This window comes from Paenibacillus sp. J2R1T-4 (genome assembly GCF_059692235.1).
Genome location: NZ_JCAUBA010000002.1, coordinates 173015 through 230685 on the forward strand (window position 1 = coordinate 173015; position 57671 = coordinate 230685).

Consider the following 57671-nt stretch of genomic DNA (forward strand, 5'->3'; position numbering starts at 1 on the left):
ACGTCGATACAGACGCCATTATTCCCAAACAGTTCCTGAAGCGTATTGAACGCACAGGCTTCGGACAGTTCCTGTTCTTTGAATGGAGATTCGATGAGCAAGGAAATGTCAATCCTGAGTTTGCATTGAACCAACCGCGCTTTCAAGGCGCTTCTGTCCTGATTTCCCGAGTTAACTTCGGCTGCGGATCTTCCCGTGAGCACGCACCTTGGGCAATTATGGATTATGGCTTCAAAGTGATCATCGCCCCAACATTTGCAGATATTTTCTATAACAACTGTTTTAAAAACGGCATCTTGCCGATCAAGTTGTCAGAAGAGCAAGTGGAGGATTTATTCCAACGTACAGCGGCTCACGAGGGCTACAAGCTGAGTGTTGATTTGGAGAACAAAAAGCTGACTGATGAGTACGGTCTTGTTATCTCGTTCGACCTGGATGAGCATCGCCGGCAGTTTTTACTGCAGGGGTTGGACGATATCGGACTTACACTGAAGCATGAATCTGCTATTACTGCTTATGAAGCTAAACAAGCGGAGCGTTTAGCCCTTCGATAAGCTGTGATTATAAGAATGACGTCTGTGGTTATTTTGCCTAAGACGTCATTTTTTTTTATTATTCTTTCTGCAGAAGGAGTGAAGTAGGGATGGATAAGGTTCGTTGGGGTATTATTGGCTGCGGAAATGTGACGGAAGTAAAGAGCGGTCCAGCCTTCCAACAGGTGGAGGGTTCAGAGTTAGTTGCCGTGATGCGGCGTGATGCAGCTTTGGCAGAAGATTATGCAAGAAGACATAATGTGCCGAAGTGGTATAAGGATGCCAATCAATTGATAGCAGATCCTGATGTAGACGCTATATATATTGCAACACCTCCTGACAGTCATATGGTCTACACATTGGCTGCTGCAGAGGCAGGCAAGCCGGTATATGTGGAAAAACCAATGGCCTTAAATGAGGCTGAGTGTCAGAAAATGATTGAGGCATGCAGATCAGCAGGAGTGCCTTTATATGTCGCCTATTATAGACGCGCATTACCCCGGTTCTTGCATATTAAGAAGTTAATTGAGCAAGGCGAGATTGGAGAAGTACGATTCGTTAGCACTACCCATATTAAAAAATTAACGGAGCGGAGAGAAGGGCTGCCATGGAGACTTAACCCTTCGATTTCCGGTGGCGGGCATTTTTTCGATCTTGCAAGCCATACGCTTGATGTGTTGGATTTCATTCTGGGGCCCATTCGCGAAGCATCGGGAATAGCCGGTAATTTGGGCGGCGTCTATGAAGCAGAGGATATAGTGACTGGCACTTATTCATTCGATTCAGGAGTACAGGGTACGGGGACCTGGTGCTTTTGTGGATACGAGAACAAAGAAATCAATGAAATTGTTGGTACCGAGGGCAAGTTGACTTTCTCCACATTTGGTCATGAGCCTGTTCTATTAACAACAGAGCATTCCACCCGACAATATCCTTTTGAGGCGCCAAAACATATTCAACAACCCTTAATACAGACAATCGTGAACGATTTATTAGGACGCGGGCATTGTGAGAGTACAGGTTCAACAGCTATACGAACGAGTAAGGTTATGGATGAAATTACGCGTAATCGTTCATAAATCAGCTCTATTCGCTATTATATGACTCTAATGCTTAATTACTGCGAAAATAATAGAGTTTTTTGTTAAATCTCGCAACTTTTAACCATATTTTGGCGTCTAAACTATTGTCTGCTTTGCATACATAGTGTCTTTTGGCAGCATATTTTGATAGAATATAGCTAATGTTGCCAGAAAGAGCTAGCAGGGTACAGGCAAAATTAATAGACTGCCAGAGGTGAACAATGAAGTACGGGAAAACACTACTGCCGCTGCTGCTAATGTTGATTACGGTTGCCATGCTGTTGCCAGCTCGTGTCGAAGCATCCAACTTCGTTCAGGTGTACCTGAACGGACAGAAATTGAATCCTGAGGTCTCTGCCCGCATTGTAGATGACAACACGATCGTACCCTTACGGATTATTTCTGAGAATGTGGGGGCAAAAGTTACCTGGTTCCAGGAAGGTCAACGTATAAAAGTCGAGCAAGATAAGACGGTTATCGATCTTCAGATCGGGAATGTTACGGTAAGCTTGAATGGAGCTCAGCATAAGCTGGAGACGCCGCCAGTTATTGTAGAGGACAATACTTTAGTTCCGCTTCGTTTTGTAACCGAACAGCTTGGATTTAAGGTAGGCTGGGACGATCTGACGAGGACGGTATCTCTCTATAAGCAATTGGACGATTCTTCATCTAACGGTAGCGGAAGTGGTGGGAATTCAAATGTTGGCGGTGGAGGAAACAACACAGGCTCAGGGAATACGCCAGGATCGACAGGTTCAACTGGATCAACAGGCACACCGGGTTCAACAGGTACACCAGGGTCGACAGGCTCAACTGGATCAACAGGCTCCAATGGCTCGACTGGATCGACAGGCTCCAATGGATCAACAGGCTCAACTGGATCAACAGGCTCCAATGGCTCGACTGGATCGACAGGCTCTAATGGCTCGACAACACCAGGAGGCACAACAGGAACGGGCAGCATTCCAGGCACTTCCAAACCCAATCCACTAGATCCCTCGATTCTGACCATGACTAAGCTGGATTTTGTAGGAGAAGAAGTAGTGATTCAGGCTTCTACGCCGATCTCTCCCAAAATTACCTTATTATCAGGTCCTGAGAGGATAATTATTGATTTACCTGGTCTTTCCCTAACGGGATCACCTCTTGAGGCTTTGCTGCCTAAAAAAGAGATTATTGTCAAACATCCTATTCTCCAAAAAATACGTTTTGCTCAAAACACTCCAACGGCAGTTAGAGTTGTCCTCGATCTCAGTCAGAAGTCAGGGTATTCGTTAACGGAAGATAAGGCGACGAACACAATCAAAATCAAAATGGTTAACAAAAAGTTCAAAGTTGTAATTGATGCAGGACATGGCGGATCTGATCCCGGAGCATTGGCGCCAAGTGCGCGACAAGAGAAGGAATTCACATTAGCCATGGAAAAGAAAGTTGTTGCACTTCTGAAGCAAATGCAGGATATAGAAGTGTATGAGACACGATCGGATGATACATATCCATCCTTGCAAGATCGTGTTGACTTGGCGAATAAGGTGGAGGCTAATTTATTCATCTCCATTCATGCCAACAAGTTCACGAACCCTACTGTGGGTGGAACAGAAACGTATTACACCCGACAAGACAGCATTGCCTTCGCGAATCTCGTTCATCAGAAGATGATGGAGGTAAGCGGATTAGCTGACCGAGGCGTGCGCAAAGGGGACTTCAAAGTTATTCGTGAAACGAATATGCCAGCTGTATTGCTCGAAATTGGCTATTTGTCCAATCAGGGTGACGAAGCTCAGCTGTATTCCGACGAGTTTCAAAGTCGAGTAGCGACTGCAATTGCATCAGCAATCAAGCAATATTTGACAGGTAATTAAGACAAGTGTCAGAGAAACTTAATAGTCATGATTAATAATTTTTTCATAGAAAGTTTTAAGGAGTGAAGCTGATGTTAAAGCGTACAATACGACGGACCGCATTGCCAGTTATTTTGTTGCTTGCAGTAAGTGTAACGGGGTGTGGATCCAAACCAACAACGAATGACCCTACGAATGCGTCTACTCCCGCTCCTGTAACGACTCCGACGGTGAAACCGACTGCAACACCAGCTCCAACACCTGTTGAAGCGAACATAAAACTTTATTATGCAGACACAGAAATGACCAAATTAGTAGAGAAACAGGGCAGCTTGACGAATGTACCAGAAGCGGACAAGTACAAGTCAGCTTTGCAAAAGTTACAGACTGCGCCTGATTCTTCGGTGGTTTCCTTATTCAAAGGGGTTAATATTCAATCCGCGCAGATCAAGGATGGTCAATTGACGGTGAATGTCACGATTAACGACCAAGGAAGGCTTGGTGCCCCTGGCGAAGCTCTCTTGCTGGATGCATTCAAGAAAACATTGTTTCAGTTCAGTGAAGTAAAAACAATTGAATTGTTAGTGGATGGCAAAAAGACGGAGTCCTTAATGGGACATATGGATATCCCGCACCCAATCAAACGATAATTTATGAGGAGCGCACGGAATGAATAATCCTATCAATCGTAAAGTCAAGTTAGTAGTGACCAGCTCCATTGTCACTACAATGATGCTGGCTTCAACCGCATATGCGGAATTAGCTCCAACTACTGGAACAGGCAGCTCCTCAGCATCAACAAGTCAGTCGAATACATCTTCCAGTGTGAAGTTATCCTTCCCGGATGTTCAGACGTCGCACTGGGCATCCAAGCATATCCATAAGCTAGCCACTTTGGGTGTGGTTCAAGGGGATGAAACGGGATTCAGACCCGAGAATCAGGTGAGTCAGCAGGATGTGCTGATTATGGCTATCAGAATGATGGGACTAGAAGAGGAGGCGCTAGGATCTAAAGCATCCTTTGCGCTTCCGTTTCCGGATATTCGTGACGATGCGCGTCCTTACGTTGCATTAGCCCTCGAGAAGGGATTAATTGCTGTTAACGAAGAATTGGAAAGCGACACTGCCAAATGGGGCAGCAGAGCAGCTAGCCGTGAATGGGTTGCCAAAATGATTGTGCGTGTCATTGGCAAACAAGATCTGGCTTCGACTAGCACCGCTCCATTGAGTTTTGCAGATAAAGATCAAATTTCTGCCAGTTCGGTTGGATATATATCTGCAGCTGTTACCTTAAAGCTTGTATATGGCTTTGAAGATAACACATTCGCACCAAAGGGAAGCGTTACCCGCGCTCAGATGGCAACCTTTCTTAGCCGTGCTGAGCCTTACTTGGTGAATCGTTCTTCCCGTGTGTATGCAGGATTCTTAACGCAGACTAATGGCAACAGCTGGACAGTTCAGGATAAGAACGGCGCTTCCAAGCAAATACAGCTTTACCCGACAGCTTCTGTCTATGGTGTTGGGGAAGAAGGCCGTAAGATGACGGCAAGTGAAGTCAAGCTTTACTCGGAAGTTTATATCGTCTCTGTCAATCAAGTGGGTTATTATGTTGAAGTCGTAAATGATGAAGTACAGATGCAATCGATAACGGGAACCTTAATAAGTGTCGACATGAATGATTTATCGGTTAAGATGTTAGTCGATGAGATGGAGACTACATATTCACTCGCTTCAAATGCCGTGATTCTTGATAAGAATGGCGGCGGCGTTAGTCTCGGAAGCCTGCTTCCAGATTCCATCCTGGAGCTTAAGAAAAATGCACTCGTTCAGAATTCCAAGATTGCTGAGATCAACGTCAAGCAAGTGCCGATCAACAAAACAGTAGATGGTACTTTTGTCACTTTGGATTTGCAAGCAAAAGAAATCAAGGTTAAAGAAGCAGTTAGCGGACAGGTGGAGTCTTATCCGATTACGGCCTTAACCACTATCAATATTGGGGACAAGCCGTTCGATCCTGCTGCCTTATATGCTGGAGACACTATACGCATCGAAGTTAAGAATGGCAAGGCTAATACCGTCTCCGTGGTTAAGCAATTAGTAGAAATACGTGATCAAGGCAAGCTGAAGAATGATATCAACATAGACAAAACATTTATCACGATTCAAAGAGAAGGATCAGGGGGATTGGCTTCTTACGCCGTGTCCAGTAAGACACAAGTAGTTATTGAAGGCAATGCCTACGCTTCTCTGCGAGATCTCAACATTGGCGATGACATTAAGCTGGAAGTGAATAATAATGTTATCGATCGGATTATTGTAACGGGTACTATAGTGCAGGGATTTACCATGGCAACTATTGTGAGTTATATTCCTGAAGAAAAGCTATTGAACGTTAAGGATGAACTCGGCAAACCAGCCGTGTACCAGCTTACTGCCAAGACGAAGATTCGTTATGATGAAACTGAGCTGCCTTTGGAGAGCTTTGCGAACATATTCATTAAAGGTAAAAAGGTGAACTTATCCGTTTCTGATTCTAATTTGATCTCCATTCAGATTGCTACGAAGCTAGAAGGAACTGTTGCGCAGATCAATACAGCAGCGGGGGAGCTCACGGTTACCACTGCGAACAACCAGGTCTACACGTATAAATATGCATCGAATCCGATCGTTGAAATGGCTAGCAAGCCTGCAGGAGCGACCATTGCGGACTTGAAGGTTGGGGATTCTGTTCGTGCCGTCTTCAATGCATCGCAAGATCAGATCGCCCATATTCAAGTTCGAAATTCATTGATCGTTCATACCGTATCCAAAGATGCTGCTGCCGGAACTATTACAGTAAGAGATTCCGATACTACTTCGGTTACGCATTCCTTAACTGGAATTCCAATCATTCGGTCAGGCCAGACGGCTCTTACAGCAGCTGACATCCCGCTGGATGAGTGGGTACAGTTCGATTACATTGGCAAAACATTAGAGGGAATTCAATTGCTAACCTCGGTTCGCGGTGCGATTGCTGCGGTTGATGTAGCGAATTCCAAAGTAACAGTAGTTGACTTCAATAATGTCTCCCATGTAATTGAAGTAGGTCCATCTTTCACAATTAAGGGTAATGGGAATGTGTATACAACTCTCCAAACCTTGAAGCCCAGTGATCGAGTGCAGGTTGCTACGGATTCTAAAGGAAAAACGACTTTTGCAATATTAGCTGGACAAACAAAAGTGGTTAGTTTCTATAATTCAACCACCAAGGAAATTACTTTCAAAAAAGAAGCACTAAATGAAATAAATGTGTTTACTCTTCCAGACAACGCTTATGTGCATCAAGGGACATCCGTATTAAGCCCGAACTTCTTAATGAATAACGATACGGTTCAGGTTTATTTCATGGGTAACAAAATTGTTGAAATCTCCAAATAAGCACGTCTAAGGCAGGTACCGATGGCATGCTTTGTGCATACCATCGGTTTTTTTTCGCAAAAATGTCGAATTTGATCATATTTTGCCCTTGTGCAGTTTGTCCACATCCGATAAACTGAATCACAATGAGAAGCGAAGGGAGTCATTCGATGACCGCCAAAAAGGTTCGTTATATTCTGGATACGGTAGCCGAAATGTTTCCTCATGCTCACTGTGAGCTGCATCATTCCAATCCGTTCGAATTGACGATCGCCGTCCTGCTCTCAGCTCAATGCACCGACGAAACAGTTAACAAAGTGACCGCTGCCTTATTCCAAAAGTATAAATCACCTGCAGATTATTTGGCGGTTCCGTTAGAAGAATTGGAGCAAGATATACGCCGTATTGGTCTGTTCCGGAACAAGGCCAAAAATATTCAAGGCTTATGCGAGATTCTGATGACACGTTATGATGGACAACTTCCCGAAAAGCATGAGCAGCTTGTAGAGCTTCCAGGAGTGGGAAGGAAAACAGCAAACGTTGTCGTATCCAATGCATTCGGTGTACCGGCCATCGCCGTCGATACCCATGTGGAGCGTGTATCCAAACGGCTAGGACTAGTGTCGCCAGAAGACTCCGTATTGCAGGTGGAACAAAAGCTTATGAAGAAAGTTCCCCGGAATGAATGGACCCAAACCCATCACCGGTTAATCTTTTTTGGAAGGTATCATTGTAAAGCGCAAAATCCGCAATGTGAAGCATGTCCGCTGTTAGAAGTTTGTTTGGATGGAAGACAACGTATGAAAACCCCGAAAAAAAGGAAATCTAAGGAATGAAGATTAGAGAGAGAGGAATGATCAGCATGAAGTGCATAGCTGTTTATACGAATGATTTTGAAGTGTTCTCCGATATTTTCGAGAAGGTTATTAACACCCCCCTCGGAACCGATGAGGAGACAGAGGTAGAAGGCGTTACGATCTTTGAGTCCGGAGATGTACCTGAGAATTACTTGGATCGCATGAAGATCAAGCCTGATGTCGTTGTAATGAAACACCGTGATCGTAATATTACGATTCTTCAACACGGTGATGTGTTTGAAATTTTTATACCTGAAAATGAAAGTGTGGTACACTAGAAACCGGAGAAATTCGGTTTTTTTTTATGGAAATAACTGATAAATGGGGAGAATGAAACATGAACGCACTGCACCACTTCCGGGATACAGCGACTGCCGAGGCGCTTATTGCCGTTCGAGAACGAATGGTACAGGAAGGAGATCTCATTAACGCAGAGAAGCTAGGGGAATTGGCTCACAAGGCGGCAGATCCGCTATTAAGGATTGCATTCTGCGGGCATTTCTCGGCTGGAAAATCGAGTTTAATCAATAAGCTGTGCGGGTATCACCTGCTGCCATCCAGCCCAATTCCAACAAGTGCTAATGTAGTGACGATCAGAAGCGGAGCGCCAGGAGCTACTGTGATTCCTGTAGCGGGCAAGGCCGCAGATTCATCACTGTCTGATGAGATTGCTTTAGATGAATTGGACGCTTATTGCAAAAACGGCAATGATATTGCCTCTATAGAAATTCGGTACCCGATTCCCCTTTTGGAAGGGAAAGCTGCACTGCTGGATACCCCTGGAATCGACTCAACCGATTCAGCCCATATGCTTGCTACGGAATCAGCCCTTCATCTGGCCGACGTTGTGTTCTATGTGATGGATTACAATCATGTGCAATCTGAAGTGAATTTTGCTTTTTCCAAGCGCTTGAAGGAATGGGGCAAACCGCTTTACCTGATTGTCAATCAGATCGACAAGCATCGGGAGCAGGAGCTCACATTCGAACAGTATCGGAATAGTGTAAGAGAAGCTTTTGAGAACTGGCATATTGAACCCGATGGCATTCTGTATACCTCGGTAAAAGTAAGCGAGCATCCTCTCAATGAGTGGAGCAAGCTGGAACGTATCGTTACAGACTTAACAGAGCTGTCAGAGAGTCTGAGAACGAGAAGCGTCATACAGTCTACACGTTTCCTGACGAGTGAACATATCGCATGGCTCGAGGAGCGCAGTGAAGAGGAGAAGCAACAAGCGCGGGCTTCCTTGGACGAAGATGAGCTGCCGATCGTGTTAGGGGAAGTGAAGGCTATAGAAGTTCAACAGGAGGAGATGAATAAGCATGCTTATTCGTACTTGCCTGAGCTGAAGAAGGAAATAGCTCATTTACTGGATAATGCAACAATTACTCCAGCGGGAACCAGAGAACTGGCCCATACGTACCTTCAGAGTCGCAAGCCGGGCTTCAAGGTCGGCATATTCGCTCGTGCCGCAGCGACGGCCAAAGAGACGGAGCAGCGGCTGCAGGTGTTCGCGAGCCACTTCCAGGAGCAGGTACAGGCGAGCATTGTGTGGCATTTGCGACAGCTTCTGCTTCGGGAAGCAGAGCGGTATGCGGCAGGCACGATCAGCGCCGCCGATGTGGACGCGCGGTTAGAACGAGCGGCCGCTTCAACGGGGCCCGAGTGGTTAGCCGCGCAGGTGCAGAGCGGAGCCGGCTTCACCGGCGAATATACGCTCAACTACACGCGTCAGCTGGCAGCAGACGCGAAGACGCTCTTCCGCCGCGAAGCGTTCGCGATCGCGGAGGAGATCGGTGCGCACGCGGCTGCAGCTGGCAGCGAGACCGCAGCCGCGCTTACGGCGCAGCTAGCGGCGCTCGAAGCGCGACTAGGCGCCTATCGCCGGCTGCAGGCGCTCGAGGCGCGCGAGGCCGCCTACGCGGCTGCGCTGGCGGCGCTCTTGCCGGCCGCCGCGAGCGCGGCAGCGCCGGCACTGCCAGATCCTGCAGCCTACGCTGCAGGATCTGGCTCGGCGCAGCCGGCCGCGCAAGGCGCCGCAGCGGCGGCCACGCCGCTAGGCCGCGGGCCCGGCGCTGCCGGCTCGGCGCTTGCGAGCGCTGCGGCGCAGCCGGAGCCAGGCGCGGACGCTAGCGCCCGCGCGGCCGGCAGCGATCCGCGCCGCGGCATGCTGCTGACGGCGGAGCGCCTGCAGACCGGAGCGGAGCTGCTGCAAGGCATCCCGGCCATGAAGTCCATCGTGAATGCGATGTACGAGAAAGCCGAGCGACTACAGAGCAGCACGTTCACGATTGCACTGTTCGGAGCGTTCAGCGCTGGGAAGTCTTCCTTCGCCAATGCCTTAATGGGAGAGGGCATCTTGCCAGTATCACCGAACCCGACGACCGCTGCCATCAACAAGATCGTTCCGCCAACATCTGAATGGCCGCATGGCTCCGTTAAGGTCCAGATGAAGTCAGCGGAGGCCATGCTCGAAGACGTACGATATTCCCTTCAGGTATTAGGTCAAGAAGTATCCGGGATCGACGAGGCGCTTGTACAGATTGATCGCCTGAAACCGGAACAGGTTGCGCCAAGCGGCAAGCCGCATTACACGTTCCTTAAAGCGGTCCGAAGAGGCTGGGATTTCGCCGCCAGCCGCTTGGGCGAAGAGATTCGCGCGGACCTGGAGGAGTTCCGAGATTATGTAGCAGAAGAGAGCAAATCCTGTTATGTATCGGTGATTGAGCTCTACTATTCCTGTACGTTAACGAATCAGGGTATGGTCCTGGTGGATACCCCGGGAGCCGACTCCATTAATGCCCGCCATACTGGAGTAGCTTTTGACTATATCAAGAATGCTGATGCCATCCTTTTCGTTACTTATTATAATCATGCTTTCTCACAAGCTGACCGAGAGTTCCTGTTACAGCTTGGCCGTGTCAAAGACACCTTTGAGCTTGATAAAATGTTCTTCGTTGTAAATGCCGCTGACCTGGCTGCAACTCCTGACGAGCTTGAAGGAGTTGTAGGGCATGTAACCTCCAACCTGCTTCAATACGGCATCCGTCATCCTCGTATATATCCAGTGTCCAGTTTAGCGGCTCTGGACGGCAAGGTAGAAGGAGACAGCGTGATGTTAGCGGAATCTGGTATTATCCCGTTCGAGAAGGATTTTATTCGATTCGCCTTTGAGGAGCTGGCCGATATTGCAATGCATGCTGCGGATCAGGAATTCGTCCGGGCGGCCGGGGTATTGCGTGAATGGATCGATAGCGCCAAGGAAGGCGAAGAGGAGCGCAAGCAACGGATCGAACGACTGCGTGAAGCCAAACAGCAGATCGAAACGATGCTTACATCCTATAGTCCATCTGAGGAGTTAATAGAGGCTAGCAAAGAAGGCCGTGAGCTGTTATTCCATGTTAAACAGCGGTTAATGTATCGCTTTGGAGAACTGTTCACTTACGCGTTCAATCCGGCTTCATTGCGTGAAGACGCAGGTCCGATTCGCTCCCTGCTGCGGGCTGCATCGAGCGATCTGTTAAGACTGATCGCTTACGACCTGTCGCAGGAAATGTTAGCTACAACCTTACGCATGGAGCAAGTGCTTAATCGCCTTGCACGCAAAAGAGCAGAGAGAAACGTTGCCGGGATTCGTGAGCGAATCCCCACATACGAAGGCTCCACATATACCGCGGCTAAATTCATTACGCCATCCGTTGAGGAGAATCTCTCAGGAATTGCCTTCGAAGAGAAGGAGCTATTCAGCCTTTACAAGAATGGCAAACACTTCTTCGAAGGCAATGGACGTACGATGATGAAGGATACCCTCGAGAAACGTTTGCAGGATCCAATCGCCAATTATATCGAGCGGCATACAATCCTGATCGAGCATACTTACGCGTCCCAGTTCGAGCGGTTGATCTCAAAGCTTCACGATTTGCAGCTGCAATCCGTGAGTGAGCATGTAGAGGGTCTTATGGACGCCCTTGAGATGAAGCATGACATCTCCGAGCTGCGGCGCTTGCAAGACCGCTTCACCGCTCTCTCTTCATCACGCTCTTAGACCGTGCTCTTGCTCTTGACCGCACTGATGCTCTAGCTCATAACTAAAAATCTCGACAGGGGAGAGATAAAGCACTTCATCTCCCCGCCCTTTTGAAAAAAAGCGGGCCTTTGTCGAGCCTAGAAATCTATAGATATCCATAAGTGAAAGACGAGAAAAGGTGCCGGAAAGTCCACGTGCCGCATTTGAAGTATTGTTCCAACCATCATTCTAATCAAGGAACACTACTTCAAGAGCGGCTGGAGGCCCTTATCTTGTTTGGAACGTTTAAGGATATCCCTCAATGGTTTCGAAGTGCAACAACAGCCCGCTTTTTTCAATTTTCATGAAAACGTATACATCAACGGGTATCCAGACGAAACGGGAGAAATGCATGGAATAGTTCATGTTTTTCTCTTTTTTCGTACAATTAAGCGTGTTTATGGGGGTTTATCCCGTTTCGGATGATTGATGGATGTTAGGTATGGTGTTAAGATTCATAAAGATTGTAAATGCTTACGTTTTTACGTCAAGCTTATGTTTTTAGGGGGGTCCTGATGAACGTTCTTAAGCAATTGAAAGAGTACTACTGGCAAGAAAAGCGGCTGTTGTTCGCATCAATATTTTTCCTGATGTGCTCCACGGCGCTAGGTTTGGTGTATCCAAACTTGCTTCGCTACCTGATTGATGATGTCATCAAGGCTGAAAATTACAACATGGTTCCGTACGTCGCACTTTCAGTAATAGGAGTCATAGCGGTTAAGGCCAGCTTTCAGTTTCTGCATGGGTTCACAGGTGGCAGACTAGGGAATACTTTGGCTTACAACTTACGAAATGCGCTTTACAAAAAACTGCAGTATTTATCGTTCCAGTATTATGATCGTGCGAAAACAGGGGATTTGATGTCGAGATTAACAGCCGATTTAGAAGCAATTCGGCAGTTTATCGGATTCGGCTTCGCACAAGTTTTGAACGTGTTTTTAATGTTTGGCTTCGGTTCCGCTATGATGTTCTCGCTCAATTGGCAGCTAACTCTAGTCACTTTCGTATCGGTGCCGTTCATTGCCATTACAGCATTGCGTTTCGAGCGTACGGTTCACCCGGCCTTTCGTTCTGTTCGTAAATCAATGAGTGATTTAACAACAGCTGTTCAGGAGAATATTACAGGAGTACGTACCGTGAAATCGTTTGCGCGGGAGCCTTACGAAGTAGATAAATTCTCGGTGCGCAGCGAAGATTACAAGTCCAATCACATCATTCTTGCCTTTGCTTGGGCTAAGTTCTTCCCGTTAATGGAGCTATTCTCCAACTTCTGTGTAGTCGTACTGCTAACAGTCGGCGGTTGGTTTGTCATTCAAGACAAGATGACGATTGGGGAGCTCGTCGCTTTCTTCAGTCTAGTGTGGTACATTATCGCACCAATGCGAGATATCGGGTTGCATATCAATAACTTCACACAATCCAAGGCATCGGGTGAACGGGTGCTTGAAATTTTGAACCAATATATGCATGTAAAAGACAAGACTAATGCAATAGAGCTAAGCTCTGAGCAGGTAAAAGGTCATGTGAAATTTGATAAAGTGACATTCGCTTATACGGATAAAGAGCCTGCCTTAACGGATTTCAATCTGGATGCCCCAGCGGGATCGGTAATTGGATTGCTTGGACCTACCGGTGCAGGTAAATCCACCGTGATCCAGCTTCTGCTAAGAGCCTATAACATCCGAGAAGGTAAAATTACGGTGGATGGGATAGACACTCGAGATGTGACAATCAACAGTCTCCGTGAGAACATAGCACTAGTCTTTCAAGAAACGTTCTTGTTCTCTGCCTCCATCCGCAACAATATTGCGTATGCCAAACGGGATGTTAGTATGGAAGAGATCGTACAAGCCGCTAAGCTGGCCAAAGCCCATGATTTCATAATGGAGATGCCGGAAGGCTATGACACCGTCGTTGGTGAACGAGGCATGGGGCTGTCCGGAGGACAGAAACAACGGATCGCGATTGCGCGCGCCTTGCTCAAAAATCCGAAAATCCTTATTCTCGATGATGCCACAAGCGCGGTTGATATGGAAACGGAGCATGAAATCCAATCAGGATTCCGTGAGCTAATGAAGGGAAGAACCACTTTTATTATTGCTCACCGAATCTCTTCCCTTAAGCAAGCAGATGAGATTGTTGTGTTAGACGGCGGCCGAGTAGTCCAACGAGGAACACATGATCAACTGCTGCGGGAACCAGGTCGTTATTATGAAACGTACAAAATTCAATATTCCGACCACCCTGCCCTTGTCAAAAAGCAAATGGAACGGAGGTTGGCCAAGTGAGCAGTGCGCATACAAATTCCGCTGAAGAAGCTAAGAAAGCTAAGCAGTCAGCAGAGACAAACGAGAAACAAAGATTCGTGTATCAAGATGATGAAGAGTTGGCCAAATCGTTTGATTGGTCACAGCTTCGCCGACTAGCCACCTATTTGAAGCCTTATCGCAAACAGCTTTTACCAGTCATTATAGTCGCTATGCTTCTTGGTACAGCAGCCAAGCTCACGATTCCTTTTTTGATCAGCCTTGCAATTGATGATGCCCTCTTGGATGGTAACGGCAAACTACTGATCATACTAGCTTCAAGCATGCTTGGGTTGTACATTGTGCAGTGGTTCGTCAACAATTACAGAATTCGTTACTTGAATACTATAGGCCAGAACGTTATTTATGATTTAAGACATGATTTATTCAAACATATCCAGCAGCTTTCCTTCCGTTTTTTTGACAAGCGGCCTGCTGGATCGGTACTAGTAAGAATTACGAATGATGTGAACTCGCTGCAGGATTTATTTACGAATGGTGTAGTCAACCTGTTGATTGATACCATCCAACTTATTGGAATTATCGCGATTCTGCTTACCTTGAATTTCAAGCTAGGGTTGGCCATCATTGTTACGGTACCCCTCATGTTCTTTGTTTCGGGAAAACTGCGGACCACGATCCGGATCGCTTGGCAAGATGTGAGAATGAATACATCAAGAATTAATGCACATCTGGCAGAGAGCATTCAAGGGATCAAGGTAACACAAGCGTTTACTCAGGAAAAAGAAAATATTAAATATTTCCAGAACATGAATGAGAAGAACCGTGTGACTTGGAACAAAGCTTCTCAACTCAACCAAATGTTCGGGCCCATTATTGAATTAACGGCTGCAGTGGGAACTTGTATTTTGTTCTGGCTCGGTGCTCATCTCATTCAAACGGATGCTTTGACAATCGGTCTGTTGGTTGCTTTTGCCAACTATATCGGTAACTTCTGGGAGCCTATCAATCGGCTTGGCGCCATGTATCAGCAGATGCTGATCGCTATGTCGTCCTCGGAGCGTATATTCGAATTTATGGATGAAGAACCGACTGTTGGGGAGAAAAAAGATGCAAAGGTGCTGCCTCCGATTACCGGTGGAATAAAGCTTGAGAATATTGTATTCGAGTATGAAAAAGGACGCCCAGCACTGCGAAATGTAAGTCTCGAAGCACGGGAGGGACAGTCGATTGCTCTTGTAGGTCATACTGGCTCCGGGAAAAGTACAATTATTAATCTGTTATGCCGATTCTATGATCCGGTTGGCGGAAGAGTGTTGATTGACGGTCAGGATATCCGTGATTTTACATTGCAAAGTCTTCGTTCCCAGATTGGCATCGTGCTGCAGGATACGTTCATTTTCTCAGGATCTATCCGGGACAATATTCGATTCGGTCGACTGGATGCTACGGACTCGGAAGTGGAAGCCGCAGCAAAAGCAGTGTATGCTCATGACTTTATTACATCCCTTCCAGATGGCTATGACACGCAAGTAGAAGAACGCGGTAACGTGTTATCCATGGGTCAGCGTCAGCTGTTATCGTTTGCTAGAGCTTTGTTAGCCGATCCTCGTGTACTGATTCTTGATGAGGCTACTGCCAGCATCGATACAGAGACAGAGCTCAGAATTCAAGAAGCGCTCAAAGCCTTGCTAGTGGGCCGGACGTCATTTATTATTGCGCATAGATTGTCAACGATCCGTAATTGTGACAAAATCATAGTAATGGATCACGGAACGCTCATGGAAGAAGGCAGTCATGATGAACTCATGACCTTTAGAGGCATTTATTATGGCTTGGTACAAGCACAGTATAAATTTTTAGGAGATGCCGTTTAACTTAGAAAGGAAGAGTTAACTCATGACGGAAGTCCCGCAATTATCTCAAAAATCGTTTTCGCCTTATAACACTTTTGCACGCCATGAATGGGCGAAATTGCGGGATGTTACTCCTTTGACATTGAAGGAACAGGATTTGGCGCAGCTTCAAGGTTTGCACGATAAGATCTCCATTGCTGAAGTGCAGGACATTTATTTGCCGCTATCGAGGCTGCTGAATTTGTATGTAGAAGCTACTCAGCGATTATACAAGGCAACACAGACCTTCTTGAACGACCATACAGCCAAGGTTCCTTATATAATCGGGATTGCTGGCAGTGTGGCGGTAGGGAAAAGCACAACAGCGCGTGTGCTCCAGGCTTTGCTGTCCCATTGGCCGAATCATCCTAAGGTAGACTTGGTCACGACTGATGGGTTCTTGTATCCGAACCATGTGCTTGAAGAACGAGGGTTGATGAAGCGTAAAGGGTTCCCAGAGAGCTATAATGCGCGGAAGTTGATTCGATTCTTGGCCGATATCAAATCAGGCTTACCCGAAGTTACTTGCCCGATCTATTCGCATCTCGCCTATGATATATTGCCGGATCGCAAGCAGACAATCCGTCAGCCGGACATCCTGATCGTCGAGGGCATCAACGTACTGCAGGCGCCATCCCCTAATATGCATAAGGGCAAGATGGTGCGTGAGGTTAATGTATCGGATTTCTTCGATTTCTCGATCTATGTGGATGCGAAGGAAGCGGATATCGCCGAATGGTATGTGGAACGGTTCAAGATGCTGAGAAGCACGGCGTTCGCCAATCCGAATTCTTACTTTCATCGTTACTCCAGCTTATCGGATTCTGAAGCGGTGGAGACGGCAACGTCGATCTGGCGTGAGATTAACCTCCTTAATCTCGAGGAGAACATTTTGCCGACCAGAGCTCGAGCCGATCTGATCCTGACCAAAGGCGCGAATCATGCAGCCGAGAAGGTGAAGCTTCGGAAGCTGTAAGGAATGAATAAATATTAGGCTCTGAAGGACTGTATGGATTGTATGGATTGTTATCTCCATACGGTCCTTTTTTTTGCCCGAACTTACACGGACATGCATTTTTCCCTGCGGCTGGAATAGGCATAGAATCGAAGTCTTGCGCTCGATCTAAGCAGTCAAGGAAAGTATGTCATGTTAAAGGAGGGGACCATGTGCAGATTGTAACCGTGAATCCAGGGGATTCCTTATGGGCGATAGCGAAAAGGTTTGGAGTGAGTTTGGAAGAGCTGATTAGATTGAACGGGATGGAGAATAACACCAGGCTTGTGCCTGGTCAAGCCTTAGTCGTTCCTGTGAAAGAACGGGTTCACGTTGTTCAGCAAGGGGACAATCTATGGAGTCTGGCGAATACGTACGGAGTGCCTGTCGGAGCCCTTGCCAGTATGAACGGGATCCTGAACCCTGCTGAGTTGTACCCAGGAACGCTACTACGCATACCAGGGACCGTAGATAACCAACCCAAGATGACCATTGAAGTAAACGGGTATTTGCAGCCCCGCAGTCCAGAGAATGATCGTAAGATCGTCAAGGAAACGGCGCGTGCGTTGACTTACTTTAGTATTTTTCAATATATCGTACAGCCGGATGGTTCGCTTGTCCCACCCAAGGCTGCAGCGGCGTTAGACGAAATTGCAAAGACGGATGCCGTCCCTATGATGGTCATTACAAACTTTAAAGAGGGTACATTCTCAGCCGAGGTGGCGCATGCGATTTTTAGTGATGCAGTGGCCAGGGAGAAGTTACTCGTTAATATAGAGAATACGATGCAAGCTCAGTCCTATTTTGCCCTCAATGTTGATTTTGAGCATATTTTACCTAGTGAACGGGATATGTACACCGAATTCCTGAAGGAATTGACGGGACGCATCCATGCCATGGGTAAGCTGATCTCAACAGCGCTGGCTCCCAAGACAAGCGGGGAACAAGTCGGTCCATGGTATGAAGCCCATGATTATGGTGCTCATGGCGCTATTGTCGATTTTGTGATCCTGATGACCTATGAATGGGGATGGTCAGGAGGGCCGCCGATGGCTGTCGCTCCACTTCCGCAAGTACGCCGAGTCCTGGAGTATGCGATGAGTGTTATTCCGCGTGAGAAAATTATGTTAAGCGCTCCGTTATACGGCTATAATTGGACGCTTCCCTATAAACCAGGGGGCAAATTCGCTCCAACCCTAAGCCCTCACGCGGCGGTCGATCTGGCGAGAGAAGTAGGAGCCTACATCCAATACGATCCCGTAGCGCAGTCCCCTCACTATCGATATTACGATCAGGAAGCGCGGGAGCATATTGTTTGGTTCGAAGATGCTCGCAGTATGCAGATGAAGTTCAATCTTATCAAACAGTATCAATTGAGAGGGATGAGCTATTGGGTGTTAGGCCAATCTTTTCCCCAGAATTGGGCTCTGCTTGAAGCTAACTTTAATATTAAGAAGTATAAGTGAATTTCCGCACCTAGCCTTTTCACGAGCCCTTTCATGTGAGTATGAAGGGCTTTTTTGCGTTTTTTGTCCCCATAATCCTGTAGAAATTTGCAAATTAAAAACGGAACCTTTAATCTACAAGAGTAGAACTTCTTACTATTCCCATGTTAGATTTGCCCAGGAGGGGTACATATGAATGGAACTCGCTTCATTTGGAGAAGTGTAGGCTTAGCCGCAGTCATTACTACACTGCTGCTTCTCTTCGGATTGGTGTATGCGATTATGGATGTGCTGAATCCAAAGGCCGTCTCGTATATGGCAGAACCGGACAAACCGGAGGTTCAATCGCCGCTCGACCAAGACAGTATTCGTATAGTAGCTTTGGGTGATTCACTGACAAAAGGCACAGGTGACGTTAGTGGCAAAGGGTATGTGCTTAACGTGAAATCCAAGCTTGAGCAGTCGACGGGCAAGCAGGTGAACCTTATAGGCAATTATGCGGTAAACGGCTATCGCACCGAGCAGCTGCTTAAGGATTTGCAAGGTCAGCCAGGTGTTGCGTATGGGATTGAACAAGCCAATCTTATCCTGCTTACTATGGGCGGTAACGATTTATTCGAAATCTCTCAAAATGTACTGAACTCGCAGACCGACGAATTGGACCCGGATAAAGTGCGTCAGCGTATGCCGGAACCTCTTAAACGTTTGGAACAAATACTGACTAAGCTAGCCGAACTCAATCCGAATGCAGCCATTGTGTACACCGGAATGTACAATCCTTTCTTCGATTTGCCGGAAATGCGTTCCGCCTCGGTTCATGTAGCGGAGTGGAATGATGCAGCGTTCCGCCTGTCTCTGAAGTACACGAATATGGTGTACGTACCGACGTTTGACTTGTTCCAACTTAATTTCTCGGATTACATGTACACCGATCACTTCCATCCTAACCAACAAGGATATGAACGTATTGCTGAACGGATCGTTCAAGCTATTGAATAGGGTTTATGCTTGGTAATGCTTCGTTATGGATTAAGGAGGAGAACGGATGACGGATAGAAGCACTGCTGTATTGACGGTCAAAAATCTCAAGAAGAAGATCGGCAACCGCCTCATTATCAAGGGAATATCGTTTGATGTTGGCAGGGGGGAAATATTCGGCTTTCTTGGCCCCAACGGATCAGGAAAAACGACTACGATTCGGATGCTGGTCGGTTTAATCAAACCTACTGAAGGCTTGATCCAAATATGCGGCTACGATATTCATAAGGAGCACAATGATGCGTTAAGTCAAGTTGGCTGTATCGTGGAGAATCCGGAGCTTTACACTTACTTGACCGGGTGGGAGAATCTGGAGCATTTTGCCCGCATGCTGCATGGGGTAGATGAAGCAAGGATACATGAAGTTGTTGCCACAGTCGGGATGGATAAACGTATTCATGATAAGGTCAGGACGTATTCGCTTGGGATGCGCCAGCGACTTGGGATTGCTCAAGCATTGTTGGGGAGGCCTAGCTTGCTGATATTGGACGAGCCCACGAATGGTCTGGATCCGCAAGGGATCAAGGAAATGAGGGAGTTCATTCGACAATTGGCTGAGCAAGGGCTAAGTTTGTTCGTCTCCAGCCATCTGTTAAGCGAGATTCAGCAAATGTGCGATCGGGTTGCCATCATTAGTCATGGCGAGGTTTTGGCAGTGGGCGGCGTGAATGAATTGCTTCTGCAAGCTGGAAGCCGCGTGATATGGGATCTGGAACCGATTGAACTGGCGATTCAAGTGTTTCAAGCCGAGACGGGCATTCAGCTTCTCAGCTCAGAAGGACCGATTACCACACAGCTTGATGATGCCAACCGAATACCGGACATTAATGCCAAATTAGTCGCTGCACAGGTTCAAGTATCTGGTATTCAAGTGAAAAACCCGACATTAGAAGAGTTATTCCTGAGGATGACGGAGGGCGAGAAAATTGACTAGTCCCCAAATCGGTCTATATCCATTAGTACAGAATGAAACGATAAAGATCATGAAGAAACGACGATTTCTGGTCGTGTTGTTAATATTGGCTGCCCTTATTCCTATTTTCACATATGCCCAAATGAAAGTAGCTCAGAACAACCAGAAGCAATTCGGTAATCAGGATTGGCGCCTGGTGAATCAGCAGAAGATTAATGATTACACCAATCGTATTGGAAGCAACAGAGTTCCGGAAGAATGGAAGAAGTTCATGCAAGTTCAGGTTCGGGTGCTGCAATACTACTTGGACAAAAATGTGAATCCGGAAACTCCCAATGGAGTCACGTTCACGGTCGGGTTTTTGCGGAATGCCGTAGGGTTGTTCATCCCGCTTATGATTATGGTGATCGCTTCCGATCTAGTCTCTTCCGAGCATTCGACCGGAACCATTAAACTGCTGTTAACAAGGCCTGTGCGGCGATGGAAAGTTTTGCTCAGCAAATATATCGCCATGCTGTTCTATGTATCGCTTACCGTATTTGCAACCGCGGCGATGTGTTACCTCATTTCTGGGCTAGTGTTCGGATACGGAGGGTGGAATATACCGATTTTTAGCGGGTTCAAGGTTATTGGCACTGAAGTGGATTTCAGCAAAGTTCATCCTGTACCGCAGTGGTTATTCCTCATTATGGAGCTGGGACTGGTATGGGTATCGGCGCTTGTCGTTGGCTGTATGTCGCTAATGATCTCGGTGCTCGTGCGAAGCACAGCAGCAGGCATGGGCATTATGCTAGCGGTGCTCATTGCAGGTACAATTCTGAGTAATATGGCTTCCTCATGGGAGACAGCCAAGTACTTATTTATGGTCAATTTGCAGCTAACGGATTACCTGGCGGGGACGCTTCCACCGATTGAGGGGATGAATTTGGCCTTCTCTTTGAACGTCTTATTGGTGTGGACTGTGGCAGCAATAGCGGTCTCTTTCTGGAGCTTCACGAAAAAAGACGTATTAAATTAATTGAAAACGATGATATAATGCATAATATGTTACAACTTTGCTGAATGGGGGCATAAGGATGGCCGAACAAATGGATTTGTTTTCCGGGCCGGTCGCGCAGGTTAACGCTCCTTCAGGCTACGATGCTGATGATATTCAAGTGCTTGAAGGCTTAACCGCAGTCCGCAAAAGACCGGGAATGTATATAGGCAGCACCAGTGCTTCCGGTTTGCATCATCTGGTATGGGAAATCGTAGATAACGCGGTTGATGAGCATCTGGCCAAGTTTTGCTCCAAGATCGACGTAATCATACATAGAGATCAATCGATTACCGTTAAGGATAATGGACGGGGGATCCCGACCGGCATGCACAAGACAGGTATACCAACACCGCAAGTCGTATTCACGATGCTGCATGCTGGAGGAAAGTTCGGCGGCAGCGGGTACAAGAAATCCGGCGGGCTGCATGGTGTCGGTGCTTCCGTAACGAATGCGCTCTCTGAATGGTTAGAGGTTGAGATTAATCGTGACGGTAAGGTACATCGTCAGCGGTTCGAATTTTGGATCGACGCATCGGGTAAAGAGCATGTGGGTGAGCCTACTACAAGCTTGGAAGTGATCGGGAATACGAACCGGACTGGCACTAAAGTTACGTTCAAGCCGGACAAGCGGGTATTCCAGACAGGAACTGCAGTTAGCTACGATACGTTAGCTGAACGGCTGCAAGAGATTGCTTTCTTGAACTCGGGCCTGCAGGTGACGATCAAAGATGAGCGTGCCGATAAACAGGAGTCCTATCAGTATGATGGCGGCGCGAAGCAATTCGTGCAATTCCTCAATGAAGATAAGACCGTCATGCATGAGGTCATTCATTTTGCAGCCGAGAAGGATGACATCGAGGTGGAAGTTGCTTTCCAATACAACGATGGTTATACCGAGACTATTGCATCCTTCGTGAACTCGATACCGACACGCGGCGGCGGCACACATGAAACTGGTTTCAAGACGGCCTACACCAGGGTTATGAACGAATATGCCCGTAAAGCAGCGCTCCTGAAGGAAAAGGACAAGAATCTGGAGGGTGTTGATCTGCGTGAAGGTATGATGGTCGTGATCAACATCAAGATGGGCGAAGTAGAATTCGTCGGTCAAACGAAGGATCAATTGGGAAGTGCATCAGCAAGAAGTGCTGTCGATGCAGTTGTATCGGAGCAGATGGATGTGTTTCTTGAAGAGAATCCACAGGTAGCCCAACAATTGTTGAAGAAGGCGGTTCAATCTGCAAAGGCTCGCGAGGCCGCTCGTAAAGCACGCGAAGAGGTGCGTAACGGGAAAAAGGGGAAAAGTGAGAGCTCGAATCTGAACGGTAAGCTCACACCAGCTCAATCCAAGGATCACGCTCGCAATGAACTATTCATCGTAGAAGGTGACTCTGCAGGCGGTTCAGCCAAGCAAGGACGCGATTCCCGTCATCAGGCTATTTTGCCGCTCAAGGGCAAGCCGATGAATCCTGAGAAAGCCAAGCTGATCGACATTCTCAAGAACGACGAATACAAAGCGATTATTGCTGCGATTGGTGCAGGGGTCGGCTCAGAATTCGAAGCAGAGGAGAGCAATTACGGGAAAATCATCATCATGACAGATGCCGATACGGACGGCGCACATATTCAAGTGCTGCTGCTCACCTTCTTCTATCGCTACATGAAGCCATTAATCGATAACGGCCTTGTCTACATCGCCCAACCACCGTTGTATAAGGTTACCAAGAAGGCTGGAAAGAACAGTACCATGCGGTATGTATACTCGGATGAACAGCTGAATGAAGTGACCAAAGAGCTAGGTAAATCCATAGAGCTTCAGCGTTACAAAGGACTTGGAGAGATGAACCCGGAGCAACTATGGGAGACGACGATGGATCCAGAGCTTCGCACTTTGTTGCAGGTGCAAATTGAGGATGCAGCCAAAGCCGAGCGTCGAGTTTCTACCCTGATGGGTGATAAGGTTGACCCGCGTAAGCGTTGGATTATCGAGAATGTAGATTTCACGGAGTATGTAGAGTAGGCCGCGGTAAAATTTTATGAGGTGATGAGAAAGAATGAGTTTATCGGAGAAGTTTTTACCTGCGTTTCTGGAAGAAATCGTTGGAGACCGATTCGGTCGCTATTCCAAATATATTATTCAAGACCGTGCTATACCAGATGTTCGAGACGGCCTTAAGCCTGTGCAACGGCGTATTTTGTACGCGATGTATGAATCCGGCAATACACCGGACAAGCCTTATCGCAAGTCCGCCAAAACCGTAGGCGACGTCATGGGGAACTACCATCCGCATGGAGATCAATCCATCTATGACGGCATGGTCCGTATGGCGCAACCATGGAAAATGTCCCATACCCTGATTGATGGTCATGGGAACTGGGGCTCGCTTGATGATGACCCGGCAGCGGCTATGCGTTATACAGAAGCGCGGTTATCCCCTATAGCTATGGAAATATTACGGGACATCGAGAAACGGACTGTCTTGTTCAAAGATAATTTCGACAATACGGCCAAAGAGCCTGTTGTACTACCTTCGCGTTATCCGAATTTGCTGGTAAATGGGGTTAGCGGGATCAGCTCCGGTTTTGCAACAGAAATTCCTAGCCACAGCTTACGTGAAGTGATTGACACATGCATAGCATTGATCGATAAGCCGGACATGCCGCTTGAGGAACTAATGACCACTCTGAAAGGTCCGGATTTCCCGACAGGCGGCATTATAATGGGCGAAGAGGGGATACGGGAAGCTTACAGTACTGGCAAGGGACGGATCTATGTCCGCTCCAAGACAGCGATAGAAGATATGAAAGGTTCTCGCCAACAAATCGTCATTACTGAAATTCCATACCAAGTAGTGAAGTCTAAGCTTGTGACAGCTATGGAGAATATCAGGCTGGAGAAGAAAGTGGAAGGAATCGCTGAAGTACGCGACGAGAGCGGGCGTAACGGACTCCGCATCGTTGTGGAGCTGAAGAAAGATGCAGATGCCAACGGGATATTAGCTTATTTGTTGAAGAAGACCGATCTTCAGGTCACTTATAATTTCAACATGGTAGCCATCGTTAATAAGACCCCGATGCAGCTCGGCGTAAAGGCAATGCTTCAAGCTTATATCGAGCACCAGAAAGAAATCGTAACGCTGCGTTCCCAGTACGATCTGGACAAAGCGGAAGACCGAGCCCATATTCTGGAGGGACTTGCCAAAGCGCTTGATATTCTGGATGAGATCATTGTGACGATCAAAGCGTCGAAGAATCGTCAGGATGCTCAGAATAATCTCGTCGAACGTTTCGGCTTCACCGAAAGGCAGGCCGATGCGATTCTGGTCCTCCAATTGTATAGGTTGACGAACCTTGAGATTCATTCAATCGAGAAGGAATTGAAAGAAGTTCAGAAGACTATTGCTTATTTGCGCTCCATTCTGGAAAGCAATAAGAAGCTGATGGGTGTCATTAAACAAGAGATGAACGAGATCCGTGAGAAATTCGGGATCGATCGTCGTTCTGAGATCCATGGCGAAGTAGAAGAACTGAAGGTTAATCTGGAAGTCATGGTTACAGCTGAGGATGTTCTTGTCACGCTTACTCAAGAGGGGTATTTGAAACGCACAAGTCTCTTGTCCTTTAATCGCTCTGGCGGAGAGCTGGAGACCATCGGTCTGAAGGACAAGGATTACGTCAAATATTGGCTTGAAGTAAATACGATAGAGAATTTAGTTATTTTCACGCAAAAGGGCTTGTCCTTCGTGCTCCCGGTTCATCAAGTACCGGAGTATAAGTGGAAGGAGAACGGCACCGCTATTGTGAATGTGTTGCCTATTGCCAAGGACGATCGGATTGTACAAGTCATCCCGCTTAAGGATTTCGACGATCCTGCCAAGTCATTCGTGTTCGTGACGAAGCGTGGACAGGTGAAACGTACGGAGATTAAGGAATATTATACGAACCGTTCCGGCGGTATCGTAGCCATTAAGCTTGGTGACCAGGATGAGGTATTGCAAGTCCGATTAAGCGATAACAGCAAGGATCTGTTACTTGTCACGAAGAACGGAATGAGTATACGCTTCCGTGAGATGGAAGTGAATCCGATGGGACGCTCAGCAGGCGGGGTTCGAGGGATTCAACTTAAGGATGATGATGAGATCGTTGCGGCTGAATGGGTGGAAGGTGAGGAGGGTGAGATTCTAGTTATATCCGAGATGGGATATGCCAAGAGCTCATTGCTGTTAGATTATCCAGTTCAGGGCAGGGGCGGCAAAGGAATGATCACCTTTGAATTCAAGGAAGGCAAGCGGGTTCGTCCGAATGGGTCTCAGCTGGTGAAAGCCTTCTTCGTCAAACACGCACTTCAGCTAAGTGCGATACTGAAGAGCGGGGAGCAAGTTACATTCTCTTCCGAGCAAGCTCCAATCGAGGAACGCAAATCACCAGGTAAAGCAATCGTTACCGTTGGCAAAACAGATCAGGTCGCAGTCGTATTGAAGAGAGGCATCCTTACCAAGATCGAGTAGATGGAAATATATAAGTTGACCTATCAATCGTATGATTCGTAAGGCGGGTCCAGCTTTTCAATCAAATTCAGGAACAATTCCATAACAGCCCACACTGGCATAGGCTCATCCAGCTTATTCAACCATTGTGGGTCTTTTATTATGCCCTCGGTCAGCGCCTTCTTTACGATCTCGAGTTTTTGTGCTTGATCCATACGAATCCACTCCTCGCCTAATTGTTTTGTTGCCGATAAGACATGCTCATTCGTCAAATTATTTGTATATCTTCTGCAATATATGTAAAAGCCTAGCGAAAGGTTATTCATCGGCTCGATTTATGCAATAAAATATTAACGGGATTAACCTTTTATCCGACAAGCAGTGTTGGTATAATGGATATATAAGAACGAATTTGAACGGGAGGGAATTAGGATGCATTCATCTGAATTTGCAAGATTATGGAGTAAGATCAGTAAGGATTTGAAGCTGCATATGGAGACGGAGCTTGCTCCAGGGCTTACTGAAGGTCAGCTGCATGTGCTGGAGGTGCTGCAGGAGGCTGAGAGGCAGGGCACAGGCCGTATGAAGCCATCTGATCTGCTGGAGCATCTGCACACGACTCCTGCGGCGATAACAACACTCCTCGATCGGATGGAGAAGAATGAGTTGATCGTTCGTCAGAGGGATGAGAAAGACAGACGTATTGTATGGATTATTCCTACAGAGCGCGGATTGTCTGAGCATGAGCGAGGTCTGTTGGTCCGTAATTCCTTTATTGACGCACAGTTGGATCGAATCTCCTCACACAACCAGCAGATGCTTGTTTTTTTGTTGGGTAAGGTGGCTAATTAAGGATTCCATTTACCCTTCCCGATTAACGGTCAATAGTGATGCATACAAAAATACCTAGCGAGATATTCCAATCTCGGCTAGGTATTTGTCATAATGATCTTATTTAGTTGGCTTCCCAACGTCCTAATATCCCAGCTGGCATAATCATCTTGGAGGCGGTGATCGGAAGCCCGATCTCTCCGCAAGTAATTTGCCCGCCGAATTTGTTGCCTAACGACATACTTAACAGATTATGAAGAACAGTAGGGGATAGGCCCGTTGTATAAGAGTTAATTAAGAGGAACAACGGATTATCAGACAAGATCTTCGTACAGAACTGTACGAAAGGGAACAAATCATCCTCCAGCTTCCATGTTTCTCCGTTAGGGCCTCTTCCGTACGAAGGCGGGTCCATAATAATAGCATCATATTTGTTGCCTCTGCGTTCTTCCCGCTGCACAAACTTGAATACATCATCTGTTATAAACCGAACAGGCTTGTCCCCGAGACCAGACAGCTGCAAATTCTCTTTGGCCCATTGCACAACACCCTTTGATGCGTCAACATGGCATACTTCAGCTCCAGCGGAAGCACAGGCTACCGAAGCTCCGCCTGTATAAGCGAACAAATTCAACACCTTAATGGGTCTGTTCGCTTTGCGGATTTTGTCCATCATCCAGCTCCAGTTCGCGGCCTGCTCCGGAAATAATCCGGTATGCTTGAAACTGGTTGGCTTAATGTAAAAGGACAATTTATCGTAGGATACGACCCATCGGTCCGGCAATTGACGTTTCATATCCCATTGTCCGCCGCCTGAGCTGCTTCTGTGATAATGCGCATCTGCTTGCTGCCATATGGAAGTTTCCTTGGCCAACGGCCAAATGATGAGAGGATCCGGTCGGCGTAATACGACATCTCCCCAGCGCTCAAGCTTCTCCCCGCTCCCTGTATCAAGAAGCTCATATTGTTTCCAATCGTTTGCTACAAACATGGACGAACCTTCCTTCAATTATTATCTTTTCTATTCTACAACATCCCGGTAACCAATATCCAGTAATCACAAGTATAGACCTGCATAGACATCGAAAATGACTGCTCGCTTGAGTGAAAATATGGTACGATAATCTGTGATTCAAGTGGGCGACGGGCTAATGCATCGCAAATAATAGGGGGATCGTAATGGATCAGAGAAGAAGACTGAGAGTATGGTTTATTTTTGCTATTTTGTTATTTATTTTTATTGGGTTAGTGGTTCAGCTTGGAAGCTCCGGTCCAGGTCCAATAGGGATCGATCAGAACGTGCAAGACTGGATGCAATCGATTCGTACCGATATGAGGACGGAATGGATGCTTGGAGTAACACAGTTAGGCTCTACAACTGTTTTCGCTGCTATACTTCTGATTGTTGGCGGGGGGCTGGCCTTTGCACGCAGATGGATAGACGTAATCATGTTGGTTGCTCAATTGTCTGTTGCTTTTGTCTTGTACAAAGGATCTAAATTATTATTTGATCGCCCGCGTCCTGAGATTGAGCATTTGGTGGAAGCGACCGGCAGCAGCTTTCCTAGCGGTAATGCATTGATGGCTGCCGCATTCTATGGGTTTGCCGGGTTGCTGCTTGCTCGATTGGCTAATCAAAAGAAAGGCATGTCTACCTTAATCCTCGTTGTTACGTTTGCAGTTATTATTATGGCTGGCTTCAGCCGTGTTTATATGGGTGTGCATTATATGACAGACATAATAGCTGGTTATGCTGCAGGCGGTGTATTATTGTGCATAGCCGTTATGCTGTGGCATCGGATCTTGAGAAGCAATAAGTAAAATCGCATAATCCGCGCATACTAGAGGTATCTCTAAATTTTTGGAGGCCTCATGCGCGGACGTGTCTTATTGATTGAAGATGAAGATAGAATTGCCAGGGTGTTGGAGCTGGAGCTCCAGCACGAACAATATGAAACTGTTCGAGCAGCGGACGGTCAAGCAGGTCTAGAGCTTGCTCTCGCGGAAACATGGGACATTATTCTTCTGGACATAATGCTTCCTAAGCAGGATGGTCTAGAAGTATTGCGTAACATAAGAGAACAGAATTGCACAGTGCCTGTTATTCTTTTGACTGCAAGAGATGATATTAAGGATAAAGTGATTGGACTTGATCTTGGGGCTAATGATTATGTTACCAAACCTTTTGCCATCGAAGAATTGTTAGCTCGAATGCGGCGTCTACTGCGTGTGAGTCAAGTAAAGTCTCAGTGCGAGGAAAGCTACGAGCTCGACGGGCTTAGCCTGGACTGCAAATCGAGACGTGTAACAAGAGACCAACAGCTTATTGAGTTAACCCCGACGGAGTACGATTTGTTGTTATACCTGCTTAGAAATGTGGGAATCGTCATGACTCGTGAGCAAATTTTGTCCGAGGTATGGGGATACGAATTTGCAGGCGATACGAACCTGGTCGATGTTTATATTCGATACTTGCGGCAAAAGGTGGATAAGGGGTTCAAAACCAAGTTGATACATACTAGCCGGGGCGTAGGTTATTTCGTCCGTGAGCCAGACTGAGCGGCAGACTATGAGCTTAAAGGTTCGTCTTATGGTGCTCTCGTCGGTTTGGCTTGTGCTGATCCTGGTTTTGTTCAATGTGTTCATTTATTTCTTCGTTGTTAACATTACTACCAAAAGTGAAAAGGAGCTCATGCTGAATAAAGCTAATGCCATCCTCGAAAGGAAGGATTTGCTGGATCCCGTTTTTTGGAGTGATCCTTCTCTGCTTGAGGAATTCCTCGTAACGAATGAGATGATCCGAATTATTGGTCGATTGGGAGCTATTCAGATACAAGTGTATACCGATCGCAAATTAACGGAGAAACCAGTAGAATGGCGCACTTCCTACCATACGAAGATTGTTCATATAGACAAGAAGCGATATCTATATGTCCAGGTGCCCATGCTGGCGGGAAATGAACAAGTAGGGATGCTGGAAATTGGTCGCACGATGCGGTTGTGGAATGAGTATATGGACGTCCTTCTATCGGCTTTGACTATTACCTCACTTGGAGCCGTAGCCTTGTCAATTATCGGAGCCTTATTCTACTCCAGGTTTATATTCAAACCGATCTCCCATTTACTCGCAACGATGCAAATCATTCAAGAGAGCGGCACTTTCCGTAAGCTGAACCTGGATTACACGTCACGTGAGGATGAATTGGGGAAGCTAAGTATTACGTTTAACGGGATGATCGACAAGCTGGAAGATCATTTTCAGCGGCAACAACAGTTTATTGCAGATGCTTCCCATGAACTGCGAACCCCTTTAACAATCATTGAAAGTTATGCGAATATGTTGAACCGCTGGGCTAGCAACGATCCAGGACTGCGACAGGAAGCATTGGATGCCATTATTGCCGAGTCTAAGCGTCTAAAGGGACTTGTCCAGTCACTTATGCAGTTGGTTAATCCCGATCTCCAAGAAACGGTCCATATGCATGCGTTAAATATCGTAGTCTTGATCCAGAATGTGGCTTCGTCAATGGAGCGTTCTTTTGATCGCGAGGTCTCGGTGCAAAGTGATGCCCGGAGTTATTATGTGTCTGGCGATTCTGAGAAGTTGCGGCAGCTTCTTATTATCCTGTTAGACAATGCGATTAAGTATAGCTCTAAGCCAATATCGGTATCGATCCGAAACAAGGAAGGATTCGTAAGTATCCAGATCGCAGACCGAGGCATCGGGATTGAGTCCCAAGAAATTCCTCATATTTTCGATCGGTTCTATCGTGTAGATAAAGCAAGAACACGCCAGTCGGGCGGCGTCGGTCTTGGCTTGGCCATCGCCAAACGAATCGTACAGCTTCATAATGGGCGAATCGAAATTGAGAGCGAATGGGGAGTAGGTACGACGATTACGGTTCTGTTTATGGAGATGCGAGCTTGACCAGAAAAGTGAACAAGAGGCCTGTTCAAATTGAATAGGCCTCAAGGTTTCATGTGGAAGATCCATATTATTATAGTACGCGTCTAGCTGTAATGTAATGCGATTTCCAATAAGAGGAGTTTAGCTTTGAAGTTGTAACGCCAATTCCTTTTTTGTAAGTGTGAAGGAATTTACCATTCCCCATATACACGCCGACATGAGCTATTTTACCTCCTGAACCACCTGTAGAGAAGAAGACAAGGTCACCTTTTTTCAAATTGCTCTTGGATACGAAGTGACCGACTTGTGCTTGGTTCTTCGAGGTTCTTGGTAAAGAGATACCTTGCTTTTTAAATAAATATTGCATGAAAGAAGAGCAATCGAAGGCGCTAGTTATTCCGCTTTTTGCGCCGAATCTATAAGGAGTCCCCCAAAATTTCAATCCCATTGAGACAATGCGGTCTGCTCTGCTAGAAGCATCTACTTCTACAGTTGCAGCTTGTGCTGATTGCGAAGCGAACGCCAGGTTACCTGATAAGGCAATTGTAAGGACAAGTGCTGTGCTCACTACAGGTTTCATCCAACGCTTAAACGATGTATGCATAAATACCTCCAGATAGATTCTAGTTGTAAGGAATAATTCCATAGGCGGCCACCTGAAAGTAGTATAACAGAACTATTTTCACCACCATTTACCACCCATGCAACTAGGTCTAGAGACTCAAGGAATGAAAGCGTATTATTAAAATACAATGAGAATTTGTAACCTGAATTTGATTGACAACCCTTACAAAAAGTGATATAAAGCTCAGAATGAGAGAATGTGAAGTGTTCAAACGAAAGGAAATACAGGTGAGGAGTATAGCCGATGAAAACCTATACATTCGAAGCAAAACTTCTTAAAGATGAGCAGATGGATGCAGCCTACATAACGTTTCCTTACAATGTAGAGAAGGAATTCGGAACCAAGGGACAAGTAAAAGTGAAGGTTGTATTCGATGAAAAAGCAGAGTATCGAGGATCTTTAGTAAATATGGGGTTAGCCCAACATTGTCTGGGTGTCACACAACAAATAAGAAAACTAATAGGCAAAGCTCCAGGGGATATTGTTTGCGTGTCGTTATTTGTCGACAACGAAGCAAGAGTTGTGGATATTCCAGCAGATCTGCAAGAGGGGATTCATACTAGGGGTCTGAATGAAGCTTTTCAGAAATTATCTTATAGTAAACAACGCAAGATCGTAGATTCTATTCTCAATGCCAAGAAAGCAGAAACAAGAGCTAGAAGAATACAAGAAACGCTCGATACGCTCAAAACCGATTAAAGACTTGCTTTTGCATGAACAACGATGCAAGAGCAAGTCTCAATACTAGCAGCATTTTAACCGATCTCAATCAACTCATAACCTAAGTCATATCCTTCAGGTGCTTGAGTTTCTATTTCTACGCCTCTAGGAGCTTCTACACGAAGAATCATACTTCGGTTTGCCTCATCTACACGCCAAGAGACGTCGATGCGGCCCTCTCCAGGGAGCGGAACAGAACCGCGCGCCCAGGTAAGTCCAACAGGCTGAGGAGCGATAGTTACTTTCGTCCATCCTGGTGTCAAGCCGCGCACGCCCAATACATAAGCCCCGAGAAAGTAAGCTGGTCCAGCGGACCAAGCATGACAATGGCTGCGAGTGAGCATCTTTGGATTCTTGTTGTAACCGCTGCTCGGATACATTTCCCAGCAAGTGGTTGCATCATTCTCGATCATAACTCCATATTGCTTACGCATGTCCTCTATAAGCACATCATATCTGCCCAGCTTGACTAGTGTCTCGTAGTAGAAGAAGGACATAAAAGGACTGCCAATTTGTACGAACGATTCGGGCGGATCCATCGTGTAACGCTCAAGCAAATGTGCCTTGGCGCCCTGAGGAATACCGCACAAGATTGCTGTTACTTGAGTCTGCATGCTAGTAGTTGTGGACAATCGCCCGTCTGGATATACACAGTCCACGTAGGCTTGCCGGCTTTCGTCCCACAAATACTGATCAATTGCTTCTCGGAGTTTATCGGCACTGACCATGTATTCTGTGCATTCCGTATGATTTCCAGTAATGGCGGCAAGCGCGGCGGCATCTCTTAGCGCTTGGACCATAATCATATTTTGCGGAGTAACGATTCCATCTCGCGGTTGCTCGAAAGGTGCCCAATCCAGCAGATTCCAACCCTTCATGTAGAATAATCCCCGGTCGTTCACCTTTAATAAGAAATGATCAAGGGTATGCTTCACATGCGGCCATACGGATGAAGCAAAATCTGCATCACCGGTGAATAAATAATACTCATAACAAGCTTTCACCCAGAAAAAGGTCCAGTTGGGGATCACGCTATTCCAACCGCTGGGAACTTGATCCGCGAACAGCGGCGTTTGGAAGGAGGAGCCCGGCACAAGCTTCAAGCAGCGTTCCACAATTTCTTTGGACCCGAATAAGTAGTAATTGACTAACGCTTCATTACGAGCATCTCCGACCCAATAAGCCTGTTCGAAGGTTGGACAATCTACGAAAGTATCCTCCATGCACATCACAGTCGTATTGCGGCTAATCTCCCATATGTCATTCAATAACGGATCGGAGCAATGGAATCTTCCGACTTCAGCTACTGGATAGTTACTCTGTGCCATAGACACTTCATAAATCTTGACAGGTCTTGATGCCCCGCGAATGGTGACCGTTAAATATCGAAGCCCTCTCCGTACAAAAGATGTATAAATTTGCCTGCCTTCCTTGCATATATATCGCAACGTATTGTCAACCTGATACGTATTCTGCCTCCATCCGTCCCTCATGTACTCGAATCCGTACCAATCGATAATTGCACCAGTGGGGGCATCAATCTCAAAGCTGATGTAACCGGACAATTCCCGACCGAAATCAATGACTAGCTCCGTGTCCAAATTCCCATATACAGGAATCGTTGCTGCATTAGGACCAGCTATAACTGCGTTCTGGATAGAATGGGGAACAGGTTTCATATGGCTTTCTGTTTTCCATACACAGACTCCAAACACATCCTGAAGATTAATGAACGGTTGGTTGAGAGGTCTAACCCAATGCTCTACCTGTAATAAGTCGTCGGCTCTAGACAATTGCTTAGTCCGTTCGAAGTCAGGATGGTCGGTTCGAGGTGATCTCTCTTCCTGATGATCGATTAATTCGACTGTATCAAATGGTCCAATCGTGACGAATGGGGAAGAGGCAGAATTCGTGACTGTATCAAGAGCCTTATTACCAAGGTGCTCAAGCGGATTAAGCACTTCGAATGGCTCTGTACAATCCAATCCGATATGGAAGCCATGACCATGACTGTATCCGCTGACATTCATTAGGATGAAATTATCCCCTTGCTGCAGCTCGCATGTAAGGAATCGTTCCGGGATTTCACCCGTGTATGCACTATAGTCGTACCAAATGCCATTAACACTAATTGTATTGGGAATACGCCCATCATCTACCATTCCGATTGTACATGTGGCATGCTTCTTAACATGTATGACTGTTGCCAAATAACCGGAAAAAAATACATTGTTAGCATGATTCTCGCTCTCTGGAACGAAATGATTGCGCAAGTCGATAACGGCAGCCCAAGGAACTGGCTTTACTGCGCTTAAGCTTTCTACACGTACAGGATATAAAGTTTCCTCTGTCAAATAAGGAATATCTCTCTCAACCAGCTTCACCCAGGGCTCCATACCCGCAGGACCTATTACAGCAGCTTGGTCCCAATCGCTATCTTTGAATTGAGATTGGGTCCAACCAGCATCCCATGCTCTTGCATCATTGATTTCGGTGAATGGAAGCTGGCAGGATATACGCGAGGAATGAACGTCGTGTCCTTTATGAATAGAAGTTAGCCAAGATTCGTCCGTTATTAACGGGGTATCTTCTTCGTTCAGACTGATTTGTGCAAGTAACCCGCCGCGACCGCGCAGGTATTGGAATGTCGGGACTCCATAATGCATAACTAACACCGCTATCACATTACATGCCCCGGGAATAAGAAGATGAGCAATCTCGTATTCGTCATAGGCCAATTCGAATGGCCATGAGCGTACAGGACCGCGTCCAACTTGATTGCCATTCACGTACAAAACATAACGAGAATCAGCCGTCAGACGAATGGTTGCCGATTCCGAGCCATGTTCGGGCGCAACAAATGATTTACGGAAGCAGCGCCATTCATTCCTTGGGCTCTCAGGACCATCTCCCCAGATCCATTTTGCTTGCCATTCGGTATCCTCTGATATTACTGTCTTGCTTGAATTAGCCATCGAACTTTTCAACCTCCCAATGTCACCCTCGTTTGTACCAACTTTACAAAATACTAGCTTTATTATAAGGTGAGGAGAATACGAACATGCCTGTCGTTTCGGACAATTATTGGGGTCAAATCGGTCGCGTCAGTAATACGAAGGAGCAATAGAGGATGAAGAATAATCGGATCACCACAACGAGCAGCAGCATGTATTTGACTCAAGAGTCACCTGTGTTTGTGAATCGGGTATCAGAATCTTTTATTCTGGGTCAACACAAGCATGAGTTCATTGAGATGAACTATGTAGTCGAAGGGAGCGGGTACCAATATATCGAGGGGAAGACGATTCCTGTTCATCGTGGAGATGTATTTTTTTTGCCATTAGGAGTATCCCATGTATTCCGCCCTACGACACCTATGTCAGGACGTGATCCATTAATTGTGTACAATTGTTTGTTCAGTCCCTCGTGGGCTGCTGGACTTAGCAAGGAGTATCTGATAGGTGATGGTATTCGTCAACTGCTCATGTCTTCGGTTCCTGAACAGAATTGGCTGCATGTACGAGATCGGGAAGGTGTTCTATATCGAGCGTTCAATTCCATGTACGAAGAGTTCTTGAGGAAAGAGGAGCATTACATCGCGCTCATTCAAGCAGAGATCGTACGTGTTCTTGTAATTATGAGTCGGATGCAGAACGCTCACTGCTCTCAACATATTGATTCTGAGCATGGCATCGAACAGGTGCGAGTTCGGAAACGACATACGGATGAAGCTATTGATGCTTGTGCAGAACAGATTCGCAAGCAGATGGACTGCAAGTTGTATTTGCCAGTCTTATCTGAGAGTGCGGGACTTAGTGAACGGCAATTTCGAAGACGATTTACGGAGCGGATCGGCATGTCCTATATTAGTTATGTACATAAGTGTAGAATCGAAGCGAGCTGTGATCTGCTGCTGACGACAGAACATAAGATAGCTACAATTGCGCAACAGGTCGGATACCAGGACATCAAATTTTTTAACCGGCTATTCAAGAAAAAAACCGGCGTGACTCCAAATCAATTCAGGAGAAATAACGATTAGATGATGATCATAGCAGGTACCAGAATTTGGAGTATACACAGATGAAGAGGGTTTTGTCGAATTTCGTCGAATACATTTTTATTGCAGTTTTTGCTCGGGTAAAAGGGGGTTTCACATGACGGTACTGCGAGAGATGAAATCCAATCAAAGGAATAAGTTTAGTCTTGCTACTCTTCTTACTGGACTGGTTTCCCTTACTGTTATTCTCACATTAACGATTCTTATAATTGCATCCTATCAGTCTAATAAGCAAGCCCTTCACGACACTACGCTTACTTTGAACTATTCCTCTGCTACGAAGATGAGTCAGACTATGGATTCTTTATTCAAATCCATGCGGAGCAGCCTGAAATACACAGTGGCAACTTTATCGAACAGCAGACATTTTTCGAGTGAAGATATGCTGCAGCATTTGGAATTAGCCCGGAACAATAGCAACTATTTCAACTCCCTTGTTGCTGTTGATGAGAATGGGATCGTCCGCAGTGTATCGCCTCAATCTGCCGGCAGTATAGAAAGAACAATAACAACAGAGGCTGCCAAGGAAGCTCTTGCTCTCAGGAAATCCTATTTATCTAGAGCATACTATTCAGCAAACGGAAGACTAATCGTGTTTATGAGCGAACCTCTATTCGATGGGAGCGGGACCTATCGCGGGTTTCTTGGAGGAACCATTTATTTGCAGCAGGATAATATTCTGAATATGATTTTTGGGAGCAATAACTCAGAAGAGACCGGTTCCTATATGTATGTAGTGGGATCAGATGGTTATTTATTGTTCCATCCCGACAAAAGTCGGTTAGGTGAAGATGTGAACGCCAATACAGTGGTCCAGAAGCTCGTACAAGGTAAAAGCGGATATGGACCGGTAATCAATTTACAAGGGGTGCCTCTTCTGGCAGGATACTCTAGCGTTCCAGAGAATGGCTGGGGGATTGCCGTGGTTTCTCCTTTAAGTGCGGTGCAGGAACAGTTAAATCTTCAAATCAGAACTATATTACTTTACACATTGCCTGCGTTTATATTGCTATTACTGGCGGTTATATGGTTTGCGCGCAGATTGGCCAGTCCATTCGTATCTCTTGCTAACCTTGTGAGTATGATGGGGCGGGGGCGAGTCAATCCTCCTGAAGTCAAGCATCACTGGAACAGGGAAGCTGATTTGTTGGCAAAGACCATTAGCCTTGCTCTGACGTATATTAATAAACAAACCGATCAATTAACTCGAGATGCCATGACAGACCCTTTAACCGGTCTTCATAATCGTCGAACGCTTGAGAAATTAATGAACAATTGGACAGTAAACCAAATCCCCTACTCTCTGGTGATGATTGATATAGACAAATTCAAAACGATAAATGATACCTACGGTCATCTAGTTGGAGATGAGGTATTAAAGCATCTGGCTGAGGTTATCTCTTTAACGATCCGTTCTAGTGATGAATGCTGCCGATACGGCGGGGAAGAATTCGTAGTATTGCTGGCCCGCCATTCCGCGGAAGAAGCCTATGTCGTGGCTGAACGAATAAGGATCGCAGTCGAGAATAGTGACGCAGGAATCGGCAAGCCTGTTACCATTTCATTAGGTATTGCTCATTATCCGTCCCAGACGGATACTATCGAGACCTTATTCACTCTTGCTGATCAAGCTTTGTACAAAGCCAAGGGTAGCGGGAGGAACAGAACGATTATTGCAGAATAGTTGGAGTGCAACTTGACTATTCCAGATCTATCTCATAAAATGCAGTTGGATATTTCCCGAGGATCACTCTTTCTTTGACTTGCCGAAAGCCCTGATTCGCATGTTTCTTATTTTTATTTCCATTGTGCACGAACACTTCCTTTCTTGGTTTACGTCTAAAATTTATTGTACAAGAAGACTTTCTGTTGTGTCTTGAACATTTTCTAATGAAGACTAACTTACTGGGAGGAATTGACATGCCCCAAGGTTTAGAAGATCGCACTTACTGGATCGAGACCATGAGCACAATTGCAGAGCCTGTGCTTCACCATCTATCCAATCGTACGCTTAAGCAATCCATGCCCATTGAACGTAAGCTCGAGGACCGACATATGTACACTCACCTAGAGGCACTTGGAAGATTGCTTACCGGCATGGCACCATGGTTGGAATCCGGTGAACGGGACGGGGAGGAAGGCATGAAGCGAGAACGATATGCTGAATTGGCGCGTCAAGCGATCGATGCAGGAACCGACCCTTCGTCACCGGACTTTATGAATTTCTCGGAAGGGATGCAGCCAATCGTAGATGCGGCATTCCTCGCTCATGCTATCATTCGGGCACCTCAGCAATTGTGGGACAAGCTTGAACATAATGTTCAGAATCAAGTGATTCATGCCTTGAAGGCCACTCGAACACGCAAGCCCCACTTCAGCAACTGGCTGTTATTCGCGGCAATGATTGAAACGATGTTGTACCGTGCTGGTACGGATTGGGATCGGATGCGCGTGGACTTTGCACTTAAGCAGCATGAACAGTGGTATAAAGGCGATGGCATCTATGGAGACGGACCTGATTATCATGCAGATTACTACAATAGCTTCGTCATTCAGCCCATGTTGGTAGATATTCTGGAAACATTGGGCCATGAAGACCCCGAGTGGGCTAAGATGAAAGAAAAGATTGTAAAGCGCGCCCAGCGACATGCTGCGCAACAAGAGCGTCTGATTTCCCCGGAAGGAACATTCCCGGCTGTCGGTCGTTCATTAGCTTATCGCTTCGGGGCATTCCAGCTGTTGAGCCAGATGGCATTGCAGCATCAACTGGATGCGGCTATAGATCCGGCACAAGTTCGTAATGCTTTGACGGCGGTGATTCGACGCGTTATGGCTGCACCAGGAACCTTCGATGAGAACGGTTGGTTAACTATCGGTTTCTGCGGTCATCAACCGGAGATCGGGGAAACCTATATATCGACGGGGAGCTTGTATTTATGTACTGCTGTATTCTTGCCGCTCGGCTTACCTGCCGAAGATCGCTTCTGGGAGGGCGATGCGGATTGGACGGCCAAGAAAGCATGGAGCGGGCAACCGTTCCCGATCGACAAAGCATTGTACTAATCGAATTGCTAATAACAGAATTCAACATTAAGAACCTCTGGCGTAATATCTCCAGAGGTTCTTGTTATTTTACACATAAGGTGATCCAACGGTCTATAGAGATTAATGTACGGGTAAATTTGGAATGGGGGGATAAATTAATGAATAATTATTACATTCAGACCAAATCCGATCTGATTGAAATATTACACGAGTGCATAAATCAAGGGAAATGGAATGCGGCGATTACAATCATAACGACCATTCAGTCTATGGAGGAACAAAAAAATGACAAGATCATCGTGCCCATAACAGATGAGTAATTTCTCGATAAATGCATATTATCCATGTGACTTTTGTTTCAAATATATCTCTATGGCTTAAAAATAAATAGGCTTACTTAAGGAGGGGACCATAATGCCATGGAACAAAGGGGACTATCCGCCATCTATGAAAAATATGGAAGTGAGAACCCGCAATAAAGCAATAGAGATCGCCAACGCCTTGTTAGAAGATGGATATGAAGAAGGCCGCGCTATTGCTATTGCAACGGCTCAAGCCAAAGAATGGAGCAGCAACCATCCGGATCATACCGATGATCATGATTCTAACCGTAATCAACTTCGAGCCAATATTCACGTCGTCCCCAGGGACGAGCAGTGGGAAGTGAAAGAAGAAGGGAAGGATCAGCCTCTTTATCATTCAGACACGAAAGCAGAGGCAGTAGAGAAAGCGCAAGAGCTAGCTTCCAACAGCAATATAAGCGCCATCATCCATCGCAAGGATGGAACGGTCGAGCATTCGTATAATTACAGGTAAAACCTTCGATAATAAAACGTAAGCTATCGGACCAAAGGAGATGATCTCAAGATGAGTTCTAACAACACACAGACGCAAACCTTTCCTCCGCAGCATCAGACTCATATGCCCGGTGTAGAAACTGAAATGACACCGAGACCTAAATCGGATGATAAGACCTATAAAGGATCAGGCAAGCTGACAGGCAAAGTAGCCATAATAACGGGCGGGGATAGCGGGATAGGCAAATCGGTTGCCATTTTTTATGCCAAAGAAGGCGCTGATGTTGTTATCGCGTATTTGAACGAAAATGAGGATGCCCAAGCGACCAAGCGGTTAGTTGAAGCGGAAGGCAGCAAGTGCTTATTAATCGCAGGGGATATTGGTCAAGAACCCTTTTGCCAGAACGTCATCAAGCAGACGGTCGATACGTTTGGCAAATTGGACATTGTAGTGAATAATGCAGCCGAGCAACATCCCCAACAAGACATTACAGCCATAACGCAGGAGCAATTGGAGAAAACGTTCCGCACCAATATCTTCTCCTTTTTTTACTTAACCAAAGCGGCGATGCCTCATCTGCATTCTGGCAGTGCAATAATTAACACGGCTTCTATAACAGCCTATAAGGGAAGCCCGCAATTACTGGACTACTCTTCAACGAAAGGTGCCATTGTAGCCTTTACGCGTTCATTGGCCATGAATCTTGCGGATAAAGGGATTCGCGTTAACGCTGTTGCTCCAGGCCCTATATGGACACCGCTTATCCCTTCAACATTTGATGAACAAAAGGTTGCAACTTTCGGTTCAGATACACCAATGAAGCGAGCAGGCCAGCCGGAAGAATTGGCACCGTCTTACGTATTTCTGGCTTCGGATGATTCTTCCTATATGTCAGGGCAAGTTCTTCATGTGAATGGCGGAGAGATCGTCAACGGTTAACTATATTACACATATAAAAACCTTTCTCGTCAGGGGCGAAAAAGGTTTTTATGTGTGCGGCTATATTTGGATTATGATAGGAAGAATCATCGGCCGTCTTTTGGTCTGAGTGTATACATATTTACCGATTGCTTCTTTGATCGTTTGTTTGTAAGTCCCCCAGGGACTAGCATTGGATTCCAGCAATGTATTGACCGTAGCTAACGTGATTCGATTTAACTCAACCATGAGATCCTCTGACTCTCGAACATAGACAAAGCCTCGGGATATGATGTCAGGTCCTGACAATACCTTGCTTTCCGTCTTACTGAGTGTGATTACGACAATGAGAATCCCGTCCTCAGACAAATGCTTGCGATCTCGCAGAACGATATTGCCAACATCGCCGATGCCTAATCCATCTACAAGAATATTCCCTGTTGACACTCTCCGAGATTGAAGGGCAACTTGATTCTCAATTTCAACAACATCACCGTTATTAATTATAAAAATGTTATCTTTGTCGACTCCTACCGATTCTGCTAATAACGCATGCATATGGAGCATTCGATATTCACCGTGAATCGGGATGAAGTATTTGGGCTTCATTAAGGTTAGCATTAACTTCAGCTCATCCTGGCTGGCATGACCGGAAACGTGCATGCCGGTAAGCGTGCCGGAGCCATATATAACTTTGGCTTTCAATTGAAAAAGATTATCCACGATGCGGGCCACATTTCGTTCATTGCCTGGGATAGGCGTTGCTGCAATAATAACCGTGTCTCCAGGCAGCACTTCTACTTGCCTATGGTTAGAGCTAGCGAGACGGGATAGTGCCGCCATCGGTTCTCCTTGACTCCCTGTACATAGAATAACAACCGTTTCTGGTGTATATCGGTTCACTTCACTTGCATCGATCAGCATGCCTTCAGGGATGTTCAGGTACCCTAAGTCCAATGCAATAGTTACCACATTGACCATACTGCGGCCTAGTAGGGCGATTTTGCGATTAGTCTTCCCAGCAGCGTCTATCACTTGCTGGAGTCGATGAACATTAGAAGCGAATGTTGAGATGAATATTTTCTGCCGGGCTTTGATAAAAGCTTCTTCAATATGCTCACCCACTAGACGCTCAGATGGGGTAAAACCAGGTCGTTCCGCATTCGTGCTTTCTGATAACAAGGCCAGGATCCCGTTTTTACCTATGTCAGCCATTTTATGTATATCCGGATATTGCTCATTCACTGGGGTAAGGTCGAATTTGAAATCGCCAGTATGTACTACCGTTCCCTCAGGCGTGTGAAAGGCTATGCCGAGGCAATCGGGGATACTGTGATTCGTACTGAAAAAGCTAAGCGAAATGGCACCTAGCGTAATTCGGGTGTCTGAGTTGATTTGGTTCAATTCAGTCTGCCTAAGCAGTCCGTGTTCCTGTAACTTATTCTCGATTAAACCAAGTGTTAGACGTGTTCCATACACCGGTATATTCAACTGCTTCAGGATATAGGGAATGCCCCCGATGTGATCTTCATGTCCGTGTGTGACAATCATTGCTCTAACCTTACTCGCGTTCTCCAATAAGTAGGATATGTCGGGGATAATCAGATCGATTCCAAGTAAATTCTCATCAGGAAATTTAGAACCGCAATCCACGACAATGATATCATCCTTATATTGAATCACATACATATTTTTGCCGATTTCATTTACCCCGCCCAGAGCGAGAATTGCTAGTGCACTTGCCGATGCGCTCATTCTAAAACCCTCCTTGTTGATAATTGAGTACCGTGAGAAGAAGAGATAAGGTGAATAATAAACAACAAAACGCCCGCTAAGTAAGCAGACGTTTTATGAGAGAGGGGGAGGGCGCTTTCAAATAAACCATTCCCGTCCCGTGTACATATTTGTGGCTGCTAGCTATGTGCGTTCACGGTCACGATTCTTTCCTCTTAAACCCGTTAGCCCGATCAATCCAAAGAGACCAATCCAGCCCCAGTTAAAAGGCCTGTTACCTGTTGTTGCGTAGGTTCTGAGATGGGTCGGGTTCGAACCCGTTCCATATCCTTGAGTACCCATATCGCGATTGCCATCGGTCAATAGAGCACCATCTTGCGGAACAGAATGATCCATAGTTGCACTGTGATTAGCTCCTGTAGTACTTGTAACTTCAGCAACTGCAGTGAAGCAGAACAACATGGAGACACAGGCTAATATGAAGTAAATCGAAATCATTTTTTTCATTCCAATACACCCTCGCTTTCGACTAGTAGATTTAGACAACATTGTTTTCCCCTTACTTTAAGGGAATTATTCATCCTGAAAGAAAAATCACAAAAAAAAACACCAAACCTTAATGCTGCTTAGGTTTGGTGCTTCTCCAGATCCCTTATTTAAACCAACCTTTTTCCTTGAATCGCACGATAGCTTCAATCCTGTTGCTCACATTCAATTTATCCAAGATGACCGAAATGTAATTTCTAACGGTTCCAGTTGTAATATATAGCTCACCGGCTATTTCCTTCGTGTTTTTACCATCGGCGATCAAACCGAGAACTTCCTGTTCTCTTTCGGTCAATGGATTCTCTTCACCATAAGCATCATCCACAAGCTCGGAGGCAAAGATTCGCCGTCCCATCATAACACTTCGAATAGAATCAGCAAGCTCTTCGATTGGACTGTCTTTTAACAAATACCCGCGCACACCGCCTTTGAGTGCTCTCTCGAAATAACCGGTTCTTGCGAATGTTGTAAGAATGATGACTTTACAATCGAGTTTTTTTAGCTCCTCTGCTGCTTCGAGACCGCTTTTTACCGGCATTTCGATATCCATCAAGCAAATATCAGGCTTGAGACGATGAACAAGCTCAATGGCTTCCTCGCCGTTTGCCGCTTTTCCTACGATCTCCATATCCGGTTCCAGATTAAGCAGGGAGGCAAGAGCGCCAAGCAACATCCGTTGATCCTCGGCAATGACGATACGTATCATATTTTGGCCTCCTCCAAGGGCTGTTTGACAGCATTCGGCACCTTCATGACGATGGTGAAACCGTTCTCCGAACTAATTTCCATGCTTCCATTAACGAACTCGAGCCTTTCTTTCATGCCTCGCAATCCATTTCCTCTTACATATCCGGTAGCCTTATTCATTCCTACACCGTTATCAGTCACGGTTATGACCACATCGGCACGGTTGGATTCTATGTTAACGGAGCATATGGAAGCACCGCTATGTTTTACGACATTCGTTACTGCTTCCTTCAGGCACATCCCTAACACGTTATCGTTCAGTAAGGAAATATCAGTCAGCTTAGGATCGCCTTCTAGAATAAATTCAATTTGCGCAGCCTTCAAGATTTGTTGAATTCGGAACATCTCATCCTCGAGCCGCATTCCCCGCATGTGGGTCACCATCTCCCGGACCTCTTTTAACGCAGTTCTAGCCGTTTGACGTAATTCATCGAGCTCTACAAGCGCCTTATCCGGCTGTAACTTCATTAGCTTTCTTGCCAAATCCGTCTTTAGCCCGATGAGAGAGAGCTTCTGTCCGAGGGTATCATGCAAATCGCGAGCAATCCGCTGACGTTCCTCGAGCTTGACCAAGTCAGAAATTCGCTTGTTCGCATCCTCAAGCTGTCCCTGTAGTTCCTCGCGTCTATTGCGATTAAAAGTATTAAGCGGGAGCAGAATCACCGCGATTAAGCTAATTAGCACGAATGGGAATTGCGTGACCAATAAGGCGTTTTTGGTGACGAAGCCATAATTGATCGTTGCAATAGAGCTGACTAATTGGATGGTATACAGCGTGTAGAAACCTGGCCGACTTCGGATATTACCTATAAAAAAAGCGAGAAACAGCGAAAAATATACGTAGCCGAAAACGACCGTCATTGCTAATGAAATCCCGATCTGCATGCTAGTCCAGAAATACACCTGCCAGCCTCTGGAGATGAAGGACAACACATAACAGATGAAGAAAACAAGAATCATCGATATGCCTATCACGACTTGCTGCATCGATGAGGACCGGAATATAAAATAAAAAGGAAGGATACAGAAGACGACCCATACATACGGGCTGAGTCCCGTATTCTTATGAAATGTCTGATACCATTTTTGGATGGCTGTTCCCTCCTTGCTATGTCTTTGCTTTGTATTCTATTGTATCACAATTGCTGGTTATGAATTTATTTGCTGTCCATTGCAGGACGGATAGACGGTTTCGATTGCTCTTGCTGTTGCTTAAGTTTGCGAAGGGTTTGCTTAATTTCCCGGAAGCTGACAAACTTTTTATTCTCCTCATCCCATAGGCGGAAGTTGAGGGATTTCAGGCTCGTGCGAATGTCGATTGTCGTCGCCATCTGTAAGGGAGGTGTCGCGTTATGAGCCTTTTCAAGTTGATAGTTCGGCACTCTAGGATTCAAGTGATGCACGTGATGAAATCCAATATTACCGGTGATCCATTGCAGCACCTTTGGAAGCTTGTAGTAGGAGCTGCCGTCGACTGCTGCTTTTACATAGCTCCATTCTTCTTGATTCTCGAAATACGAATCCTCGAATTGATGTTGTACATAGAACAACCAGATGCCTGCTAACCCGGAAAAGAAAAAGACAGTGCCCTGAACCATTAGAAATGCTTGCCAGCCAATCGCCCAACAGAGCAATGTGTACAATCCGACTAGCGAAACGTTGGTAATATAAGTATTGATCCGTTCCCGGCGTCTTACGTCTCTGCGGTTGAAACGGTAATCAATCAAGAATATAAAGATCGGTCCGATCCCGAACATGACTAACGGATTGCGATAGAAACGATAAGCGATGCGGCGCCAGAGCGAAGCGGAAGTGTATTCATTGACCGTCATAATCCACATATCGCCAATACCTCGTTTGTCGAGATTGCTGCTGGAGGCATGATGGATGGAGTGAGTAGCTCTCCACTGATGATAAGGCACCAACGTCAATACACCTGTTATGGTCCCAATAATTTCGTTAGCAAGTTTACTTTTGAAAAAGGATTGGTGACAGCAATCATGGAAGATGATGAAGGTCCGGATCACAAATCCGGCTGTTACTACCGCTATTGGCAGTGTAAGCCAATAAGATACAGACAAACTATAGTAAGCTGCCATCCAGAGCAGTACCAATGGTAACAGCGTATTGATTAGCTGTTTGACACTTGTGCTTACATTCTGTTTCTCGAAGGGGGCTACGTCCTTTTTCAGTTGCATTTCTTTGGCTTTCGACATAATTTGGGTTCCTCCTCAGATGAGACGCCGGAATATTGAATCCGATCGTCATAGAGCTTGTATGTTACCTCTATTGTAGGGCACTCGTTGGATAGCAGGTAGTCATAAACGTATGAACCTGTATATGACAAATGTCATGTATGGGTAGTTGAACAGCCGCAAAAAAAAGGCATACCGTCAAGCTGGATGCTTGATAGTATGCCTTTATTTGGGAAAAATATTTACGATCTGTTAACTCATCAACTGCTTTGCTTCCATATATAGGACTTGAATAAATTTTTTTGTGTTTAACCGAACACCGGATTGTTTGGGGTCGATGTCTTTTTCAATTTCAATCATTTTTTTGCGAACTTCTGTGAAATCGAAAAATTTGGAGGCGTAATTTTCAAATTTGGCATTGGAATAATCGGTCAAACCGAGTGAAGCCAAATGGTTCAATGCTTGATAAATAACGCGGCGCACCCTTTGTTCTGCTGCTTTCATTTCTTTTTTTAATATTTCCTGAGAGGCTCCCTCTCCTAATTTCCTTACGGCTATCAGCTCAAAAAGAAGCTGGAGGGAAGGGAAGCCTTGTTTCATGGCGCTCTCTTTTTCTTGTGCGTCTAATTCCTCCAGCATGTCTATCAGGTCTTTGCAGCCAGCCTCGCCTATCATACCCAGCTCGGATAATAGAAAATTGCCCGGAGTATGAATGTTTTTTACAGCAGCAGGATGGTTGACCGTTTCTCTTCCTTGACCAATGCCTAAACCCGCTAACGATCGTTGGATCTCTTGAATCGAGTTTTGCAGCTTCATCCGTTCGATGACCTTCTGAATCACTCCGATCACTTCCAATCGGTTGATTGGCTTCGTAATATAATATTCAATACCGAGTGAGTAGGCGCTCCCAACCATGTCCTTAGATTCAACTTGCGAGATCATAATGATCTTACCAAGGAATGTCTCAGCAATGAGGCGAACCGTTTCGATGCCATCCCGAAGGGGCATTAACAAATCGATAAGTAGAATATCTACTTCTTTGGTTGCCAACAAGGGGCTGTTCACATAATATCCGTCCACTGCTTCGCCTGCAATTTCGCCCAAATCCCCATCTTCAATGATTTGTGCCAACATCGAACGAATCGCCGGATCGTCGTCCGTTATAAAAAAACGCATATGATGTCATCCTTTGTTATTGCTGATTAGATTGTAAATCGGAAGTCGAAGGGTGAAGGTCGTCCCGGTTTCCCCGGTACTGCAACTGCGAAAGCTTATCTCACCATGCAGACGTTCCGCCAATTCTTTTACATAATATAACCCTATGCCAGTTGACGGATTCCCCGACACATCATATTTCGTTGTAAACCCGGGTTCGAACAGAGCTTTGTGAATCTTTGGAGATATCCCCGGACCGTTATCATGAACCTCGAACAGGAGGAAGTCTTCTGCACGATGAGCGGAGATTGTAATGGTACCCCTGGCAGTGATTGATTCTACCGCATTGACGACCAAATTATTTAGAAGCGACAGTATGGTATTAACAGGATATAAAGGATGCGTTCCGTTGATAGATAGCTGGAACTCAACCGACTTGCCTAACATTTGGGCATATTTCTGGTTCGTTTTTACCACTACTTCACCTAGTTCATGAATGGGCATGACATCGGTTACGCTCTCACTGGAAATTATGTTAGAAATACCTGCATAGATGCGTTGGTGATCCTTCTTGATTTCATGAATTTGCCCGGCAATTTGCAGCGCGCTTCTGGCCAACTGTTCGCCATCCGTCAAAGAGGGTTCTTCTTTTAATCGTTGGTATAAAGCATAACTGTCTCTTGTAATCCGCTCCGCATCCTGCTGTGTTTTTTTTAATTGAATCGATTCCTCGTACAAGTGGGAAATGAGGACTAGCATTTGTTCATACTGCTGTTTCTGCTGCAGCTCCGCCAATTGTTGTTCTCGATGCTTCAGAAGGGTGAACAAGCCAACGACACAAAAACTGCGAAATATTGCGACCAATACGACTCCGTTAATTTCAGATGCTGTAGTAGCATCAACGTAAGCTGGATGACGCAACTGCAATTCCACGAGGTTGGCTGCGATTTCCGTGATAATCGCTAGTACTCCCATAACGATCGGTCGATGCTGAAATCGATAAATTCGTAACCAATAAAAGAGTAAGGTGTATGTCAAATAGTAGAAAAAAGCGGAGTAATGGATTTGTAATGCCTGGATAAAATATGTCTGATCGTGAAAGATCAAGTCTTCAATTATGCGAAAAAATACGACCGAAAAGGCTGTAATCGTTCCGAATAGCAGGGCATGAACATGACGATTCCACAGCAAAAAAAAGAAAAATGCCGGAGTAGCCAAACTAAAGCGAAAATTACTGTAGAACGGGTAAAACTTGAATTCTCCTGCAAAAGATACCACAACTACCATAAGAAGCAAGATCATTATCTTTTGTTTCAATGAACAGACCATCCCTTGCTTTTTGGTTACTATAACGCAATTTATAAAAATGTATACGTTTTTTGGTTGTAATTTCGAAAAAAAATGTAGGATTTTATAGATTTTGATAGGTGCCATTATAAGATCTGTTTATAGCGTGGTCAATCTGAAGAAAGCGCTTTAAAAATGGGCGAGGTGAAAATATGAAAAAATTCGGCTTGGCTATACAAGTATTAATCGGTTTAACGCTTGGGATCATCATTGGAGCTATTTTTTATGGAAACCCTTTGATTGCTGCCTATTTGCAACCTTTCGGTGATGTATTTATCCGGTTAATTAAAATGATCGTTGTACCCATTGTGATTTCATCGCTGATTGTTGGTGTAGCAGGTGTGGGCGATATTAAGAAGCTCGGGAGGCTTGGCGGTAAAACTCTGCTTTATTTTGAAATCATAACGGCTGTCGCGATCATAGTTGGATTGCTTATGGCAAATATATTTCAGCCAGGTGCAGGACTTGACCAGGAGCAACTCATCAAAACTGACATCACCAAGTACGTCAATACGGCGGAAACTGTAAGCAGCCATGGGTTTGCTGATACATTCGTCCATATTGTACCGAGCAATATCTTTGAATCATTGGCTAGCGGAAATATGCTGGCAATCATCTTTTTTTCCATTATGTTTGCTTTGGGCGTTGCTGCAATTGGAGAAAAGGGGAAGCCGGTCATCGATTTCTTCCAAGGTGTTTCGGATTCGATGTTCTGGGTCACCAATCAAATTATGAAATTTGCTCCAATCGGTGTATTTGCGTTAATCGGTGTCACAGTATCGAAATTCGGGATTTCCTCGCTCATACCGCTTGGAAAATTGATTTTGACGGTGTACGGAGCCATGTTCTTCTTTATCTTCGTTGTGTTCGCTCTTATTGCGAAGATGGCGGGAACTAGTATTATCACGATGATCCGAATATTGAAGGATGAGCTTGTTCTAGCATATTCGACAGCGAGTTCAGAAACGGTACTGCCGAAGCTGATGCAAAAGATGGAGAAATTCGGTTGCCCAAAAGCAATAACCTCTTTCGTCATTCCGACAGGATATTCGTTTAATCTGGACGGTTCAACGTTGTATCAAGCAATTGCTGCACTATTCATTGCACAAATGTATGGAATTGATTTATCGATCATGAAGCAAATCACACTCGTGCTCGTGTTGATGGTAACGTCCAAGGGCATCGCAGGCGTACCTGGCGTTTCCTTCGTTGTCCTGCTTGCTACGCTTGGTTCCGTTGGTATTCCAGTTGAAGGGCTTGCAATTATTGCCGGTATTGACCGCATTCTCGATATGGCCCGTACGGTAGTGAACGTGCTCGGCAATGGATTAGCCGCAATCGTCATGTCCAAGATGGAAGGCCAATATGATAAAGCCCGTGCTAAACAATATTTGAAATCCATTGATGAATTGAAAAATGCGGCATGATGACGTTTCTTGTATTTGTTGAAATAGAAAATTTGGTTGTACTAAGGAGAAAAATAAATCCATGTCAATAGCTAGCGGTGCAAGCACGTATATGATTTATAGGTTGGAGATTGAGAAGGAACAGGTCTTGTTTGGCAATATCGCCATGATTATTGAAAGCGGTGGGGGAGATATTGTAGGGATTGATATTATTTCCTCCAACCGTTCACATACGGTTCGAGACATTACCGTGAACGTGAGTGATCTCATTAATAGTGAACGGATCAATGAAGCTTTGCAGAGATTGGAAGGCGTCAATGTCATTCATGTGTCGGATCGCACGTTTCTCGTTCATCTGGGCGGGAAGATTGAAATCCAGTCCAAGATTCCTGTTAAAAATCGCGATGATTTGTCACGGGTTTATACGCCAGGCGTTGCCCGAGTCTGTATGGCGATTGCCGAGAAGCCGGACAACTCTTACACCTTAACGATCAAGCGCAATATGGTTGCTGTCATTTCCGACGGTACAGCCGTACTCGGACTTGGGGATATTGGCCCAGAGGCTGCCATGCCGGTTATGGAAGGTAAGGCAATGCTTTTTAAAGAATTTGCCGGTGTGGATGCATTCCCGTTATGCCTGAATACAAAAGACCCGGAGGAGATTATTCGCATCGTAAAAGCGATCGCACCGGCTTTTGGCGGGATTAACCTGGAGGATATTTCATCGCCGCGCTGTTTTGAGATTGAAGAGCGCTTGAAACAGGAGTTAGATATCCCCGTATTTCATGACGATCAGCACGGAACTGCAGTTGTCCTGCTTGCAGGCTTGTTGAACGCGCTCAAAATTACGGGGAAACGGCTGGAGGAATGTAAAGTCGTAATTAGTGGCATTGGTGCCGCAGGTATCGCCTGCAGCAAAATTCTGCTTTCCGCTGGCGTAGGTAATTTAATCGGGGTTGATCGGCAGGGCGCGATTCACCGCAATAAGGACTATGACAATCCGCATTGGAATGCTTACGCTCAAATGACGAATCCAGATGGCATCAGCGGCACGCTTTCGGATGTGATCGAGGGCGCCGATGTGTTTATCGGGGTATCGGCCCCGGGTATTTTGCAAGTGGACGATGTGCGCAAGATGGCTAAGGATCCAATCGTGTTTGCCATGGCCAACCCGGTTCCAGAAATCGATCCAGAGCTTGCCAAGCCATATGTCAGGATCATGGCGACGGGCAGGTCAGACAAGCCTAATCAAATTAACAACGTACTTTGCTTTCCAGGTATGTTCCGTGGTGCTCTGGATTGCCGGGCACGCGAGATCAACGAGGCCATGAAGTTAGCAGCCGCTCATGCGATTGCGTCTGTCGTTCGTGATGATGAATTATCAGAAACGTACATTATTCCAAGTGTATTCAACAATAAAGTCGTCGAAAAAGTAAGAGAAGCGGTCATTCAGGCAGCATATCGGACTGGCGTCGCTAGGAAAAACATGCGGGAGTTCCAATCGGAAGATATAGACCCGACATAAGGAGAACAAGTCAGTTTGGAACACCTAGCTTGGCTGGAAAACAGTTTGTTCGGCAAGGAAGGAGACCGCGCTCAGCGCGGTCTTTTTTCAGGTGGATTCCAATTCGGCTAAGGTGTTGTGCCAATCCTGTTCGGTGCCGTGCGTGATTTGCGTTTGGAACGTATCGTCGTTACTGCTCGCGGAATGGTCGGGCTCTGCCTCAATCAGTTGTTCCAATAGACGTTTTTTGTAATAGATCAAGTGGTTCACATTTTCCCAGATCGTATTGGCGGCTTCACCGGAAGGACGCCAGCCGGCTTGGGCCGCAGTCAGACCATTCAAAGCATCTTTTAAAGGCGGGTACCAGTCTTCCTTGTCGTAAGCGTGTGCCCAACCCCGCAGCAGCAAATCCATACTTTTCATCATGTTTCCTCCTTGTACGTCGAATGATACAATAATAAGTGTAACCATCATTTGTGTGTTTGGTGGTTACAAGACGATTTTACCACGGTTCGTTAAAAGAATTCAATCCTATTTTGGAGGTAGTTTTTTTGGAGTCGTTAGCTTTGCAATTTATAAATAGCGAGTGGAGCGATTGGCGGGGTTCGGGCCGCAAGGAAGACCGCTTGGATCGTCCCGGCTGGTTGGAAGCGTTCTTCGCGGAATGGAAGCTTGAAGCCCCAATCCCGCCGGAACCGGAACACCGTATGGCCCTAGGCGAAATGCGCAGCAGGCTGCGTTCCATTACGGAAATGTTGCGTGAAGGCCGCCTTCCTGAGCAAGCAGACATCGATTATTTGAATAGAGCGATGGAGCAGATCCCTTCTTATCCGCAATTGACGGAGGGAGCAGACGGTTTCCGCCTGGATAGGAAAGTCTCTGCCGTAGGATGGCCTTCCATCCTTGGGTTGATCGCTCTTTCCTTCACAGAGCTTCTTGTCCATGAGGATTATCGGCGGATCAAAATATGCGAAAATATCGATTGCAGATGTGTGTATTTTGACGGGAGCCGCAGCCGTACGGCACGTTGGTGTAGCGATACGGAGTGCGGCAACCTTATGAAGGTACGCAACTTCCGCAAGCGGAAAAAAGATTTAGGATTGAACTGAACGGGCCGGGGACATACAATGAATTAGTAACAGGAATCCAATCTAATTCGTCAACCACGGGGGTACGTTCATGAGCAAGCGAAATTTTTCAATGGCCCGATACTGGGAAAACCAAGTTGTAAACCGGCTACCTCAGATGTCGTTTACGGGCAGTAACCAATCGGACTGGAAGCGTTGGCAGGAGGAGGCATATCCCAAATTTCTAGAGCTGCTTGGAGAGTTTCCTGCTAAAGTCGAATTGAACGCAGAGACAGAATATTCCGTCGAGGATGGAGACTTGATCCGGGAGCGGGTCGTCTTCGATTCTGAAGCGTTTATGTCAGTACCCTGTCAAGTGCTGCGCCCAAAAACGATGAAAGCCGACGGCAAGAATGCAGCCATCATCTGCAGCCACGGGCACGGAAAGTATGGCAAAGATCCGGTGGCGGGGATGAGAAAGAACCAAGATCATGAACGGGAAATCCAAGCCGCGAACTATAACTACGCCGAACAAATGGCCAGGGCGGGATTCCTGACGATATCCCCCGACTTAAGAGGATTCGGTGAGCGCCGGGACGGGTACGACCCTTTTCCAGGTCGGGATGCCTGCAACGTCAATTTTATTAAAGGGGCGATGTTGGGCCTTTTTACGTTGACACTGAATATTTGGGACATCAAATGCTGTGTTGACTACTTAGAAACGAGACCGGAGGTTGACTCCAATCGTATTGGAATGATGGGATTAAGCCAGGGTGGTACGATGACCGCCTTTGCAGCCGCAGCCGAAAAACGGATCAAGGCCGCAGATATTATCGCTTATGTGAACCCGTGGGAAGAATTCGGCATCAAGCGTGCCAATTTCTGTGGATCACAGATGGTTCCGGACATTTACAAATACTTCGATACGCATGACATCGCCGGATTGATTGCCCCGCGTCCACTGCTCTTGGAGATGGGAATTTATGACGAGTGCTTTTATATTCAGGACATGCTGAAAGGGTATGAAGGTGTGAGTAATATTTATAAGGCGGCCGGGGCTGAGGAAAACCTGCATGCGGATATTCATCCTGGGAAGCATGCTTTTGCGGGGAATAAAGCATTTGATTTCTTCAAAGCGAACCTTTGAGAAGATGAGGGAACTTACTAGGTTCATGGATACATAGTGAGATGGAAAGACTTATAAAGAAAAAGTATCTACTATTATGTGGCTGCCTTGGAAATAAGCAAATTGAACAAGTTGATTCAAAAAAGCGCAAGCCGGAAACATCACGGTACGTGCTTTTTTGGTTTGTACTATTATTTAATTTTCAAAACCAACTATTGCCCTTACCTTCATTTACTTGTGCACATATATTAATCCAGGGAAGATGTAGGAGGTAGATTAAGTGAAAAAGGTTAAGTACAAGATGGGTAAATTAGGAAAATATAATTTCATGAAAAGATTTAATGCTATAAACGCTTTCCTTCCTGATACTCGAAAAGCCACTAAATCCAATATAAAAACAATGATAGGCTTATATGAATCACTTTACTTAAAACCGGATGAGGGAACAGGAGGAAAAGGGATCTTTAAATTAACAAAAACCAATAACGGATATTCGTTAAGAAGCGGGACTGCCTCTAAATTTTTCAATTCAATTGACGCTTTATACAGTTCGTTTCATGTATTATTCACTAAAAATAAGTATGTTGTTCAAAAAGGTATTGATTTGTTAAAACATAACAATCGAACATTTGATATCAGAGTTATGGTACAAAAGGACAAAAATAAAATATTGATCCCGACAGGTATTATTGGTAGGTTAGCGAAGCCTAAAAAAATAGTAACAAATTATCATTCTGGAGGCACTCCTTTACCCGTAGACATGTTACTTAAATCACGTCTTAAAGGAGACATAAGGAGAAAATATATTCAAAGAATTGAGATATTAGGGAAAGAAGCAAGCAAAGTCCTTGGTAGAAGTTATAGAAGTAAGGGAGCTTTCGGTGTTGATATAGCGATTGACTCTACAATGAAGCCATGGATTCTGGAGATTAATACTGAACCTGATAGGAGTATTTTTAATACTCTGAAGGACAAAACGATGTACAGAAGGATTCTGAAATACTCAAAAATAAAAGGATGAGCGTATTAAGAGAAATATAAATGCTTTTAATCCGGCTAAGCGGGTCAAGTAATAATCACATTCATCATCGATAGAATTGTTCGCAGAAATACAAATCAGAAGCAGGGCATCCTTCTCATGTACGAGCAGGATGCTCTGCTTTTTTGCTGGGCATACAACCATCCGAGCATCGCATTAAAAGACATTACCCCATAAGAACAGGGAGAGAAACTAGGTCTTATTAACTTATTTATGATCGTATATGGAAATCAAATACAATTTTGAGACTTTTGTAGGATTTTACTTGCTGAGAAGTACATATCAAAATGAAGCATGTATAATCGGTTCATGTGGACTCTTATTTTGTTCGACATGTTGAAGGAGGGACAATGAACACAATCATTCAGTATCGCAATACAATCCGGAATTGGCTAGAGGACATTTACGATAAGGGAAATAACTTGATTAAGAAGCATCCGTACCTTGTCAAAGCATATATCCTGTTGTTGTGGGCAGCGCTGCTGTGGTTTGTCATTAGCCTTTTGTTTTTCGAGGGTTCGCGTAAAATGTTGGTCCAGTCATTGTGGACGTTTTATTTACTCATTCAATTTTGGCTGCTGTCCAGGAGCAAGACGCTAACTTGGAAACAGTTTATGGTTTTCTTTTTTTGCGGTGCCTATGTGGTCGTTCCGCTAACAAACATTTCGATTGAACTGATTCATTGGATATTTGGAGGCCGGACCAGCGATGCGTGGAGTATGGCTGTAACCACGCCGATCGTCGAGGAAATTTTGAAGCTGCTTCCGCTCTTGGGCTACTTGTTCTTTTCCCGAAGAGCCAGTACGCTTAGTTTAACCGACTATATGTTGATTGGGGCAGCCTCAGGAGCCGGGTTTCAGTTTATGGAGGAAATGGTTCGACGCTGGACTTCAGGCAGAAGCCTTCCATACGGGCACACGATGTTCGGACAAACGATCCATTGGGAATTTTTTGATTTATTTCCAGGGTATTTTGAAGAGGAATTGTTTAAAGGGCTGATGATGACTGGTCATGCTGTTTTTACGGCTGTGGTTGCGCTAGGCTTGGGAATCGCTGTAAGATGCCTGCGTAAGTACATGAATGGTTACAGTTATGCATTTCCAACTTTTTTGCTCCTATGGGCTATTCTCTCTCATGCCGTATGGAATGGGGGAGGCAGACTGCCGGATTGGATGGATACCGTTAACGATTGGTTGGGCAGCGGGTATTGGGCGGAACCTCTTCTCTTAGCCATGTTATTATTCGCTACCATACATGACTATTGGACCATCAACAAAGTAAGAGGGCAGCTTCCTATGCGCAAGGGTGAGAGATGGCTTCAGCCGTTTTCGGAGCTTGAGGCGATTGTCAGGGCTTTACTGTCAGACAGAGGCCGATTCGGTAGTTACATGTCTTTCTTTCGAGAACGAAGAGAGACAGGATTTACGCTCCTGTATGGAAACACAGAGGCGGTAGAACGTCTGCCCCAGATCCGGGAACGGTTAGCGCAGTATGCGAAGCCGCTAGCTCTTGGACTTCTCTTCGTCATTTTTGTGGTTGGTATGGTTGATGCAGCACTTATAAAGGGAGCACAAGAAGCCTGCTTCGCTTGCCAGTTTGATCAGTTGCAGAGCTGGTGGGACCGATTGGAATGGTACGAGCAGGGAGCTCTGATACTGGGAGCTATTGCGATTGCCATGCTCTTTGTTCAGTTCATGCCGGCTGTAGGATTCGGCCTCACGCTCTCGGGGATTGCGGCAAGCGGCCATGAGATTGCCGGAACCATCCGCAATCCATCCAGACTGCTATCGCCGTCAACAGCTATCTCACTTGGGACGGAGCTCTTGCTGAACCGTATTCCTTTTGGCAGATTACTGAAATTTAAGAAGCCTGTGATGACCCACCCAGGAGGTACACCGGATGCCCGGGGAGATACCGGTGGGATCGGAAGCGGAGGTTCGAGCGGCAGAGATCATGCGGACGACTTCAGCGGAGGTACATCCGGTAGAGGTGAAAGCAGTAGTGCCGATAGCGGCAGCAGAGGGGATGGAAGTAATGCCGGAGCTGACGGATCGAGCGGTAACTCCGGTAAGAACGGCAACGGGAACAGCAACGGGAACGGGAACGGCAACGGCAACGGCAACGGCAATGACGGTAACGATGGAAGAAACAACGGCAACGATGGTGGCGATGATGACAGCGGTAATCATAACGATGGAAAAGACAATGGTGACAGTGGGAATAAAGACGGAGAAGAAGACAATGCTTCTAATAGCGAACAACAAAATGTAGCCGATCCTGAGTTAAAGCAGCAGATGCTGGATTCGCCTTCCAGCGAGAAGTGGGGGACGCTTCCGGACGGGACGAATCAGGGGATTAAGCATTTTGCAGATTACTGGAGGGATAACCCTAAGCGGATTCCTTCCCTCGCCCAAAGACTTGGCGTGGCCCCAGAGGACTTCGAGCTGTCGGTTCAAGGTTTTGAACAATTTACAAATCAGGTTGAAAGAGTCATTCAACAAGGCATCCACCGCAATGTAGACGGCAAGGATATCTATTTCATTGAGGGAGCACAAAAGGCTAAAAAGGGAGTCGTCGTCATCGTCAGAGACGGGAAGTTTCAGTCCATGATGCCAAGCGATCCTAATTCCTTCAACAAGCTGCAGTAATGAAACGAGAAAAGGCAGGAGGTAAAACAGGTGATACAGATGGAGCTCTTACATTTAATAACAGATGGTTATGAAAGAACCGCCCAATTCGCAGCTCACGACAATAAAACGATCTGGTGCCATTTCCTGCAGCATGATGAGTATTTGAACTCGGGAGAGGAGTCGCAAAAACTTCGTACTGGGGAACGGGTAAACGGCCGGCTGTCGATACAATGGGTGACGGATTGTAAGAAAGTTGACGATGAATCACAGCCCGGCTATCGTCAGCCGTTGGCGAATTCCTCTCATATTGAAGCTGTAGGACGGGTGATCGAGGTTGAGGATGAGTATGAGTGTATTTGTGATTTCGGTTTTTTAGGTAAAGCCATTAGCGTGGAATTTGAAGTGCCTGTCGATGTAA

47 protein-coding genes (2 of these 47 running past the window's edge) are annotated in these 57671 nt (G+C 45.9%); 35 read left to right on the forward strand and 12 right to left on the reverse strand.

Annotated features, from left to right (window positions below; all coding sequences use genetic code 11):
* The 17 genes from leuD to gyrA form a co-directional block, all read left to right on the forward strand.
* A protein-coding gene (leuD, locus tag AC58QD_RS04425; protein WP_497330436.1) for a 3-isopropylmalate dehydratase small subunit crosses the window boundary here: on the forward strand, positions 1-554 show its 3' portion. The gene continues 52 nt to the left of window position 1, outside the view; 554 of the gene's 606 nt are visible here — the last part of the coding sequence; its start codon lies off the left edge, out of view; its stop codon occupies positions 552-554.
* Between the two features lie 89 nt (positions 555-643).
* The gene (locus tag AC58QD_RS04430) at positions 644-1612 is read left to right on the forward strand and encodes a Gfo/Idh/MocA family protein (protein ID WP_497330438.1); all 969 of its coding nucleotides are present in this window, start codon (positions 644-646) and stop codon (positions 1610-1612) included.
* A gap of 224 nt (positions 1613-1836) precedes the next feature.
* The gene (locus tag AC58QD_RS04435; protein ID WP_497330440.1) at positions 1837-3477 is read left to right on the forward strand and encodes an N-acetylmuramoyl-L-alanine amidase family protein; all 1641 of its coding nucleotides are present in this window, start codon (positions 1837-1839) and stop codon (positions 3475-3477) included.
* 71 nt (positions 3478-3548) lie between these two features.
* The gene (locus AC58QD_RS04440; protein ID WP_497330442.1) at positions 3549-4106 is read left to right on the forward strand and encodes a GerMN domain-containing protein; all 558 of its coding nucleotides are present in this window, start codon (positions 3549-3551) and stop codon (positions 4104-4106) included.
* 19 nt (positions 4107-4125) lie between these two features.
* The gene (locus AC58QD_RS04445) at positions 4126-6873 is read left to right on the forward strand and encodes an S-layer homology domain-containing protein (RefSeq protein ID WP_497330444.1); all 2748 of its coding nucleotides are present in this window, start codon (positions 4126-4128) and stop codon (positions 6871-6873) included.
* Between the two features lie 149 nt (positions 6874-7022).
* Positions 7023-7688, forward strand: coding sequence for an endonuclease III (gene nth, locus AC58QD_RS04450; RefSeq protein ID WP_497330446.1), 666 nt, complete (start codon positions 7023-7025; stop codon positions 7686-7688).
* A gap of 26 nt (positions 7689-7714) precedes the next feature.
* Positions 7715-7987, forward strand: a complete 273-nt coding sequence (locus AC58QD_RS04455; protein WP_497331391.1) for an NAD/NADP transhydrogenase alpha subunit — start codon at positions 7715-7717, stop codon at positions 7985-7987.
* 59 nt (positions 7988-8046) lie between these two features.
* Positions 8047-11754, forward strand: a complete 3708-nt coding sequence (locus tag AC58QD_RS04460) for a dynamin family protein (RefSeq protein ID WP_497330448.1) — start codon at positions 8047-8049, stop codon at positions 11752-11754.
* 536 nt (positions 11755-12290) lie between these two features.
* Entirely contained in the window at positions 12291-14063 is a 1773-nt protein-coding gene (locus AC58QD_RS04465; protein ID WP_497330450.1) for an ABC transporter ATP-binding protein, read from the forward strand.
* Positions 14060-15919, forward strand: a complete 1860-nt coding sequence (locus tag AC58QD_RS04470) for an ABC transporter ATP-binding protein (protein WP_497330452.1) — start codon at positions 14060-14062, stop codon at positions 15917-15919. The genes AC58QD_RS04465 and AC58QD_RS04470 overlap by 4 nt, the downstream gene beginning before the upstream one ends.
* Before the next feature lie 22 nt (positions 15920-15941).
* Entirely contained in the window at positions 15942-16913 is a 972-nt protein-coding gene (gene coaA / locus AC58QD_RS04475) for a type I pantothenate kinase (protein ID WP_497330454.1), read from the forward strand.
* Between the two features lie 191 nt (positions 16914-17104).
* Positions 17105-18397: a LysM peptidoglycan-binding domain-containing protein gene (locus AC58QD_RS04480; protein ID WP_497330456.1), complete on the forward strand. Its 1293-nt coding sequence runs from the start codon at positions 17105-17107 to the stop codon at positions 18395-18397.
* Between the two features lie 171 nt (positions 18398-18568).
* On the forward strand, positions 18569-19375 hold the full coding sequence (locus AC58QD_RS04485; RefSeq protein WP_497330458.1) for a GDSL-type esterase/lipase family protein: 807 nt from the start codon (positions 18569-18571) through the stop codon (positions 19373-19375).
* A gap of 46 nt (positions 19376-19421) precedes the next feature.
* Positions 19422-20348 (forward strand): ABC transporter ATP-binding protein, encoded by a 927-nt coding sequence (locus AC58QD_RS04490; RefSeq protein WP_497330460.1) that lies wholly within the window; start codon positions 19422-19424, stop codon positions 20346-20348.
* Positions 20341-21345 (forward strand): ABC transporter permease, encoded by a 1005-nt coding sequence (locus AC58QD_RS04495; RefSeq protein WP_497330462.1) that lies wholly within the window; start codon positions 20341-20343, stop codon positions 21343-21345. The genes AC58QD_RS04490 and AC58QD_RS04495 overlap by 8 nt, the downstream gene beginning before the upstream one ends.
* Before the next feature lie 58 nt (positions 21346-21403).
* Positions 21404-23386, forward strand: a complete 1983-nt coding sequence (gene parE / locus AC58QD_RS04500; RefSeq protein ID WP_497330464.1) for a DNA topoisomerase IV subunit B — start codon at positions 21404-21406, stop codon at positions 23384-23386.
* Positions 23387-23420: 34 nt separating this feature from the next.
* Complete coding sequence (gene gyrA / locus AC58QD_RS04505) at positions 23421-25874, forward strand: DNA gyrase subunit A (protein WP_497330466.1); 2454 nt, start codon at positions 23421-23423, stop codon at positions 25872-25874.
* A gap of 23 nt (positions 25875-25897) precedes the next feature.
* On the opposite strand, the gene AC58QD_RS04510 is transcribed toward gyrA, so the two are convergent.
* Positions 25898-26068 carry a hypothetical protein gene (locus AC58QD_RS04510; RefSeq protein ID WP_497330468.1) on the reverse strand — a complete coding sequence of 57 codons (171 nt, stop codon included), beginning with the start codon at positions 26066-26068 and terminating at the stop codon, positions 25898-25900.
* A gap of 217 nt (positions 26069-26285) precedes the next feature.
* On the opposite strand from AC58QD_RS04510, the gene AC58QD_RS04515 reads away from it, so the two are divergent.
* Entirely contained in the window at positions 26286-26705 is a 420-nt protein-coding gene (locus tag AC58QD_RS04515; RefSeq protein WP_497330470.1) for a MarR family winged helix-turn-helix transcriptional regulator, read from the forward strand.
* Between the two features lie 103 nt (positions 26706-26808).
* On the opposite strand, the gene AC58QD_RS04520 is transcribed toward AC58QD_RS04515, so the two are convergent.
* Entirely contained in the window at positions 26809-27675 is an 867-nt protein-coding gene (locus tag AC58QD_RS04520) for a class I SAM-dependent methyltransferase (protein WP_497330472.1), read from the reverse strand.
* Positions 27676-27863: 188 nt separating this feature from the next.
* Between AC58QD_RS04520 and AC58QD_RS04525 the strand changes: the two genes are divergently transcribed.
* The 3 genes from AC58QD_RS04525 to AC58QD_RS04535 are packed head-to-tail and all read left to right on the forward strand — an operon-like array spanning position 27864 to position 30612.
* Positions 27864-28505: a phosphatase PAP2 family protein gene (locus AC58QD_RS04525; protein ID WP_497330473.1), complete on the forward strand. Its 642-nt coding sequence runs from the start codon at positions 27864-27866 to the stop codon at positions 28503-28505.
* Between the two features lie 51 nt (positions 28506-28556).
* Complete coding sequence (locus AC58QD_RS04530) at positions 28557-29243, forward strand: response regulator transcription factor (protein WP_497330475.1); 687 nt, start codon at positions 28557-28559, stop codon at positions 29241-29243.
* Entirely contained in the window at positions 29230-30612 is a 1383-nt protein-coding gene (locus tag AC58QD_RS04535; RefSeq protein WP_497330477.1) for a sensor histidine kinase, read from the forward strand. The genes AC58QD_RS04530 and AC58QD_RS04535 overlap by 14 nt, the downstream gene beginning before the upstream one ends.
* 70 nt (positions 30613-30682) lie before the next feature.
* Here the strand turns inward: AC58QD_RS04535 and AC58QD_RS04540 are convergent, their stop codons facing one another.
* The gene (locus AC58QD_RS04540; RefSeq protein WP_497331393.1) at positions 30683-31195 is read right to left on the reverse strand and encodes a C40 family peptidase; all 513 of its coding nucleotides are present in this window, start codon (positions 31193-31195) and stop codon (positions 30683-30685) included.
* A gap of 264 nt (positions 31196-31459) precedes the next feature.
* Here AC58QD_RS04540 and AC58QD_RS04545 point away from each other — a divergent pair, with 264 nt between their 5' ends.
* Entirely contained in the window at positions 31460-31915 is a 456-nt protein-coding gene (locus AC58QD_RS04545; protein WP_497330479.1) for a YdeI/OmpD-associated family protein, read from the forward strand.
* A gap of 56 nt (positions 31916-31971) precedes the next feature.
* Here the strand turns inward: AC58QD_RS04545 and AC58QD_RS04550 are convergent, their stop codons facing one another.
* Positions 31972-34911, reverse strand: a complete 2940-nt coding sequence (locus AC58QD_RS04550) for a family 78 glycoside hydrolase catalytic domain (RefSeq protein WP_497330481.1) — start codon at positions 34909-34911, stop codon at positions 31972-31974.
* A gap of 155 nt (positions 34912-35066) precedes the next feature.
* Here AC58QD_RS04550 and AC58QD_RS04555 point away from each other — a divergent pair, with 155 nt between their 5' ends.
* From AC58QD_RS04555 to AC58QD_RS04580, 6 genes are all read left to right on the forward strand, one after another.
* Positions 35067-35978, forward strand: a complete 912-nt coding sequence (locus AC58QD_RS04555) for a helix-turn-helix domain-containing protein (protein ID WP_497330483.1) — start codon at positions 35067-35069, stop codon at positions 35976-35978.
* A gap of 115 nt (positions 35979-36093) precedes the next feature.
* Positions 36094-37680, forward strand: a complete 1587-nt coding sequence (locus tag AC58QD_RS04560; RefSeq protein ID WP_497330485.1) for a sensor domain-containing diguanylate cyclase — start codon at positions 36094-36096, stop codon at positions 37678-37680.
* Between the two features lie 236 nt (positions 37681-37916).
* Complete coding sequence (locus AC58QD_RS04565; RefSeq protein WP_497330487.1) at positions 37917-39059, forward strand: DUF2264 domain-containing protein; 1143 nt, start codon at positions 37917-37919, stop codon at positions 39057-39059.
* A gap of 140 nt (positions 39060-39199) precedes the next feature.
* A complete protein-coding gene (locus AC58QD_RS04570) occupies positions 39200-39361 on the forward strand; it encodes a hypothetical protein (protein ID WP_497330489.1) in 162 nt (53 codons plus the stop codon).
* Positions 39362-39455: 94 nt separating this feature from the next.
* Positions 39456-39857, forward strand: coding sequence for a DUF2188 domain-containing protein (locus tag AC58QD_RS04575; RefSeq protein ID WP_497330491.1), 402 nt, complete (start codon positions 39456-39458; stop codon positions 39855-39857).
* Between the two features lie 51 nt (positions 39858-39908).
* Positions 39909-40778, forward strand: a complete 870-nt coding sequence (locus AC58QD_RS04580; protein ID WP_497330493.1) for an SDR family oxidoreductase — start codon at positions 39909-39911, stop codon at positions 40776-40778.
* 60 nt (positions 40779-40838) lie between these two features.
* Here the strand turns inward: AC58QD_RS04580 and AC58QD_RS04585 are convergent, their stop codons facing one another.
* The 7 genes from AC58QD_RS04585 to AC58QD_RS04615 all read right to left on the reverse strand — a co-directional run bounded on the left by AC58QD_RS04585 (position 40839) and on the right by AC58QD_RS04615 (position 48451).
* Complete coding sequence (locus tag AC58QD_RS04585) at positions 40839-42512, reverse strand: ribonuclease J (protein WP_497330495.1); 1674 nt, start codon at positions 42510-42512, stop codon at positions 40839-40841.
* 162 nt (positions 42513-42674) lie between these two features.
* A complete protein-coding gene (locus AC58QD_RS04590; protein ID WP_497330497.1) occupies positions 42675-42998 on the reverse strand; it encodes a WGxxGxxG family protein in 324 nt (107 codons plus the stop codon).
* Between the two features lie 145 nt (positions 42999-43143).
* Positions 43144-43743: a response regulator gene (locus tag AC58QD_RS04595; protein ID WP_497330499.1), complete on the reverse strand. Its 600-nt coding sequence runs from the start codon at positions 43741-43743 to the stop codon at positions 43144-43146.
* Entirely contained in the window at positions 43740-44876 is a 1137-nt protein-coding gene (locus AC58QD_RS04600; RefSeq protein WP_497331395.1) for a sensor histidine kinase, read from the reverse strand. The genes AC58QD_RS04595 and AC58QD_RS04600 overlap by 4 nt, the downstream gene beginning before the upstream one ends.
* Positions 44877-44941: 65 nt before the next feature.
* Positions 44942-46000 (reverse strand): Delta(5) desaturase DesA, encoded by a 1059-nt coding sequence (gene desA / locus AC58QD_RS04605; protein WP_497330501.1) that lies wholly within the window; start codon positions 45998-46000, stop codon positions 44942-44944.
* 231 nt (positions 46001-46231) lie between these two features.
* The gene (locus AC58QD_RS04610) at positions 46232-47155 is read right to left on the reverse strand and encodes a response regulator (RefSeq protein WP_497330503.1); all 924 of its coding nucleotides are present in this window, start codon (positions 47153-47155) and stop codon (positions 46232-46234) included.
* 6 nt (positions 47156-47161) lie between these two features.
* Positions 47162-48451 carry a sensor histidine kinase gene (locus tag AC58QD_RS04615; RefSeq protein ID WP_497330505.1) on the reverse strand — a complete coding sequence of 430 codons (1290 nt, stop codon included), beginning with the start codon at positions 48449-48451 and terminating at the stop codon, positions 47162-47164.
* A 182-nt stretch (positions 48452-48633) separates the two neighbouring features.
* On the opposite strand from AC58QD_RS04615, the gene AC58QD_RS04620 reads away from it, so the two are divergent.
* Both AC58QD_RS04620 and AC58QD_RS04625 read left to right on the forward strand, forming a co-directional pair.
* On the forward strand, positions 48634-49908 hold the full coding sequence (locus tag AC58QD_RS04620) for a cation:dicarboxylate symporter family transporter (protein ID WP_497330507.1): 1275 nt from the start codon (positions 48634-48636) through the stop codon (positions 49906-49908).
* Between the two features lie 61 nt (positions 49909-49969).
* Entirely contained in the window at positions 49970-51412 is a 1443-nt protein-coding gene (locus tag AC58QD_RS04625; RefSeq protein WP_497330509.1) for an NAD-dependent malic enzyme, read from the forward strand.
* An 87-nt stretch (positions 51413-51499) separates the two neighbouring features.
* On the opposite strand, the gene AC58QD_RS04630 is transcribed toward AC58QD_RS04625, so the two are convergent.
* The gene (locus tag AC58QD_RS04630) at positions 51500-51817 is read right to left on the reverse strand and encodes a DinB family protein (RefSeq protein WP_497330511.1); all 318 of its coding nucleotides are present in this window, start codon (positions 51815-51817) and stop codon (positions 51500-51502) included.
* 125 nt (positions 51818-51942) lie between these two features.
* Between AC58QD_RS04630 and AC58QD_RS04635 the strand changes: the two genes are divergently transcribed.
* The 5 genes from AC58QD_RS04635 to AC58QD_RS04655 all read left to right on the forward strand — a co-directional run.
* Positions 51943-52500 carry a CGNR zinc finger domain-containing protein gene (locus AC58QD_RS04635; RefSeq protein ID WP_497330513.1) on the forward strand — a complete coding sequence of 186 codons (558 nt, stop codon included), beginning with the start codon at positions 51943-51945 and terminating at the stop codon, positions 52498-52500.
* A gap of 70 nt (positions 52501-52570) precedes the next feature.
* Positions 52571-53605: an alpha/beta hydrolase family protein gene (locus tag AC58QD_RS04640; RefSeq protein ID WP_497330515.1), complete on the forward strand. Its 1035-nt coding sequence runs from the start codon at positions 52571-52573 to the stop codon at positions 53603-53605.
* Positions 53606-53864: 259 nt separating this feature from the next.
* Positions 53865-54605 carry a YheC/YheD family protein gene (locus tag AC58QD_RS04645; protein ID WP_497330517.1) on the forward strand — a complete coding sequence of 247 codons (741 nt, stop codon included), beginning with the start codon at positions 53865-53867 and terminating at the stop codon, positions 54603-54605.
* 368 nt (positions 54606-54973) lie between these two features.
* Positions 54974-57271 (forward strand): PrsW family glutamic-type intramembrane protease, encoded by a 2298-nt coding sequence (locus AC58QD_RS04650; protein WP_497330519.1) that lies wholly within the window; start codon positions 54974-54976, stop codon positions 57269-57271.
* Between the two features lie 30 nt (positions 57272-57301).
* On the forward strand, positions 57302-57671 hold the 5' portion of the coding sequence (locus tag AC58QD_RS04655) for a hypothetical protein (RefSeq protein WP_497330521.1). Its footprint extends 71 nt past the window's final position; the window shows 370 of its 441 coding nt (coding positions 1-370); the start codon lies at positions 57302-57304; its stop codon lies off the right edge, out of view.

Bases quoted from the DNA above. Each gene is read 5' to 3' on its own strand.
- AC58QD_RS04430 (WP_497330438.1), top strand. From the start codon at position 644: ATGGATAAGGTTCGTTGGGGTATTATTGGCTGCGGAAATGTGACGGAA.
- AC58QD_RS04435 (WP_497330440.1), top strand. From the start codon at position 1,837: ATGAAGTACGGGAAAACACTACTGCCGCTGCTGCTAATGTTGATTACG.
- AC58QD_RS04440 (WP_497330442.1), top strand. From the start codon at position 3,549: ATGTTAAAGCGTACAATACGACGGACCGCATTGCCAGTTATTTTGTTG.
- AC58QD_RS04445 (WP_497330444.1), top strand. From the start codon at position 4,126: ATGAATAATCCTATCAATCGTAAAGTCAAGTTAGTAGTGACCAGCTCC.
- nth (WP_497330446.1), top strand. From the start codon at position 7,023: ATGACCGCCAAAAAGGTTCGTTATATTCTGGATACGGTAGCCGAAATG.
- AC58QD_RS04455 (WP_497331391.1), top strand. From the start codon at position 7,715: ATGAAGTGCATAGCTGTTTATACGAATGATTTTGAAGTGTTCTCCGAT.
- AC58QD_RS04460 (WP_497330448.1), top strand. From the start codon at position 8,047: ATGAACGCACTGCACCACTTCCGGGATACAGCGACTGCCGAGGCGCTT.
- AC58QD_RS04465 (WP_497330450.1), top strand. From the start codon at position 12,291: ATGAACGTTCTTAAGCAATTGAAAGAGTACTACTGGCAAGAAAAGCGG.
- coaA (WP_497330454.1), top strand. From the start codon at position 15,942: ATGACGGAAGTCCCGCAATTATCTCAAAAATCGTTTTCGCCTTATAAC.
- AC58QD_RS04485 (WP_497330458.1), top strand. From the start codon at position 18,569: ATGAATGGAACTCGCTTCATTTGGAGAAGTGTAGGCTTAGCCGCAGTC.
- AC58QD_RS04490 (WP_497330460.1), top strand. From the start codon at position 19,422: ATGACGGATAGAAGCACTGCTGTATTGACGGTCAAAAATCTCAAGAAG.
- parE (WP_497330464.1), top strand. From the start codon at position 21,404: ATGGCCGAACAAATGGATTTGTTTTCCGGGCCGGTCGCGCAGGTTAAC.
- gyrA (WP_497330466.1), top strand. From the start codon at position 23,421: ATGAGTTTATCGGAGAAGTTTTTACCTGCGTTTCTGGAAGAAATCGTT.
- AC58QD_RS04510 (WP_497330468.1), bottom strand. From the start codon at position 26,068: ATGGATCAAGCACAAAAACTCGAGATCGTAAAGAAGGCGCTGACCGAG.
- AC58QD_RS04515 (WP_497330470.1), top strand. From the start codon at position 26,286: ATGCATTCATCTGAATTTGCAAGATTATGGAGTAAGATCAGTAAGGAT.
- AC58QD_RS04520 (WP_497330472.1), bottom strand. From the start codon at position 27,675: ATGTTTGTAGCAAACGATTGGAAACAATATGAGCTTCTTGATACAGGG.
- AC58QD_RS04525 (WP_497330473.1), top strand. From the start codon at position 27,864: ATGGATCAGAGAAGAAGACTGAGAGTATGGTTTATTTTTGCTATTTTG.
- AC58QD_RS04530 (WP_497330475.1), top strand. From the start codon at position 28,557: ATGCGCGGACGTGTCTTATTGATTGAAGATGAAGATAGAATTGCCAGG.
- AC58QD_RS04540 (WP_497331393.1), bottom strand. From the start codon at position 31,195: ATGCATACATCGTTTAAGCGTTGGATGAAACCTGTAGTGAGCACAGCA.
- AC58QD_RS04545 (WP_497330479.1), top strand. From the start codon at position 31,460: ATGAAAACCTATACATTCGAAGCAAAACTTCTTAAAGATGAGCAGATG.
- AC58QD_RS04550 (WP_497330481.1), bottom strand. From the start codon at position 34,911: ATGGCTAATTCAAGCAAGACAGTAATATCAGAGGATACCGAATGGCAA.
- AC58QD_RS04555 (WP_497330483.1), top strand. From the start codon at position 35,067: ATGAAGAATAATCGGATCACCACAACGAGCAGCAGCATGTATTTGACT.
- AC58QD_RS04560 (WP_497330485.1), top strand. From the start codon at position 36,094: ATGACGGTACTGCGAGAGATGAAATCCAATCAAAGGAATAAGTTTAGT.
- AC58QD_RS04565 (WP_497330487.1), top strand. From the start codon at position 37,917: ATGCCCCAAGGTTTAGAAGATCGCACTTACTGGATCGAGACCATGAGC.
- AC58QD_RS04570 (WP_497330489.1), top strand. From the start codon at position 39,200: ATGAATAATTATTACATTCAGACCAAATCCGATCTGATTGAAATATTA.
- AC58QD_RS04575 (WP_497330491.1), top strand. From the start codon at position 39,456: ATGCCATGGAACAAAGGGGACTATCCGCCATCTATGAAAAATATGGAA.
- AC58QD_RS04580 (WP_497330493.1), top strand. From the start codon at position 39,909: ATGAGTTCTAACAACACACAGACGCAAACCTTTCCTCCGCAGCATCAG.
- AC58QD_RS04585 (WP_497330495.1), bottom strand. From the start codon at position 42,512: ATGAGCGCATCGGCAAGTGCACTAGCAATTCTCGCTCTGGGCGGGGTA.
- AC58QD_RS04590 (WP_497330497.1), bottom strand. From the start codon at position 42,998: ATGAAAAAAATGATTTCGATTTACTTCATATTAGCCTGTGTCTCCATG.
- AC58QD_RS04595 (WP_497330499.1), bottom strand. From the start codon at position 43,743: ATGATACGTATCGTCATTGCCGAGGATCAACGGATGTTGCTTGGCGCT.
- desA (WP_497330501.1), bottom strand. From the start codon at position 46,000: ATGTCGAAAGCCAAAGAAATGCAACTGAAAAAGGACGTAGCCCCCTTC.
- AC58QD_RS04610 (WP_497330503.1), bottom strand. From the start codon at position 47,155: ATGCGTTTTTTTATAACGGACGACGATCCGGCGATTCGTTCGATGTTG.
- AC58QD_RS04620 (WP_497330507.1), top strand. From the start codon at position 48,634: ATGAAAAAATTCGGCTTGGCTATACAAGTATTAATCGGTTTAACGCTT.
- AC58QD_RS04625 (WP_497330509.1), top strand. From the start codon at position 49,970: ATGTCAATAGCTAGCGGTGCAAGCACGTATATGATTTATAGGTTGGAG.
- AC58QD_RS04630 (WP_497330511.1), bottom strand. From the start codon at position 51,817: ATGATGAAAAGTATGGATTTGCTGCTGCGGGGTTGGGCACACGCTTAC.
- AC58QD_RS04640 (WP_497330515.1), top strand. From the start codon at position 52,571: ATGAGCAAGCGAAATTTTTCAATGGCCCGATACTGGGAAAACCAAGTT.
- AC58QD_RS04650 (WP_497330519.1), top strand. From the start codon at position 54,974: ATGAACACAATCATTCAGTATCGCAATACAATCCGGAATTGGCTAGAG.